The organism is Streptococcus sp. oral taxon 058 str. F0407 (assembly GCF_000235485.1).
Classification (GTDB): Bacteria; Bacillota; Bacilli; order Lactobacillales; family Streptococcaceae; genus Streptococcus.
In genome coordinates this window covers 52059-105275 of sequence record NZ_JH378888.1, presented here as the reverse complement: position 1 = coordinate 105275, position 53217 = coordinate 52059, and the positions used below count along the sequence as shown (strand labels likewise).

The window sequence follows — 53217 nt, the reverse complement described above, 5'->3', positions numbered from 1 at the left end:
GACCATTTGTCCAGCGCCGATTACTGTTTGGGTTGCCATTTTCAAGGCCGTTTCTCGTGGCAATCCTGTCTGAACACCCGCATCTGCCAAAGCCTCGATAAAGAGATAGACAAAAGCTGGTCCACAACCTGCGAGACCTGTCGCCGCATCGATTAAGCCATCCCCCAGCTCAACCAAGAGGCCAGCCTTGGCCAATAATTGACAAAAGAGTTCACCGTCCTGAGCACGACAGTTTGCTGACATGGCATAACTAATCACTCCTTGCCCGATAGCCACTGGAGTATTGGGCATGATGCGAATGATTCGGTGGTGACTTGGAAGTAGTCTAGCTAGTTTTTCCAAGGTCAGTCCAGCTGCCATGGAAATCAAAAGAAGACTATCTCTTTTTTCAAGAACGGTCTGGTGTTGAGCAAGCAGTTCAGAAAACTGGGCTGGCTTTACTCCTAGAAAAATCACATCTGCTTCTGCAAATATTTCTTCATTGCTGGAAGCCTGACCACCGAAGTTGGCGATGAAAGCATCTACTTTTGCTTGACTACGATTGGCAAGGAGAATCTGTTCATCCGTCTTGGCCTGCAAGACAGCCTTGGCCAAACTAGCACCCATATTTCCCAAACCGATAAATCCAATTTTCATCTCTTACTCCCTTATCTGTCCGTCACCAGTAACCACATACTTGTAGCTGGTCAACTCTTTCAAGCCCATTGGCCCACGCGCGTGCAGTTTCTGAGTAGAAATGCCCATTTCACACCCAAGACCAAATTGGCCTCCATCGGTGAAACGAGTTGAGGCATTGACATAAACCGCTGCAGAGTCTACTTGATTTGTAAAGTAAGCCGCAGCTTCAGCATTTTCTGTCACAATGGCGTCCGAATGATGGGTACTGTGGGCTTCAATATGCTCAACCGCTTCTTCTAAACTGCTCACAACCTTAACCGCTAGGATATAGTCTAAAAACTCGGTGTCAAAGTCTTGGGCCTCAGCTGATCGACCTGAAACAAACTGACTTGCTTTGCTATCTAGGCGGAATTGAATCGCTTCCAACCCAGCTTCTTTTCTATCTGCAACCAGAACTTGCTCCAAGCGAGGAAGGAAGCTTGCTGCCTTGTCTTCATGAACAAGTAGAACTTCCATAGCATTGCAGACAGAAGGACGACTGGTTTTAGCATTGTTGATGATAGACAGAGCCTTGTCTTCATCGGCATCCTTGTCCACATAGACATGGACAATCCCAGTTCCTGTCTCGATAACAGGTACGATAGCATTTTCAACCACAGCATTGATCAAGCCAGCTCCTCCACGAGGAATAAGAAGGTCTAGATAGCCCTTTGCCTTCATCATGGCATAGCTACTTTCTCGGCTGGTATCTTCCACTAGTTGAATCACATCAGGATGAATGGTAGTCGTCTCCAAGCCCTTCTTTAAGGCTGTGACAATAGCATGGGCTGTTTGATAGGCATCCTTACCACTACGAAGAACAACCGCATTTCCACTCTTGAGAGCCAAGGCAGCCGCGTCAGACGTTACATTTGGACGGCTTTCATAGATAATACCGATGACCCCCATAGCCACACGTTTCTTTGTGATAACCAAACCATTTTCAAGTTGACTTGTTTCTAAAACTTCACCGATTGGATCTGGTAAGGCAACCACTTCACGAATACCCGTTGCCATCGCTTCTATACGCTCTGCATCCAAATAAAGACGATCCAGCATGACATCTGAGGTTTTCCCCTTGGCTGCCGCCATATCAAGGGCATTGGCCTCTAAAATGCCTTCAGTAGCTGCCAATAAGTGATCAGCCATAGCTAACAAGGCTTGGTTTTTCACTGTTTCACTAGCAGTATTAATTGACTTTTTAACAGCCTGTACTTGTTCAAATTGTTCTTGTGTCCTTACCATTGTTCACCTCTAAAATTCTGTAAAGAGTAGCTGGATTTCAGGAGTGATGGAAATCCAGTCATCACGGTGAATCAAGACTCCCTTAGCTTTTTGAGAACGGAGCATATCTTCTAGGGCTGAGACACCAAATTGGACACGTCCCTTTCCAAGAGATTGACCTGTTTCTTTATCTGCTACTGTGACAATATCATGATAAGAGAAGTTTCCTTCCACTTCTACCACACCCGATAAAAGGAGACTTTTTCCGTTTTTTGAAAGGGCTTCTGCAGCTCCACCATCTACCCAAATCGTTCCCTGACTTTGAGCATAGAAAGCCAGCCATTGTTTCTGAGTACGAAGGCCCTTCTCTTGCGCAACAAAGAAGGATCCATCCTTGGTCTCGTCTGCTGCCTCAATCAAGGCATCTGATTTCATGGACGAGCAGATATAGACTGGCACCCCCGACTCCGTCGCGATCGTAGCCGCCTTAATCTTAGTCAACATCCCACCGGTCCCATTAGATGAACCTGCTCCACCAGCCATATCAATAATCTCACGATTGATGGTCTCGATTTTCTCAAGTCGTTTGGCTCTTGGATCTGAGTTGGGATTGCCAGTATAGAGACCATCAACATCTGTCAAGAGAACCAAAAGGTCTGCCTGCACCATAGCCGCTACCTGAGCACTCAGAGTATCATTGTCTCCAACCTTGAGCTCATCAATAACGACACTGTCATTCTCGTTGATGATAGGAATGGCACCACGATGAAGCAATACAGACAAGGCCTGGTGGGCGTTCTTATAACGACGTTTATCTACAAAATCATCCTGTGTTAGCAAGATTTGCGCGGAGACGATTTGGCGCATGAGGAGGTTGGTTGTGTATTCTTCTAGGAGCAAACCTTGGCCTACTGCGGCCGAGGCCTGCTTATCTGCAATCTTGGTCGGACGTTTTTTAAAGCCCAAAGCTCCAAAGCCAGCCGCTACTGCCCCAGATGAAACCAAAATCAACTCATGCCCGGCCTCATGCAACATAGCTAATTGTTGGGTAATTGCCTTTACTTTACTTCTTGATAAACTCCCGTCTTCATTTGTTAAGGAGGAGGTCCCCACCTTAAAGACGATTCGTTTGTACTTCATATTCTCACTCCGATTCTTCATATTTATCCATTATAACATGAATGTTTTAAAATAGAAAAGACTTGAAATGAAAAAGGTTGAGACAGCTATCTCAACTCTTTTATCTATTCTCAGTTTTACGCAATCTTTCCAGCGTTTCTTTAAAAATTTCTGGAATATCTGCTGTGAACTCCAAGGTTTCACCTGTTCTCGGATGGGTAAATCCTAGAGTCTTAGCATGGAGGAATTGTCCATGTCCTTTCAAGGTTTTGCGTGGACCATAGACCTCGTCACCCGCGACTGGATGACCTATATAAGCCATGTGAACACGGATTTGGTGGGTACGTCCTGTTTCCAGTTGCAACTCTAACAAACTATAGTCTCCAAAGCGTTCCAAGACTTGAAAACGGGTCACAGCTGGCTTGCCTTTGGCAGTCACAGCCTGTTTCTTACGATCTTTTTCACTCCGACCAATCGGTGCTTCAATCACACCACGATCATTTGGCAGATTGCCGTGAACAATCGCCCAGTATTTGCGTAGAGACTTTTTGTCCTTGAGCTCTTGGGCAAGTGCCAAGTGGGCCTCATCATTTTTAGCAATCATGAGAAGACCAGACGTGTCCTTGTCAATGCGGTGGACGATTCCTGGGCGGAGAACCCCATTGATACCCGACAAGTCCTTGATATGGTACATGAGGGCATTGACCAAGGTGCCACTGGTATGACCGGCGCTGGGATGAACCACCATACCTTGAGGCTTGTTGACAACGGCGACGTCCTCATCTTGGTAGATAATCTCCAGAGGAAGTTCCTCAGCAACATACTCCAAAACCTCTGGTTCTGGCACATGGTAGGTGACGATATCCCCCTCTTGGACAGTGTATTTAGCTTTCTTGACTTGGCCATTGACCAAAACTTGTCCAGCCTTGATTTGTTCATTAGCGAGACTACGTGACAATTCTGTCAAATCTGACAGAGCCTTGTCTAATCGCACCCCACCTCTTTCAATTTTTATTTCCATTTACTTCCTCTTTAAGCATTGCAATCAACAAAACAATCACACCAACTGTCAAATAGCTATCAGCCACATTAAAAATCGCAAAGTTGATAAAGTCTAGGTGAAACATATCCACCACAAAGCCTTGACTCATTCTGTCGATAAAGTTGCCCAGACCTCCCGCGATTATCAAAGTCAGTCCAAAGACCTGCCAGAGAGAGTCCTCCATGTGTTTATGTAGATACCAAATAGCACCTGCCATGACGACCAGTGTAATCACAGCAAATAACCACTGCTGATCTTGCAGCATGGAGAAGGCTGCCCCACGATTTTGTAGATAAGTCAAGCTAACGAGATTGGGGATCCACGAACGCACTTCACCCAGTGGAATCTGCTGGAGAACATAGGCTTTAACCCACTGATCCAGCCCAATCAAAAGCAGTACAATGACTGCCACTATTCCTCTTTTTTTCATGATTTCCTCTTCTGATCAAAATATTCTTGCATAACCTCAACGAAGAGTGTCCCAGCTTGACTTAGCTCCACTTCTTCACGTTTGACATAAACCATGCGGTTATCTAAATTATCCTTGAGACGAATGACTGTAATGCCATTGACACTGTCACTATCTAAAAATCCAGACCCAGTCGCATAAGCATCTGTCCGTTCCAAAATACCATTCAAGGTAGCACGGTCGGTCACATTGAACATCTGCGAGCTCGCGCTGGTATCGACAAAGTTCTCTGAATAGTAAAGGTACTCGTCCTTTTCCTGAGTAAAGCGAACTGTTGGCAAATCCGCTAAATCCTCCATGACCAGTTCCTCTTTCTTTGCTAAAGGATGTCCTTCACGCAGATAGATGTGGGTCTGAAAAGGAATCAACTCAATGACTTCAAGCCCCAACTTTTCAACCCGTTGCATGATGCCCTTTTGGTTTTGGTTGTTGAGGTAGATAATCCCAATCTCACTATGCCCCTGAGCTACTTCGTCTAAGATTTGAACTGTAGTAGACTCAAAAATGCGGAAGTTCTTGTAGTCAGGATAGCGCTCTGAAAAAGCCGTAATAGTTGGTGGCAAGAAGTCATAGTGCTGGCTAGCAATAGAGAATTCATCTTTTTCTTCCTCAGGATTGGCATACTGGTTTTGAAAAACATCAAATCCTTTAACTAATTCCTGCGCTTTCTCGTAAAATTCCATACCACGACGGGTCAAGAAAGTCCCTGAACTCGTCCGACGGAAAATTTTAAAGCCTAACTCTTTTTCCAAATCGCGCACAGAAATAGATAGACTCGGCTGACTAACATACATCTTTTCAGCAGCTTCACGGAAAGTACCACTATTGGCAATGGCCACAACATAGCGTAATTGTTGAATGTTCATCTTTTACCCCCAACTTCTCTATCTGTTCATTATACCATAATTCAGAAGTTTTCCACAAAGGAAAAAGAATATTCATCATAAAATCTAACTACACTAGACTTAAAAAAAGATGGGTACCAAACTGGGTACCAAAACAAAAAAATAGGCTCTCCGAAAAATCGGAAAGCCTTATTTAATGCTACTTCTAGCTTCCTCGCCTTTATATTTCAAGGCTCGGGATAAAAAGGTTCACTGGACCTTTTTATTTAGCGATTGGGTAAACAGAAACTTGTTTTTTATCGCGACCTTTACGTTCAAAGCGTACTACGCCTTCAACTTTAGCGAACAAAGTATCGTCCCCACCACGTCCAACGTTTACACCTGGATAGATGTGTGTACCACGTTGACGGTAAAGGATTGATCCACCTGTTACAGTTTGTCCGTCAGCTGCTTTAGCTCCAAGACGTTTCGCTTGTGAATCACGTCCGTTTGATGTAGAACCTCCACCTTTTTTGTGGGCGAAAAGTTGCAAGTTGTTAAGAGTCATTTTTAACATAATGTTTTCCTCCGTGTTAGTTTTCTGTGATAACTCTGGTTTGGACGAACTCAGAAGAGTTCTCCGATAAGTTTGCCATACCTAAGAAAAATGATTCGAAGAATAACTGGGTCATTTCTCTCTGGTGCGAAGGAAGATCCGCTGGTATTTCAACCTTTAGATAGCCACCTTCATCTTCGTTTAATTCTAAGATTGGTTCATAGCCTGCAAATTTCTCAATGGAATTGACAAAGTTAACGGCAAGCGTAGAAACCGATGCACACACGACATCTAAGCCGTATTCGCCACTCTCGGCGTGTCCAGTGATTTCCGCACTCCTCAGCTCGCCATCTTCGGCTCTCTCAAAGACTGCTTGTATCATGTGTTCTCCTTAAAATTAAGCGTTGATTGCGTTGATGACAACTTTTGTATATGGTTGACGGTGACCTTGTTTGCGGTGGCTACCTTTTTTAGGTTTGTACTTGTAAGTAACAACTTTCTTTTGTTTTCCTTGTTTTTCAACAGTTCCAACTACAGTAGCTCCAGCAACAAGTGGAGTTCCGACAACAGTGTTTTCACCACCAACAAGAACAACTTCGTTAAAAGTAACTTCTTGACCAGCTTCAACGTTCAATTTTTCAACGTAAACTGCTTGACCAACTTCAACTTTAACTTGTTTTCCGCCAGTTTTGATAATTGCGTATGTGCTCATTATGCACCTCCTATGATTTTTTGGGTTTCCCCGTATTTTGTGAAGACTCGCCTAGCATCGTGGGACGAACCACTTAAAAGATGAGCTCTAAGTATAACAAAGTTTAAATTTTGTATACGATGAGCAACGATGTTCGTGCGGTTGCACAGGACTGTGCATAGTCAACTCTTCAAGTATAGCATATCTTCTTTTTTCTTACAAGTAAAATCAATCAAAACTCAACTTTTTTCTTGACCTTTTTTCCTCCAAAAAGCATACTGAGGTAAAATATGCTCATCATAAGAGGAACACCTAGAATCGTCTTCTCCTGATAGTAAATCGTCAAATAAGCTGAAAAAACAACTCCAAAGACAAAACTGCTAAGCAAGCTAACAAAAATCAAGCCCTCTCGTAGGAAGGGCGTATGCTTGGTCCGGAAGTAATCCCCAAAAGCTAACATGGTTCGTTTGATATTCCCCGTCATAAAAGCGTTATTATAGGCAATACCCGAAACTTCTCCAAAAGCAGTTGTTACCAGCCCCATACAGAAGGCCAAAGGTGGGACTAGATAGATATTATCAACCGTTTGCGGCACAAAGCCAATAATTAGGGACAGAACTGCAAGTGGTATCAAGGACAAAATCGGCTTTTTAACAATTCGTAGTTTTTCTTTATACAATGTCAGTAAAAAGACTCCCATCATAAAAGCTAGCAAGGTCATTACTTTGGTACTGGCATCAGAAACATTATGCTGAATGAGTCCTACAGAAAGAAAGACGACATTCCCAGTTTGTCCAGCTACAAGGGTATTCCCTCGCACGATAAAGGTATAGGCATCAACATATCCTGCACAAAAAGTCAAAAAAAGCGCTAGCCTCTTGGACTGACGTGATATTTTTCTTATAGGTAATAACCTCATTTTCTCTCCCATTTCATTTACTCATCTCATTATTGTACCACTTTCTTTGGAAAAGACCTAGTAGCTTATTTGAAAATTTTTACCATCTGTTGGATAGTCCTTCTTTTCTATGTTATAATGAAGGAAGGATTTAAAGTCGGAAAAGGAGTCTCTATGCTTAAATTAGGTGTTATCGGAACTAGTGCTATCAGTCATCACTTCATAGAAGCAGCCCATGCCAGTGGAGAATACCAGCTGGTCGCTGTCTACTCTAGAAAACTAGAAACAGCAGCAACCTTTGCTTCTCGCTATCAAGATATCCAGCTCTTTGAACAATTAGAGGACTTCTTAAAGAGCCCCTTTGATGTTGTTTATATCGCCAGTCCAAACTCCTTGCATTTTGTTCAAGCCAAGGCTGCCTTGTCTTTTGGTAAGCATGTCATTCTTGAAAAGCCAGCTGTCACTCAGCCACAAGAATGGCTGGATTTGAGACAGACAGCTGAGAAAAATCACTGTTTTATCTTTGAAGCGGCACGAAACTACCACGAGGAAGCTTTTACTACTATCAAAAACTTTTTAGCAGACAAGCAAGTGTTGGGAGCAGATTTCAACTATGCCAAGTATTCTTCCAAGATGCCTGACTTGTTGGCTGGGCATACGCCAAATGTCTTTTCAGACCGTTTTGCTGGCGGAGCTCTTATGGATTTGGGGATTTATCCTATCTACGCTGCTATTCGTCTCTTTGGAAAGGCTCAAGATGCGACCTATCAGGCTCAACAGCTTAACAATAGCATTGACCTAAATGGAGACGGTATCCTCTTCTACCCTGACTTTCAAGTTCATATCAAGGCTGGGAAAAACATCACTTCCAATCTTCCTTGCGAAATCTACACAGCAGATGGAACCTTGACCCTCAACACGATTGAACATGTTCGCTCGGCTATTTTTACCGACCACCAAGGAAATCAAATCCAGCTCCCTATCCAACAAGCTCCTCATACCATGACTGAGGAAGCCGCTACATTTGCACACATGATCCAGCAACCAGACCAGACACTTTACCAGAACTGGCTGGATGATGCAGGTTCTGTTCATGACTTATTATATATCATGCGCCAGTCTGCTGGCATTAGATTTGAGGCAGAAAAATGAAAACCAAACTACCAACTGAATGGCAAGAACTGAGTGACCAACTCGGTTTCCAAGAATTCACCCCCATTCAAACTCAACTATTTGAGCCTATTCTTGCAGGAGAAAATCTTCTTGGAGTGAGCCCAACAGGAACTGGTAAGACCCTAGCTTACCTCCTACCAAGTCTGCTCAGACTACAAAAGAAAAAAGCCCAGCAACTCTTGATTCTAGCACCAAATACAGAACTTGCTGGACAGATTTTTGATGTATGTAAAACGTGGGCAGAAGCCATCGGTTTGACTGCTCAGCTCTTCTTATCAGGTTCAAGTCAGAAACGCCAGATTGAACGCCTTAAAAAAGGACCAGAAATTCTGATTGGAACTCCCGGCCGTATCTTTGAGTTAATTAAATTGAAAAAAATCAAGATGATGAATGTAGAAACCATCATCCTGGATGAATTTGACCAATTGCTAGATGATTCTCAGATTCACTTTGTCGAGAAAATCACTCACTACGCACCTCGTGATCATCAACTCATCTACATGAGTGCGACGACCAAGTTTGACCAAGAAAAGATTGCTCCAAACACGCGCACCATTGATCTTTCTGACCAAACGTTAGATAACATCCAACACTTCTACATGCAGGTAGACCAACGTCTCCGAGTGGATATGCTACGAAAACTGGCTCATGTAGAGGATTTCCGTGGTCTGGTCTTCTTTAATAGCTTGTCAGACCTTGGAAGCGCAGAAGAAAAGCTACAGTATCGCGATGTCTTGGCCGTTTCCCTCGCTAGCGATGTCAATGTTAAATTTCGAAAAGTCATCTTAGAAAAGTTTAAAAATAAGCAACTAACCCTGCTCCTTGCAACTGACCTTTTGGCACGTGGGATCGATATCGATAGCCTCGAATGTGTCGTAAACTTTGATATTCCTAGAGACATCGAAACTTACACTCACCGCGCTGGCCGTACAGGTCGCATGGGCAAAGAGGGCTATGTTATCACTCTCGTCACCCATCCAGAAGAACTTAAAAAACTCAAGAAGTTTGTAAGTGTACGTGAAATTGTTCTAAAAAATCAAGAACTCTATATCAAATAAGGTTGGCTCTCGCCAACCTTTTTCTTATCCCCAAGTAATTTCTAATTGATAGCTAGCAAAGGGATGTCCCTCTTGGTTTTGTAGTTGATAGGCTAGCTCAATCTTTTGCCCATCCAGTTTGTAATGACTCGTTTGGATGATAAACTCCTGCATCCCCATTGGAGTAGGAATATAGGCCAAACTATCACTATCCTTTAGAAAACGCATGATGGTCTTTGGACTCGAGAAACGTGTCATCACCAGTTCCTTACCATGAAACTTGAGCACCACTTTTTCCTTTTCCTCGTTGTAAAAAAGCAAGTAAGTATAATCTCCTTTTTCACGCACTTCCACGTCATAGAGTTGGTCAATGACTTCCAACTGTTCATCAAACTGAATCGTATTTCGCATCCGAATCTTCACATCATGTCCTCTTTCTTGTCTCTTGTCCTACTATTTTACCAAAAAGAGCAGGATTTTGCTATAATGGTCATATGAACGAAAAAGTATTCCGTGACCCAGTTCACAACTATATCCACGTAAACAATCAGGTCATTTATGACTTGATCAATACAAAAGAATTTCAACGTCTGCGCCGTATCAAACAACTAGGGACTTCCAGCTATACCTTCCATGGTGGCGAGCACAGTCGCTTCTCCCACTGTCTGGGGGTCTATGAGATTGCTCGTCGTATCACAGAGATTTTTGAAGAAAAATATCCTGAAGAATGGGATCCTGCTGAGTCTCTCTTGACCATGACTGCTGCACTCCTTCATGACCTCGGGCATGGTGCCTACTCCCATACTTTTGAAAATCTCTTTGATACAGATCATGAGGCCATTACTCAGGAAATCATCCAAAGTCCTGAGACAGAGATTCACCAAGTCCTGCTACAAGTGGCACCAGACTTTCCAAAAAAGGTTGCCAGCGTCATCGACCATACCTACCCTAACAAGCAGGTCGTGCAACTCATTTCCAGTCAGATTGATGCGGATCGTATGGACTATCTCTTGCGCGACTCCTATTTTACAGGAGCATCTTATGGGGAATTTGACCTGACTCGCATCCTTCGAGTGATTCGTCCTGTCGAAAATGGGATCGCCTTTCAACACAATGGCATGCATGCCATCGAAGATTACGTCCTCAGTCGCTACCAGATGTATATGCAGGTCTATTTCCACCCAGCAACACGCGCCATGGAAGTTCTCCTGCAGAATCTTCTCAAGCGCGCTAAGGAACTCTACCCTGAGGACAAGGAATTCTTTGCACGAACTTCTCCACATCTCCTAGCTTTCTTTGAAAAAAATGTGACCTTGTCTGACTATCTGGCTCTTGATGATGGCGTGATGAATACCTACTTCCAACTTTGGATGACCAGTCCTGACAAGATTCTCGCAGACTTATCGCAACGGTTTATCAACCGTAAGGTCTTTAAATCCATCACCTTTTCACAAGAAGACCAAGACCAACTCGCCAGCATGAGAAAATTGGTTGAGGACATCGGCTTTGATCCAGACTACTACACTGCCATTCATAAGAATTTCGACCTCCCTTATGATATCTATCGTCCCGAATCTGAAAATCCACGGACACAGATTGAGATTTTACAAAAAAATAGAGAACTGGCGGAACTCTCTAGCCTGTCTCCTATCGTCCAATCCCTTGCTGGCAGCCGCCATGGAGACAATCGTTTCTATTTCCCAAAAGAAATGTTAGATCAAAATAGCATCTTCGCAAGTATCACCCAGCAATTTTTACACTTGATTGAGAACGATCATTTTACCCCGAATAAGAACGAATAGAGGAACTATATGAGTATTAAACTAATTGCCGTCGATATCGATGGTACCCTAGTCAACAGTAAAAAGGAGATCACTCCTGAAGTCTTTTCTGCCATCCAAGACGCCAAACAAGCTGGTGTCAAAGTTGTAATTGCAACGGGCCGTCCTATCGCAGGTGTTGCCAAACTTCTGGACGACTTGCAGTTGAGAGACGAGGGTGACTATGTTGTAACCTTCAACGGTGCCCTTGTCCAAGAAACTGCTACTGGCCATGAGATTATCAGCGAATCCCTGACCTATGAGGATTATCTGGATATGGAATTCCTCAGTCGCAAGCTCGGTGTCCACATGCACGCTATTACTAAGGACGGTATCTATACCGCCAATCGCAATATCGGAAAATACACGGTGCACGAATCAACCCTCGTCAGCATGCCCATCTTCTACCGTACTCCAGAAGAAATGGCTGACAAGGAAATCGTCAAGTGTATGTTTATTGATGAACCAGAAATCCTCGATGCTGCGATTGAAAAAATCCCAGCAGAATTTTACGAACGCTACTCTATCAACAAATCTGCTCCTTTCTACCTAGAGCTCCTTAAAAAGAATGTAGACAAGGGTTCAGCCATCACTCACTTAGCTGAAAAACTCGGATTGACCAAAGATGAAACCATGGCGATCGGGGACGAAGAAAACGACCGTGCCATGCTGGAAGTCGTTGGAAACCCCGTTGTTATGGAAAATGGAAATCCAGAACTCAAAAAAATCGCCAAATACATCACCAAAACAAATGACGAATCTGGCGTTGCCCATGCTATTCGAACATGGGTACTGTAAAAAGGTAAGCATAGACGAAAACCGCTCAGCTGAGCGGTTTTTGATGTCTAATTACTGCCCCCTGCTGACTTGTTTCAATAGCATCTCACACGCTATCTTTGCTTCTCTGTACGTTTTAGATTCGCTGATGAAGTAATCAGCAAGTTCAATGATTTTATCTTCCATTCAACCTCCTATATCAGTCTCAAGACTGATGAAACTTTCTCCTCGATTGCTATAATAAATTTGACTAGGACCTCTCACCGTTTTAGTCAAAATTTCAACAGAAAGGAGGAAAAGAAAATGAATCTAAATCAAATCCGTATTTTAGAAGCTTGTCATAAATTTTTAATTGGTCTTACGGAATTTAAGGATGAATTAAAAAACGATTCCCTTGTCTACCGATTCCAAGATAAAAATATTACGTTTGTAACCTATCAAGAGTACAGGAATTTATCATTTATCGATTTCAATTTTAAATATGATTATCTAGATGATTCTATAACCTATTTAGATGATCGAGTAGATTTGATAAGTGCATTCCCGAATGAACACGAACTAAGAGCGTTGAACAGAATGTCTGATCTGGAACAAGCTCGTATTCAAATTTTTAAGTTGCTATCACAAGCTAATCTTGAAGCACTCACTGAAAAAAATTCAAATGCCAAAAAAGATTATTTTGGTTACCAGTTCCGTAATCTCGAAACAAAGGAATCATATCCAATTTATCTGTTCCCAGGAAATGCTAATTTTGAACTAATTGCTGCCATTTGGTAAAATATCTGCTTCGAAACGAAACTTATTCAGCTCATGAGCTTTTTTATTGAACTCTTTGACAAGGTTATTAAATTGATCCATATTCGTAACATTTACTTTAACTTCAACGGTCATTGAACTAATACTCATACTTATCTCCTTTATCTATAATTATCAATACAAATGATATTCCCAACACTAATGTCTTTGGCTCGTAATCTTGTTGTCAGACTTTCAGAATCAATAGAAAAACTATGTGGTCTTAAAAGTTTTTCAACTAACTCAGGATCTGCCTTTACAAAGATGGACTTTCTTTTCCCGCTATACGGATAACGTTTTGGTCTCATTGTTTTTTCCTTTCTAAATTTGGTATAATAAAATAAAAATGATTGGAGAATTTCTTATGAAACTTGATGTATATATTGAATTTAGAGATGCTCGAAAAACCATTACAATTGATACTCCTTTGAAATGTCCTCACTGTGGTAGAACCATGTCCCCTCAACATGTTGGACAAAGTACAAGTTCTGAAAGCACAAGCGTTTCAGAAGAAGGAAGATTTTCTGTTGTTTTTCGATGTTCTTTTGAAGACTGCTTGAAATATTTTGTAATAGAATACATCCACGATAGTTACGCACATGCATCAATGGTAGAATATACATACCGCCCTCCAATCAAGGTTAAACTCCCTGAAAATATAGAGAAGGTTTCTCCCGTTTTTGTTGAAATCTATTCTCAAGCAACAATTGCAGAAAGCGAGGTATTAGATCAAATAGCAGGTGTTGGCTATCGGAAAGCAGCTGAATTCCTCATAAAGGACTACGCAATTTCCAAAAATACATCTGACGAAGAACACATCAAATCAATCATGCTTGGGAAAGTAATCGCTGACTACTTAAATGATTTTCCAAAAATTCAAGCTTTAGCAAAATCCGTCGCTTGGATTGGAAATGATGAAACTCATTATGTTCGTAGACATGATGGTAAAGACATCCAAGATTTAAAGAAGTTTATTCTTTCAGCAGCTCAATTTATCGCAGCTGATTATGATGCGGACGAAGCCTTGGCTTTCACTTCTTCTGATTGAGAAAACCTAGCATCCAACTCATCCAACTTCTCAGCAATATATGTCACGGTCCTCAGTATTTCATTGAGGGCCGTTCTTTCTAATTCGTTCATTCTACTCCTCCTACTCCAGCACTTTACCACCAACAGATAAGCGTTTAACCACAACGTCAACTTCTTTAAACTCAGCATTTTCTGCACAATAGCGAACGCTTTCGCTGATGATGTGACAAATAGATACACCGTATTCGTTGGCTAACTCAGTAACGATATCCCACGCATCTTTATCAATTCTTGTTACTTTTTGAGCTGTATTATTCATTTCCTACTCTCCTAAATCAACCCAGCTTTCGTCAATGCCCAGGACATCGCACACTCAGTTTTTAATCTGTCGCTACCGTTACCATATTTCAGTAATTCTGAAATGGTAGGTTTCTTCACTCCACAAGCACGGGCAAGATGTGTTTGTATCATTACTTCTGAATTCAATTTGTCTTTGACAAGCTGAATCCATTTTTGATGTTGTTGGCTCATATATTTTCCTTTCTAAATTTGGTATAATGTAAATAAAACTCGGAGGTGTAACATGAAATTTGAACCAGAACTAGTAAGAGATATTTTGCTAGATATTGAAGAATTACATCAATATCCAGAACCGTTTGTTTTCTCTAGTAACTCGAAGTTTAAAAGAGCTAGCAAGTATGAGATAAATACTATTGTTTATCACTTTAAGTTACTATCAGAAGCTGATTTTATAAATTGGTCTCCGACCTTTGACGGTTCAAATTCTTTGTATATTGCCTTTGTTCATGGCATGACTTACCAAGGGCATCAGTTTCTTGATTCAGTGAGGAGTCCTAAAGTTTGGAGAGAAACCAAGAGTGTCGCTGAAAAAGTAGGTGTGTTTTCTCTAAACTTTCTATCCCAAACCGCCTCACAAATCATTACCAATCTTGTAACAAACCCAGAGCTATTTAAGTAAAGTATTTTTAAACGACTGTTTGACAGATACTATATGAGGCGCTTCACGGTTATTTATATAATCAACCTGAATAAGTGTCGCTGGCGCTTCATCTTTTTTTGTTTCCCAAATTATCTTGATACCTTGAAGACCAATATTTTCTGCTCGAAAATCAATCCCGTTCAAAATAACTCGTGGAATACTAGAGTCGCTATCTATCTTAATTTCTAAATTTTGAATTGGTAGTATTTTTTTTGATAGTTTACTCATCTTCCTTTCTCCTTTCTATTGTTCTCCCCCTTTTGCTATAATATAATAAGAAAGGAGGTGAGAATATGAAACAATTTATCAAAGATTGTTTTAATGAGAGTGATGAGAATGATTCAATCACAATAACTTTCTCAAATGGTGATAAAATTGACTTTTTCCAAGTATATGATGATTGCTCTAACACTGCGAATCATATAGTTCTTGTCGAAGTTGAAACAGATTTTCGACATCTAGTCAATCTTGATTATGTAGTGCACATTCGTTCAAATGTGTAATCTTTCAGCACCTAATTGTCATAATTAGGTGTTTTTTGTTGCATAGCACGTTTTCTGATAGCTTTCCTCAAACAATCAGCTAGGTGAATCATATCAGGAATATTGCATCCCTTGATGGAACTAATAGCCCCTAAAGCTTCAAAATAGGTTTCTGTATGTGCCAAAACATCGTCAACCATATTTTCAAAATGTTTCTCAATAATTTCTTTGATGAGGTTATTATCGTGTTTTACATTATCCATTTTCTAATCCTCAAATTTCTCCCATGACTCGTTGATTCGCAACTTCTTGTTAATGCGAAGTTTCAAGTCATCGCTCCCTTTTCCATCTTTCAGCAACTGTGTGATAGCTGATGGACTATGGCCAAGTCCGTCTGCGACCATCCACGTTTTTCAATTCGCTCTTTTACAAGCTCGATCCATTTGAGATGTTGTTGGCTCATGTGACCTCCTCCTTTTATTTTTAATAGAGTTAAAGAGTTAGTAAATTATTTTATAAAATACTTGACAACTTTTACACTAAGGTGTAAAATGAAGCCATAATTAAAAACCTTGATAAAACATTATATCTATCAATTTCCTTGCTCGCCAAAGCTATTTATTTTTAGATAAGTTTTAACTTCGTTTTTTACTAACTCATTGACTTACAAAAACTATTTTACGCTTTAGTATTATTTTTGTCGATAGAAAATAACACTTTTTTATAAAATATTTTTTGTCATGTCTTAGAAAAGGTGATATGACAATGTTTTCCACACTTGAAAAAATTAAGGAACTTGCTCTAAAACGAGGAATAAGCCTTCAAAAAGTTGCCGAAGATTTAGGCTATAGTATAAATTACCTCTATACTTTGAAAGAAAAAACTCCTAAATCAGACCGCCTGCAAGAAATCGCCGACTACTTCAACGTATCCACCGATTACTTACTCGGACGGACAGATAATCCTGCTATTGCAAAGGATGACAAGGCAAATGCATATCTTGGTCCAGCTGAGACTGAACTTGTCGCAGCGTTCAGAAATCAGACCCAGAACATGACCGAGGAAGAAAAGGTTCGTTTTAACAAGGCGATTGAAAGCTTGATGGTAACTGCTAAAACCCTGATGGACGATGACAGTAAGTGGAGGTAATTATGGCTAGAGAAATTATTTCACGTAGACAGTACATCCGACACTGGGATTACGCCGTCCCGGTGATCGAAGCAGTGTCTCGACAGAATAATATTGCACTTGAACAAGTTACTTTTCAGCACATCATCCGTCACTTTGAACAGACTTATAATCTTCATTTCATCTTCTTCGAAAAAGATCCGTTTCCTATGCTCCCCTCAGCCGGTCTACTTGGTTCTGAGTACATTAGATACCGAGAGCTTGTCAGTAATCCAGATGTTACCTACTTAGATGATATCATCTGTAAACACAATGACGGCTTTACCATTTACAGCAAGGAAGAAGAAAAGTACCTTGTCTATATCAATCAAACACATATCCAAAGACGGGTTATCTTTACCATTTTGCATGAATTAGCCCATATTGAAGCCCATTTTAGCACAGGTCGTTCTGATGAGGTCGCCCTCGCTTGCGCTAACAACTATCAGAGCAATCAGCTAGAGATAGAAGCTAACACCATGGCCTCTCTCTTTTACATCAATAATGAACGCATGGTCTGGCATCTCAAAAACAAGCACACGTACGAGCAAATTAAACAAGCAAATACAATCAGCGATAATGCCCTTTTCAATCGATTAGTTGATTTTGTTCATTATCGGATATTGAGCTATGATGAACATTTATTGGACGATCAACAGCAACGACGAGTAGCTATTGACCTCGTTACAAAATACAAACAAGGAAACGATATCTTACAACAATATTATGATATTGACGTGTAATGTTAAAAGAATAGAAAGGTTATAGGAATTTAATAATGAAAATTTGTTTAAGATGTCAGCATGAGAATGATGACCAAAATAATTACTGCATTAAATGCGGTGCACCACTTAGAAATATTTGTACTAATAGAAGATGCTCAAATTGGGAGCAAGATGTTCTTTTGCCCGATGAAGCTGCATTTTGTCCCCTCTGTGGTTCTGAAACCCTCTTCAAAACCTTCGGATTGGCATCTTCTTATCTGGATATTTCTGACGAGGACCTCCCATTCTAATGTATCTACTATATATTGACGAATCAGGTACCAAAGATTTGCACCGAGGAGAAAATAACAAAGAGGGAAACTCGGAATACTTTGTCATGGGAGCTGTTCTTATTAAGGCAGAAGATCTAAGTGATATTGAGGAAAAGATCCAAAATTTAAAATCAACCTATCTCAAAGATCCATATCTAGAATTAAAGTCAACAGCTAAATCAAAGACGCTAAAGAACAACAAAAATAAAGATGAATTTTTAGATAATATCCATCAAACAATTGCAGCATCGAATTGTTGTTGCTTCGGTGCGCAAGTACATAAACCTTCGTTACAGAAAAAAGGTGTTTTAGAAAATAGAGACCAAATTTACAAAATTTGCTTCTTGCATATCTTATCAGCTGTCAATAGTTACTTAAAACACGAGAAAATCAATGAATCTGTAACTGTTTTCATTGATCGAGTGGATGCAGTTAACAATAAGAAAGTCTATCTAGCATACAAAGAAGCACTCGAAAGCAAATCTATTGACTTTATAGGTTTTGATAAAAAACATTTTTCGCCATCAATAAACTTCGTGGACTCAGAATTTACCATCGGAGTACAAATCGCAGATGTTATAGCTGGTGCATTGTGGCGAGGTGTCGAAAAAAAGAAAAAAACATACTCTAAAATGTTGCTTCCACGATTTCCGAGGGATAACAATCAAGAGTATGTTGGTTATAGTTATCAACAATGCAAAGAATGGAAATAAAAAACGAACAGGGTAGCAGTAATTTCAACTGCAAGCTGACAAGGCATTTCACCCTTGCCACCCAGGCTATTCGGACCTAGACCACTGTTCTTCCGTTAAAATAATTATACATTATATAACTCTACTTTGTCAACAAAAAAATCCCCACACTCAAATTTTGGTCGAGGAGAGTGTGAGGATATCCATGTATAGTAAAAGGCATTAAAAAGCCCTTTTTACTATACCTATTTTATCAAAAAGTGAGGGTAAAATCAAACGGCATCATACAGAAAAAGAGAGAATGGTAAGTGGGAATATCGCATTTCTTATAAATCCCACGACAGAAAATACAAAAAGGCTGAGAAAGGTGGTTTCCCAACAAAAAAAGCTGCACAGATAGCTGCAGCTGAAAGAGAGAAAGAACTACTCCTTCCTCCCTATGTTTCGGACGACATTACTCTTTTCGAATACTTTAAACAGTGGGCTACCATTCATAAGAAACCTAATATTTCTCCCATAACTTGGCAAGTTTATCAAGTTACCAGTCGCAACATTGAAAAACTGTTTCCAGGAGCGAAACTTAAAAACATAACGAGTTCAATCTATCAACAAGCCCTAAATACATTTGCTGAAACACATTCTCAGGCGACAGTTGAAAAACTGAATATCCACATCAAACAATGCGTAGCTATGGCAGTTCACGAGAAAATCATTCAAAAGGATTTCACAACCTTTGCTAAAGCAGTATCTCAAAATAAAGGTATCAAAAAAGAAACAAAGTTTCTTGAAGTTGAAGAGTACAAGAAAGTTATAGCCGTTTCAAAGCGTAAAATGGACGTTCAATCTTATGCAGTGATCTATCTTATCGCAGTGACTGGGATGCGTTTTGCTGAATGTCTGGGACTTACCTAGGACAGTGTAGACTATGACAATAAGGTTCTCATAGTAGACAAGACCTGGAACTACAAGACCAATCTTGATTTTGCAAGTACAAAAACAAAAAGCAGTATCAGAAAGATACCACTTGATGACGAAACACTTAAATTGCTAAAAAGCTACCAGAAAGAACATTGGATCCATAACAAAGAAAATCGTATTTTCTCTAGGATATCGAACAATACAGTCAATAAGACATTAAGAAGAATTGTTGGTAGGAACGTCCATGCTCACTCGCTTAGACACACATAAGCTTCCTTCTTAATTCAAAACACGTTGAACTACTATCTATCTCTAAAATCCTTGGCCATGAGAATATGAACATTACTATTGAGGTTTATGCTCACCAATTGAAAGAATTAGAGGACGAAAGCAATTCAGAAATTCGTGGCATTTTCTCGGAATTAGGGGCGAATTTGGGGCGGAACACCTCAAACCCCCAGTAAAATCAATAGTTTAAATGCCCCCTGCAGGAATCGAACCTGCAACTACTCCTTAGGAGGGAGTTGTTATATCCATTGAACTAAGGGAGCTAGAGAAAAACCCTGCTGAATGAGCAGAGTTTTTTAGTCGAATTAACGACGGATTTCTTTGATACGAGCTGCTTTACCTTGAAGAGCACGCAAGTAGTACAATTTCGCACGACGTACTTTACCGTAACGAACAACTTCGATCTTTTCAACACGTGGAGTGTGGATTGGGAAGATACGCTCAACACCTACACCGTTAGAGATTTTACGAACTGTGTAGTTTTCTGAGATACCAGCACCTTTACGTGCGATAACAACACCTTCAAAGATCTGGATACGTTCACGGTTACCTTCGACAACTTTCGCGTGTACACGAACAGTGTCACCAGGACGGAATGATGGGATATCTGTACGAAGTTGACCTTCAGTCAAGCTTTGGATTAATGGATTCATTTTATTCTCCTATCTTTGTCAATCTTGAGGAACCTTCCTCAGCGGATAAACTGTATTTTCGTGCGTCCATTACACACAAGATACAGTTTACCAAATTTCCACCTAAAAGTAAAGAAATTTATAGCAGAATTCCTAAAAAAATCGCTAGAAAACCACCTATGTAGGTTAAGACTAAATAGCTATAAAATACCTTCTTGTCACTAAGTAGTCTTTGCAGCTCATCATTCAAGGTTGAAAAGGTTGTCAACCCGCCACAGAAACCTGTCGCTAGGATAGCATAGACTTCCTTGGACTCCACATGGTTGTAGAGCAAGCCAATCAAAAAACAACCGAAAAGATTGGCTATGAGAGTTCCTAGGGGCAATTTTGAGGATTGATTATATCGGGAAAAGAAATACCGCACTAGGGCTCCAAGCCCACAAGCGATTGCAAGATAGATGATTACCATTTCTTCCTCCCTAGATAATAAGCCAAGAGCAGGCCTCCACCAATACTAAAAATCAAATACAGGACTAAACTAAGATAACACCCGGTATCAAGCAATTTCACAGCATCCAAGAGCAGGCTAGAGAAGGTTGTCAAACCGCCACAAAAACCTGTACCCAGCGCCAAAACCAAGCCCTTACTGCTTCCCTTATAGAGCAGATAGCCTTTTACCAGATAGACCAAGCAGAAAATTCCCAGATAGTTGACAAGGAGGGTTCCCCAAGGAAATTCAGGACTGGCTGGCAACTGACTAGATACAAAATAGCGGACAAGGCCACCCAACATAGCAGCTAAAAAAATCCCTAGCGGATAGAATTGTTCTTTTTTCATTTGATGTTTTGATCCTGATAATCACGCGAACGTTTGAGTATGTCAGAAAAAGTCGCAACAATAGTCTCCTGATAACGCTTATCCTCTACACGATTTTTGACCTTTTCAAAAATGACTTCTTCTCGCTTACTATCTAAAATAGGTTTTCCTGAGGCTTTCTTATAGGCAACTACTCCCTCAACCAAATGCATTCGTTCTTCTAGGAGCTTGACGATTTGGTCGTCAATTTGATCAATTTCTTGGCGAATAATATCTAAATTCATACAGTCTCCTCCTTTATTTGAATTATTGTATCAAAAAGCCTCTAAATAGGCTAGTAAAATCCAAAAAAACTAATAAAAAACTGCACCGACTCCTTCCAGTCAGCGCAGTTTGATTCTTATCCTACTTTTGCAGCTAATTCTTCAGCAAATTGTTCCAAACGTTCGATGTCCTCATCTTCGGCAGACAGATCCACTTTAACACATTCTGAACCTTTTTCTGCTCCTGTCGCTACAAAAACGCGATCAAAGTCATCAACAGCCTTACAGAATTCGTCGTAGAAGGTATCTCCTGAACCGACCACTCCGTAGATTTTGCCATTCAAGTTGAGATCTGCTAGGTCTTCGTAGAAGTCCATCATCTCATCTGGCAACTCTCCATCTCCGTAGGTATAGGTCGCAACGATTGCGATATCCGCCTCCAAGAAGTCTGAAGCGTCAACAGTTGTACATTCATCCACATCGACATCCAAGCCCAAGTCACGTAATTTGTCTGCTACAATATCTGCAATTTCTTCGGTATTACCGGTCATACTGGCAAATACAATTTTTGCTAATGCCATATCGTCCTCCTCAATTTATCTTTCTCCATTATATCACATCTTTTTCATTTTAAAAATAAAATTTCTTGTGCTACAATGAAATGAGAAAGAATTGAGGTTATTTATGGAAATTTACCAGCAAATATTAGAGAAAATCAAAGAATACGATACCATTATCATTCATCGTCATATGAAACCAGATCCTGATGCCATAGGGAGTCAAGTGGGCTTGAAAGCTCTTCTCACACACCATTTTCCAGAAAAGACTATCAAAGCAGTCGGTTTTAACGAACCAACTCTAACTTGGATGGCGGAAATGGATACTGTCCAAGATAGTGACTACCAAGGAGCCCTTGCTATTATTTGTGATACAGCGAATCGTCCTCGTATCGATGATAAACGCTACGAACAAGCTGCTTTCACCCTCAAAATCGATCACCATCCAAATGATGATATCTATGGTGACCTATCTTGGGTGGATACAAGTTCAAGCAGTGCCAGTGAGATGATTGCTCTATTTGCTCAAGAAAACCAACTAACTTTGTCTAGCGAAGCGGCACGACTTCTCTATGCAGGAATTGTCGGGGACACTGGGCGTTTTCTCTACCCTTCAACTAGTGCCCGTACCTTTAGAATAGCTGGCCAGCTCCGAGAAGTTGATTTTGACTTTGCTGGATTGTCTCGTCAAATGGATACCATGAGCTTCAAGATTGCAAAATTGCAAGGGTATGTTTATGATCACTTAGAAGTTGATGATAATGGGGCTGCACGCGTTCTGCTTACTCAAGACATCTTGGAAAAATATAAGGTTACGGATGCTGAAACGGCTGCGATTGTCGGAGCACCTGGTCGAATTGATACCGTTAAGGCTTGGGCCATTTTTGTTGAGCAAGTTGACGGTCACTTCCGTGTGCGTATGCGCAGTAAAATCACCCCTATCAATGAAATTGCCAAAGAACACGACGGAGGAGGACATCCATTAGCTAGTGGCGCCAATTCCTATAGTCTAGAAGAAAACGAAATCATCTATCAAAAGTTAAAAAACTTGCTTAAAAACTGATAAAATACTTGCCAAACTTTTCAGAATCTGATAGACTAGTATGGTAACAATCTATGGCTCGCAAAGAGACCATGGCAGAAAGGAAATATTGCAAAATGAAAAAAGATATCCATCCAGAATATCGCCCAGTTGTCTTCATGGACACAACTACTGGTTACAAATTCCTTAGCGGTTCAACAAAACGCTCTAACGAAACTGTTGAGTTCGAAGGCGAAACTTACCCATTGATCCGTGTGGAAATTTCATCAGACTCACACCCATTCTACACTGGACGTCAAAAGTTCACTCAAGCAGATGGACGCGTGGATCGTTTCAACAAAAAATACGGTCTCAAATAATGATAAAAAAGAACAGTTTCAACTGTTCTTTTTTTTTTACTTCTTTTTATGAATCAACTACGACTACTTCCTCTTTACCAATCTTCCCGATGCCGAGACTTGACTTCAAAACCACTCTTAAAAAATATCAAAAAGGAGCTTGATGTTAAGAATGGTTAAGATGATTGAAACTGCGTAACCTAGGATTGTGTTCCACTTGGCATTGGTAAATTCTCCCATCAGTGACTTCTTAGAGGTCAGATAAATCAAGGGGAAGATTGAAAACGGAAGAGCGATCGAAAGAAAGACCTGTGAATAGACCAATAACTGATCCAAGGTTTTTTCTTGATGCCCAAACAAAACGGCGACAATAATCACAGGTAGCAAGGCAAAAATACGTGTACCGATACGGATAATCCACTGAGGCAATTTCAGATGCAAGAAACCTTCCATAACGATCTGTCCAGTTAAGGTACCTGTAATAGTAGAATTTTGACCACTTGCTAAGAGAGCCAGAGCAAATAAAGTTGACAGAGTTGAGCTGGCTATTGCTCCTGCTATTTTCGAATCCTGTAAAGCATTGTACATTTGGGAGAAAGCTGAAATTTCGGACGCATGACCAAAAAAGAGGGAGGCCCCTAAAATAAGAAGTAAGGAATTGACAATAAAAGCTAGGGACAACTGAAGATTTGAATCCCAGGTCATAAAACGAACAGCTTTTCGAACGTCCTTCTTATCTTTGTGGTTGATTTTCCTTGTTTGGGATAGAGAAGAATGGAGATAGAGATTATGAGGCATGACTGTCGCTCCTACAATCCCTAGAGCCAAGGTCAATTGACTTTCATGACCTGGCAATGGTGTTTCAAATAATGTTGAAGTCGGTAAATAACCACCAAAAATACCCTGAATATTTGGATTGGATAAAGCCACAAGATAAGTAAAGATACCTAATATGGTTAAGATAAGAGTCGTAACAATAGTCTCAATTTTTTTGAAACCAAATTTCATCAATAAAAGTAACAAAAATACATCCAAAACGGTTAAAAGAATAGCAACCATAATCGGTATTTTAAATAAAAGATTTAAGGCAATCGCTGACCCTAGAACCTCAGCTAAGTCTGTCGCCATTAAAGCTAATTCTAAAATCACCCACAGACTATAGCGAAGCCACTTGGGAGCATGATGAGCTGTTGCCTGTGCTAGGTCCATCTTAGTTACGATACCGAGTTTTCCAGCCATTTGTTGTAACTGCATGGCGATGATGGATGAAATTAAAATAACAAATAAGAAACTATACTTGTAAGAAGCACCACCAACCACACTAGTAATCCAGTTTCCAGCATCCATATAACCAACTGCTACAAGAGCACCAGGTCCTAAAAATGCTTTTAGATTTTGCCAAAAATGGTTGTTATTTGGAGTTTCAATAGATTGATTGATCTCAGAAAGAGAGACTTTCTTGTAAGAAGACATCGGAATTTTACACTTTCTAATCTGTCTTTACCTATTTTCTTAATGGTGTTTTTGAAAATACAATGAAAATAATTTACTTATTTCCAATTCTTCCTTATTATATCACATTTTGGAATGATTCTTAAGGAAAGAATGATAGTTGAAATAAGCAAGATCTATATTGCAAAAAGCCAGCGTTTTCCTACGCTGGCTTTTTAACTGTGAAAATATTTTTTCAATTAGATTGCTTCTGTGACAAAACTACGGCTTTCTAGCACCTTGAGCATGGCATTAGCTGTATCTAGAGCTGTAAAGAGGGGCACACCGTGTTCAATAGCTGAACGGCGGATTTGCTCACCATCTTCGTCAGCAGTTCGTTTTGTTCCGACAGTATTGATGATTGCTTGGATTTTTCCTTTACGGACAAAGCTTGGAATATCCTTCTCATCATCACCGATCTTACCAACAGGTTGGGCATGTAGTCCATGACTGGCAAAGAAGGCTGCAGTTCCTTCTGTCGCAAGGATACCGTAACCGATATTTTGGAAACGTCGAGCCAAGTCCAAGGCTTCTTCTTTGGCATCATCTGCGATGGTAAAGACAACATTCCCAAAGGTTGGCAGGTGTAGGTAAGAAGCTTCAAAGGCTTTGTAGAGAGCTTTTTCGAGAGTCGTATCAGAACCCATAACTTCACCTGTTGACTTCATCTCAGGACCAAGCAAGCTATCTACCTTAGCTAACTTGGTGAAGGAGAAGACTGGAGCCTTGATATGAACGCGAGTACTTTCAGGGTAAAGTCCATCTTGATAACCAAGTTCTCCAAGGTTTTGACCAAGAATCAACTTAGTCGCTACCTGAGCCATAGGAATATTGGTCACCTTAGAAAGGAATGGAACCGTACGGCTGGCACGTGGATTGACCTCAATAACATAGACTTTTTCATCCTTGATGACAAACTGGATGTTCATCATACCAAGACAGTTAAGGCCGATTGCTAGGCGTTTGGTGTAATCTGCTATAGTTTCTTGCACCTTTTGCGACAAGGTTTGTGGTGGGTAAACGGCCATTGAGTCACCTGAGTGGACACCGGCACGTTCGATATGCTCCATGATACCAGGAATGAGGACATTTTCCCCGTCAGAGATGGCATCGACTTCACACTCTTGCCCAACGATGTAAGAGTCAACAAGAACTGGGTGGTCTGGACTAGCCTTAACAGCGGTACGCATGTAAGAGCGAAGGTCTTCCTCATTTTCCACGATTTCCATAGCGCGTCCACCCAAGACATAAGAAGGACGAACGAGAACTGGGAAGCCAATTTTGCGAGCAGCAAGCACTGCTTCTTCTTCATTAATTGCTGTTTGTCCTGGTGGCTGTGGAATATCCAAGTCTTTCAGAGCTTGCTCAAAGAGGTCACGGTCTTCGGCACGGTCTAGGTCAGCGACTTGAGTTCCAAGGATGGTCACACCTGCTTTTGCCAAAGGCTCTGCAAGGTTGATAGCTGTTTGACCACCAAACTGAACGATAACGCCTTTTGGTTGCTCCAAGTCGATAACATTCATGACATCTTCGAATGTCAATGGTTCAAAGTAGAGCTTGTCAGACACAGAGAAGTCTGTAGAAACGGTCTCTGGGTTCGAGTTCATGATGATGGCTTCATAACCAGCTGCCTGAATAGCCTTAACGGAGTGAACAGTTGCGTAGTCAAACTCAACTCCTTGCCCGATACGGATTGGACCAGAACCGAGAACTAGAACTGATTCCTTATCAGACTTGATAGACTCATTTTCCCAACCATAGGTTGAATAGAAATATGGTGTTTCAGAGTCAAACTCTGCCGCACAGGTATCGACCATCTTGTAGACAGGAACAATCTTGTTTTCCAAGCGAAGTTGGCGAACTTGGTCAGCTGTCGTTTCCCATAGTTCAGCAATCTTACGGTCTGAGAAACCATTAAGTTTAGCAGTTTTCAAGACTTCTAGATTTTGTGGATGGGCACCCAATTCTTGCTCAATTTCAAAGATGTGCAAGAGTTTATCAAGATAGAAGATATCAATCTTGGTCAATTCAGCAATTTCTTCTGGAGTATAGCCACGGCGAATGGCTTCTGACACATAGAAGAGACGGTCATCTTGAGCTTTGACAACTTTTTCAATCAAGGCATCATCTGAAACCGCTGCAAGTTCAGGCATTTCATTGTGGTGCACCCCAATTTCAAGGGAGCGACAGGCCTTAAGGAGAGATTCTTCGATGTTTCGACCGATAGCCATGACTTCTCCAGTGGCCTTCATCTGTGTCCCAAGACGGCGCTCACCCTTTTCAAACTTGTCAAATGGGAAACGAGGAATCTTGGCAACCACATAGTCAAGGGCTGGCTCAAACATGGCGTAAGTTGAACCCGTAACGGGGTTGATGGCCTCATCTAGGGTCAAACCGACTGCAATCTTAGCAGCCAACTTAGCAATTGGATAACCTGTCGCCTTAGAAGCAAGGGCAGAAGAACGTGATACACGGGGATTTACTTCGATAACATAGTACTTGAAGCTGTGGGGATCAAGAGCCAGCTGAACGTTACATCCGCCTTCAATCTTAAGGGCACGAATGATGCTCAAGCTGGCGTCACGAAGCATTTGGTTTTCATAGTCTGACATGGTTTGCGCAGGGGCAAATACAATGGAATCCCCTGTGTGAATCCCAACTGGGTCAAAGTTTTCCATGTTACATACAACGAGGGCATTGTCAGCTGAGTCACGCATGACTTCGTATTCGATTTCCTTGAAACCAGCAATAGAACGCTCAATCAAACATTGGGTAACAGGTGACAACTTCAACCCATTTTCAGCGATTTCACGCAATTCTTCCTCATTAGCACACATACCACCACCAGTACCACCTAGGGTAAAGGCTGGACGAACGATAACTGGGTAACCGATTGACGCAGCAAAGGCTACCGCTTCTTCAACTGTGTTGACAATTTCAGATTCTGGAATTGGTTGGTTCAGCTCTTCCAACAATTGTTTAAAGAGGTCACGGTCCTCCGCTTGGTCAATAGCAGATAGTTTAGTACCGAGAAGCTCGACACCAAGCTCATCTAAGATACCATTTTTTGACAATTCCATGGCCATATTAAGCCCTGTTTGACCACCGAGTGTTGGTAGCAAGGCATCTGGACGTTCCTTACGAAGAATACGAGTCACAAACTCAAGTGTAATCGGTTCGATGTAAACCTTGTCAGCAATCTCCTTGTCCGTCATGATGGTTGCAGGATTTGAGTTAACCAAGATAACCTCATAACCTTCCTCTTTCAAAGACAAGCAAGCCTGGGTCCCAGCATAGTCAAACTCAGCAGCCTGACCAATAATAATCGGACCAGAACCAATCACCATAATTTTTTGAATATCAGTACGTTTAGGCATAGTTTATGATACAAAGCCCGTCAAGAACAAAGTGAAAATAGGAAACTCGGTGCAGACGCCTTCAGCGTCAAAACGATGTTTATCTTTTTCACACAGTTCTTAGGGCGTGTTCACTTCCGCGAACATTGTACCTTCTCCTTTCTATTCGTCGCCTCACAGGGCGACATTAAATAAATTCTCCGACGATTTTTCAATAATAAATCGAGTGTAAAAAATTTCAGTATCTCTTTGCTCAACTAAAAGAAAGGAATTGCCTTTTTATTCGACAAACCTCTGACAGAGTTTCCTATATCAGCGATTAGCAGATTTAAACGACTCCATCATTTCGATAAATTCATCAAAGAGATAGCTTGCATCATGCGGTCCTGGAGCTGCATCTGGGTGAAATTGCACAGAGAAACCTGGTTGGTATCTGTGACGCACACCTTCAACCGACTTGTCATTGATTTCTTCGTGGGTAATGATCAAATGCTCCGGTAAATCCTCACGGCTGACCGCATAACCATGGTTCTGGCTAGTAAAATCTACGCGTCCCGTTGCAATTTCACGTACCGCGTGGTTAAATCCACGGTGACCAAACTTCATCTTATAAGTCTTAGCACCATTTGCCATAGCAAAAAGTTGGTGTCCCATACAGATACCAAAGATTGGAATTTTTCCTTGCACACCACGAATCATGTCGAGGGCCTGGGGAACATCTTCTGGGTTACCTGGACCGTTTGACAACATAACCCCGTCAGGATGGAGATGGAGAATTTCTTCTGCAGTGGTTGTGTATGGAACCACGGTCACGTTACAATTACGCTTAGAAAGTTCGCGTAAGATTGAGTGTTTAAGACCAAAGTCTACCAATACGACACTCAATCCAACTCCAGGAGCAGGATAAGCTGTCTTTGTAGAGACTTGCTTGATATTATCTGTCGGTAGAACTGTCGCTTGGAGCTGGTCTGTGATATGGTCCATGGTATCACCAACATGCGTAAGGGTGGCACGCATGGTACCATGTTTACGGATAATCTTTGTCAGTGCACGTGTATCAATTCCTGAGATACCTGGAATTTTCTTAGTTTTCAAAAATTCATCCAAGGTCATTTGGTTGCGCCAGTTGCTGGCTCTACGCGCTTCTTCAAAAACTACTACCCCCTTACAGGTAGGATTGATGGACTCGTAGTCGTCACGGTTAATTCCATAATTTCCCACCAAAGGGTAGGTAAAGGTTAAGATTTGTCCATTGTAAGACTGGTCTGTTATGGATTCTTGGTAACCAGTCATCCCTGTGTTAAAGACGATTTCCCCTGTTACATCAATATCTGCTCCGAAGGCCTGGCCTTCAAATACTGTCCCATCTTCTAATACTAGAAGTCGTTTTTTCATCTACTCACCTCTCGTTGATACTCTCAGATATCTTTTAACGCTTTGTACCTTATTTAGCTTTTCTGTAGGCCAACACAGATTCTAAAATTGCCATTCTGACAAAGACACCGTTGGTCATTTGCTGAACAATACGTGATTTTGGTGCTTCAACTAAATGGTCTGCGATTTCAACATCACGATTGACTGGAGCTGGGTGCATGAGGATTGCTTTTTCTTTCAAGCGGTCATAGCGTTCTTGTGTCAAACCATGCTGGATATGATAGTCTTCTTTTGAAAATCCTGTCACAATTTCATGACGTTCATGCTGCACACGAAGAAACATCATAACATCTACTTGATCAATCACCTCATCAATTGATACAAAGCGACCATAATGTTCAAACTCCTCACTTCTCCATTCCTCAGGACCTGCAAAGTAAAGCTCCGCTCCCAAGCGTTTAAGGATTTGCATATTAGACTTAGCTACCCGTGAGTGGTTGAGGTCGCCAGCGATAGCCACCTTAAGACCTTCAAAATGTCCAAATTCTTCATAAATTGTCATCAAATCAAGCAAACTTTGGCTAGGGTGTTGCCCTGAACCGTCCCCACCATTGATAATCGAAGTTGTGATGGTCGGGCTAGCAATCAATTCTCTGTAGTAGTCCACCTCTGGGTGACGAATGACACAGGCATCCACTCCTAGTGCAGAAAGCGTCAAGATCGTGTCATAGAGTGTTTCACCCTTATTCACTGAACTGGTCTTCACATCGAAATCCAAAAGATCAAGTCCAAGTTTCAGTTCTGCTACCTCAAAGGATTTGTGGGTACGAGTTGAACTTTCAAAGAAAAGGTTGGAAACGATATGTTGTTCCTCATAAGAAGCACTCGCTCCGTTTTTAAATTCGATTCCTCGTTTGATCAATTTCATTACTTGTTCTACAGTAAGGTCTTCCATTGAAACGACATGTTGCAAAGCTTGTTGATTTTCTGACATTTTTTTACTCCTTTTAGTGTTTTAGGCTTGTTCTGTGATTAGTACTCTGTCTTGTCCATCTAGTTCTGTCATCTCTACGATAATTTCTTCAGAACGACTAGTTGGGATGTTTTTTCCAACATAGTCCGGACGGATTGGAAGTTCTCTATGACCACGATCAACCAAGACTGCCAAACTCACACGAGCAGGGCGACCATGGCTAACAATATTGTCAATAGCAGCTCGGATAGTCCGACCAGTGTAGAGTACATCATCCACCAAGATGACTTCCCGATCTGTCACATCAACAGAGATTACAGAAGTATCCTCACCACTTTTTACATCGTCACGAAAAGGTTTAGTATCTAGTTCTACCACTGGAACAGCGATACTTTCTAGCTGTTCCAAACGTTCTTGGATACGACGAGCGATAAAAACACCTCTCGTTTTTATCCCAGCCAGAACGATTCTATTCAAATCTTTGTTTCGTTCGATAATCTCGTAGGTAATCCGAGTAATCGCTCGTTTGACGGTCAATTCGTCTACAACTTCTTTTGTCCTCATGACAAACCTCCAAAAAGAAAAGTCTCCTTAACAAGGAGACTTCAGAATGTATAGCCAAGCGAGCCCTACTGCAAACAGTATAGACTCCAGCTATCTATTGATCCGACTCCTTGCCTGCCTCACGGGACAGGTTTAAAGGAATATTTTATTGTTATTACTATATCACAAAGAAAGGATCAATGCAAGAAAAAAACATAAAATTTTCATCTTATAACGAACTAAAATCATATAATTGTGGATAGTGATCGCATTCTGGATTTTTTGGATGACAGATAGCCCGTCCAAAGTAAATCATGGCTTGATGGGCTGCCAACCATTTCTCTGGTGGCAGAATGTCCATGACACGTTTCTCTACTTCGAGGGGCGTGGCCGATTTTTTAACGATATCGTGATGCTTACAGATACGCTCGACATGAGTGTCCACTGCAAAGGCTGGAATTCCAAAGCCCACGCTCATGACGACATTGGCTGTTTTGCGACCAACTCCAGCTAGACTTTCTAATTCTTCACGAGTCTGAGGCACTTGACTGTCAAAATCTTCCAAGAGTTGCTGGGCACATTTTTTGAGGAATTTGGCCTTATTGCGATAAAGTCCTAGGCGGGAAATGTGTGAAGCAATTTCACTTTCAGTAGCTACAGACATGGCTTGAGGCGTTGGAAAGGCAGCAAAGAGGCCTGGCGTAGCCTTGTTGACTGCAGCATCTGTGGTCTGAGCTGACAACATGACCGCAACCAGGAGTTCAAAATGATTGGTAAAATCGAGGCTTGGCTTGGCATCTGGAAAAAGGGCAATAATTTCTTCTAGCACCTTTCGTGCTCGTTTTTTTGACAAGACCATTATTCGTCTCCGTCAAATAGTCCTTGCAAGCCAGCAAAAGGACTATTTTCTTCTTTCTTGACTGCTTGTTGAGCCTGGTATTCGTCTTCAGTCATGATTTGCCAGTCATTTCCAGACACAAAACCTTGTCCCGCCTCTTCTTCTGCCGTCAAGACCTTGATTGGAATGTTTAGCAAGATATTATCTGACACACTTTCAGACAAATCAATTTCACCATTTTCGATAGGCAGGACCAAGTCATCGTCTAGAACTTCTTGGTCCAATTGGTTGGTTGCGCCTTCCATGAAAACCTCTGTCACTGGATAAGACTCAGCCAACTCAACTGGCTCCATGCTGCGACTGGAAGCAAGAACGATAGTGTAAGATAGTTGATAATCTAAGAAATACATCCGGTCTTCGTACTGTACTTTCCCCACTGCAAGGATATCTTTGACATCTATAATTTCTTGATTACGTTTACGTAAGTCTGATACCAGGTCTAAAACTTGTTCAAAATGTAGGCCTTCAGGCTGCTTACGAATTTCTTGAATATTTAACTTCATATTTCCTCCATAAAGATTTACTCACTTGATTATACCATGAAAAAGCTACAAGTCAGCCTTCCAAACCTTGATATTAAAATCTCATTTTTAACATATTTACTATGACATATTTCCTGTTTAGTGCTATACTATAGGCAAGAATACATCAGAGCAAGGAGGATGCTCATATGGAAGACAAAGCACTCATCAACCAAGCTTACCAACTCCTTTCCGAGTTAAATAAAAGCTACCAAAGTTGCAAACAAGGTACAGCCGATGATTTCCGTCTACAAGAACTGCTGAACAGCACTCTCAAGGAACTTAAAAAAGCGGAAAAGCTTGACAACACTATCTTAATCGACCTTGAGAAATTTTACCAAGGTACCAGTCTTCTGATAGGCCTCGGTAGCCTAAAACTAAACGATCAAGCACGCACTGCTTGGCGCAACTATGACAAGTTCCATTACGAGCATGTCAAACACGTACTAACTCTCTATGGACCTGTTTTTGGATTTTAGAGATTAGAATTCTCAATTTTCTATTGACAAAATTTCCTTAAAGGTATAGGATAGAGATACTGATACTCGGAGGTAAGGGAGACATGAACAACTAAGTCTATCAAATAAAGAACTTTATTTAGTAGATCTTGTTTTTGTCTCTTTTTGCATGCTCTTTTTGTACTAGATCTTCTGGTACATTATCCTCTTTGGAAATCAAAAAACTAGAAAGCTAACCATCTGCTCCTCTTGGGTTGGATAAGGCTAGATTGACCTAGTTTAACGGGATTTTCGACATGGATAATGGCGTTTTTGACAGTGACTTTGGGCTCTACTAAGTAAAGTAGAGCTTTTTGTTATGCACTATGGACATTCTAGAAAGGGCAACAATATGATAAAAATCAATCATCTGACCATCACACAAAACAAAAATTTACAAGACCTTGTATCTGACTTAAGCATGACTATCCAAGACGGGGAAAAGGTTGCTATTATTGGTGAAGAAGGAAATGGCAAGTCAACCTTGCTACGGGCTTTGATGGTGGAAGCATTGCCTGATTTCACTATCAAGGGAGACATCCAGTCTGATTTTCAATCAATTGCCTACATTCCTCAAAAGTTACCTGAGGAGCTGAAAAATAGAACTCTACACGACTACTTCTTTTTAGATCCCGTTGATTTAGACTACAGTATCCTCTATCGTTTGGCTGAGGAGTTGCATTTTGATAGTGATCGCTTCGCTAGTGACCAAAAGATTGGGAGCCTCTCAGGTGGCGAAGCTTTAAAAGTTCAACTCATACATGAATTGTCTAAACCTTTTGAAGTTCTATTTTTAGATGAGCCTTCAAATGACCTGGATTTGGATACGGTTGATTGGCTAAAAAGCCAGATACAGAAGATGAGGCAAACCGTTATTTTCATTTCGCATGATGAGGATTTTCTTTCTGAAACGGCTGATACTATTGTCCACTTGCGACTGGTCAAGCACCGTAGAGAAGCAGAAACGCTAATAGAGCATTTAGACTATAATCGCTATAGCGAACAGAGAAAGGCTAATTTTGCCAGACAAAGTCAGCAAGCTGCTAACGACCAGAGAGCCTATGACAAAACCATGGAAAAACATCGCCGAGTCAAGCAAAATGTAGAAACTGCCTTGCGTAACACTAAAAACGATGTTGCTGGGCGCCTATTAGCTAAAAAGATGAAAAATGTTCTCTCTCAAGAAAAACGCTTTGAAAAAGCAGCTCAGTCGATGACACAAAAGCCACTTGAAGAGGAACAAATCCAACTCTTCTTCTCAGATATACAACCATTAGCGGCTTCTAAAGTCTTAATTCAACTGGAAAAGGAAAATTTGATCATTGGCGAGCGCATTTTAGCTCAGGAGTTACAACTAACTGTCCGTGGCCAAGAAAAAATCGGTATTATCGGACCTAATGGTGTTGGAAAATCGACTTTATTAGCCAAGTTACAACAACTGCTAAGCGACAAGAGAGAAATTTCGCTTGGTTTTATGCCGCAAGATTACCACAAAAAACTGGAATTGGATATATCTCCAGTAGCCTATCTCAGCCAGACAGGCCAAAAAGAGGAACTACAGAAAATCCAATCCCACTTAGCCAGTCTCAATTTCAGTTATCTAGAGATGCAACACCAGATTCGTTCCTTATCTGGTGGTCAACAAGGCAAACTACTTCTGTTGGATTTAGTCCTGCGCAAACCAAACTTTCTCCTTCTGGATGAGCCTACCCGAAATTTCTCCCCCACTTCTCAACCCGAAATCAGAAAACTCTTTGCCACTTATCCAGGTGGGCTGATTACTGTTTCCCATGACCGACGTTTCTTAAAAGAGGTCTGTACGGCCATCTATCGTTTGACAGAAGATGGTTTAGAAGTCGTTGATTTACAAGATTTCTAACTTTTGAACATCGCAAAAATCCAGAGACGACCTCTGGATTCTTTTTACATCTGTTTCAAACGCTCAATTCGTTCTGAGATAGGTGGGTGGGTGTAAAAGAGTTTTTGTAGTCCGCCACCTTTCTTAGGATCATTGATGTACAGAGCGCTGCTGGCGTCATCAACGTGGTGATGCATGGGCTCGCTATTATCCAACTTGCGCAGTGCATTGATCATCCCTTGAGGATTGCGAGTCAGCTCCACGCTGGATGCATCCGCTAAAAATTCTCGCTGACGAGAGATAGCTAGTTGCACCAAGGTTGCAGCGAGAGGGGCCAGAACAATGGCTAAGAGAGAGATGACAAGCATGATAATCTCTAGACCATTTCCGTCACGATCATTATCACTCCGTCTGCGGTCTGCGCCACCCCACCACATCATCCTACCAGCCATACTAGATAGCAGTGTAATGGCACTGGCAAGGGCAACAGCAATGGTCGAAATGCGGATATCGTAGTTCCGGATATGACTGACTTCATGCCCCATAACTGCTTCTAGCTCCTCACGATTCATAATCGCTAGAAGACCCGAAGTGGCCGCAACTGCCGCATTCTGAGGGTTGGAACCTGTTGCAAAGGCATTTAAGGAAGAATCCTCAATGATGAAAACACGCGGCATGGGAATCTGAGCGACCATGGCCATATCTTCTACCACATGGTAGAGGTCTGGTGCCGTTTGCTCATCAACCTCACGCGCCCCATTCATAGACATGACAATCTCTGTTGATTGAAAGATCATGGTTAAGGCATAGACAAGACCAATGATTAGGGCTATGATCATGCCCCCTAGACCTGAGCGCATGAAGAGATAGCCTACCGCATAACCAACCAAGGCCAAGAGTAGGAAGAAAACCAGCAACAAAATCCACGTTTTTCGTTTATTGCTCGCAATTTGATCAAACAACATCTTAGTCACCTAAACCGCTAAAGTCAACTTTAGGAACTGCTTTTTCCTCTTCAGGTGTTTGAAGGAAATCTGCAGCTTTAAAGCCAAACAGTCCTGCGATGATGTTACTTGGGAAAGTTTCAAGTTTTACATTGTAGTTGCTGACAACACTGTTGTAGAGTTGGCGTGAGTAGGAAATTTTATTTTCTGTATTAGTCAACTCTTCTTGTAATTTGATAAAGTTAGCGCTAGCTTTCAAGTCTGGGTAATTTTCTGCTACTGCGAAGATACCAGAAATTTGACGGGTAAGGGCATCACTGGCCTTCATAGCTTCAGCTGGCGAAGTTGCTGCGGCTACTTGTCTACGAAGTTCTGTCACCTTTTCCAAGGTAGAACCTTCATATTTGGCATAGCCTTTGACTGTTTCAATCAAGTTTGGGAGGAGATCATTACGACGCTTCAACTGAACATCGATTTGGCTCCAAGCCTCCTTTGTCTGCATACGATTTTTAACCAAACCGTTATAGCTAACAATCACAAAAATAACAATTAGAGCCAAAACTCCAAGAATAATCCAAGTCATAATCTTATTCCTTTCTGCTTTTAGATTAATACCAGTATATCAAAATTTTAATGAATATGGTAAAATAAGATGATACTAGAGAAGGAAATTACTATGAAACCAGAAACATTTTACAGCTTGCTTGCCGAGCAAAATCTTCCACTTTCTGATCAGCAAAAAGAACAATTTGAACGGTATTTTGAACTCTTGGTCGAGTGGAATGAAAAAATTAACCTGACCGCTATTACAGATAAAGAAGAAGTCTACCTTAAGCACTTTTATGATTCGATTGCTCCTATTCTACAAGGCTTGATTTCAAATAAAGATATCAAACTTCTTGATATTGGGGCAGGAGCTGGATTTCCTAGTCTTCCTATGAAAATCCTCTATCCCCAGTTAGATGTAACCATCATTGATTCGCTAAATAAGCGCATCAACTTCCTCCAACTATTGGCTCAGGAGCTGGGATTGGACGGAGTTCACTTCTACCATGGACGAGCAGAAGACTTTGCCCAAGACAAAAACTTCCGTGCTCAGTTTGATATGGTGACGGCTCGTGCTGTTGCCCGCATGCAGGTCTTGTCTGAGTTGACCATTCCCTATCTTAAAGTTGGAGGAAAACTACTGGCTCTCAAAGCTAGCAATGCCCCTGAGGAATTGCTAGAAGCCAAGAATGCCCTCAATCTCCTCTTTAGTAAGGTCGAAGATAATCTCAGCTACGCCCTACCAAATGGAGATCCACGTTACATCACTGTGGTAGAAAAGAAAAAAGAGACCCCAAATAAATATCCACGTAAGGCTGGCATGCCAAACAAACGCCCGCTTTAAATTTTTTAGTAAAAAAATGTTTACAAAGTTCGCCTCGCTCTTACATTTCTAGGCTCGGGAAAAAATGATTTACAAAATCAACCTCGCTCTCGCATTTCTGGGCTCGGGAAAAAATGATTTACAAAATCATTCCTCGCTCTCGCATTTCTGGGCTTGGGAAAAAATGATTTACAAAATCATTTTTTTCTGCTATACTATCCTAAGCAAAGGTTTTTAATGTCATCCCGTGAGGTGACAAAGACGCAGTATACGAAATTCTTTAAGAATGGAATAGTTTTTTTAAAGAAGTCTTACTCAGAGAGCCTATTGCTGTAAAATAATGGGCTCTTTTTTGGTGCCCAAAAGTGAGGTTTTTATGAAACAGGAATCAACTGTTGACTTGTTACTAGACGTTGACCAACGTCCTTCAGCTGGTAAAGGTATCCTCCTCAGCTTCCAGCACGTTTTTGCCATGTTTGGTGCAACCATTCTCGTTCCCCTAATTTTGGGAATGCCCGTATCTGTTGCTCTTTTTGCATCAGGTGTCGGAACACTGATTTATATGGTTTCAACTGGCTTTAAAGTTCCAGTCTATCTCGGATCATCCTTCGCCTTCATCACTGCAATGTCTCTAGCTATGAAAGAGATGGGTGGTGACGTATCTGCTGCTCAAACAGGGGTTATCTTGACTGGTTTGGTTTATGTTCTTGTGGCTGCAAGTGTTCGTTTTGCAGGTACAAAATGGATCGATAAACTCTTACCACCAATCATTATCGGACCCATGATTATCGTTATCGGTCTTGGTCTGGCAAACTCAGCTGTAACGAATGCTGGACTTGTAGCAGATGGAAATTGGAAAAATGCTCTTGTAGCAGTTGTTACTTTCCTGATTGCTGCCTTTATCAATACCAAAGGAAAAGGCTTCCTTCGTATTATTCCTTTCCTCTTTGCCATCATCGGTGGGTACATCTTCGCAGTGACACTTGGTTTAGTTGACTTTACTCCAGTCTTAGAAGCCAACTGGTTTGAAATTCCTGGTTTCTACTTGCCATTTAGTACAGGCGGGGCCTTCAAAGAGTACAACCTCTACTTTGGTCCTGAAACAATCGCTATCTTGCCAATCGCAATCGTAACCATCTCTGAGCACATCGGTGACCACACAGTCTTGAGCCAAATCTGTGGGCGTCAATTCCTGAAAGAACCAGGTCTTCACCGTACACTTCTCGGTGACGGTATCGCAACATCTGTATCTGCCTTCCTCGGTGGACCAGCTAATACGACTTACGGCGAAAATACAGGAGTTATCGGTATGACTCGTATCGCTTCTGTCTCTGTTATCCGTAACGCTGCCTTTATCGCAATTGCTCTTAGCTTCCTTGGTAAATTTACTGCCTTGATCTCAACAATCCCAAGTGCTGTACTTGGTGGGATGTCTATCCTTCTCTACGGAGTTATCGCCAGCAACGGTTTGAAAGTCTTGATCAAGGAGCGTGTTGACTTCAGTCAAATGCGTAACCTCATCATTGCTAGTGCAATGCTCGTACTTGGACTTGGTGGAGCCATCCTCAAAGTAGGACCAGTTACCCTTTCAGGTACTGCCCTATCAGCCATGACAGGTATCATCTTAAACCTGATTTTGCCACACGAAAATAAAGACTAGTCATCTATACACAAAAAATCCACTCAATTGAGTGGATTTTTCTGATTCTTACCTTCCCCACGCAATCAAGAGATACATGAGACTAGAACCAAACATATCTGCCAGAGCATGCATGAGGAAAAATGGCAAAAGATTTTTAACCTTATACTTGTATAAGAAATAATAGAATAGGCCATAAACGACACCAATAACCAGTGCCCACACCAATCCTTGATAAGTGTGAAAAGAAATCCGAATGATGGTAGAATAAAGCAAAGCCCACCACTTGTGCTTTTCTTTCACTGAGGTCAATAATCCTAGAAAGAAAAACTCTTCATAGAAGCCATTTAGCAAGGCATAGGCAATTGCCATCGGACTAAGCGCTAGGAATTTCCGTATAACTTCCATGGGATCTATGTGGGCAAAAAGAGCTGGATTTAAGTAATTGTATTCACCAGTTAGTGTTGTCACCAGGTCTCCAAACAATCCCACAATGGCAAATATAAAAGGAACCCAAAAGAGAAGGGACCAGGTCCAACGAATGGGAAGTTGTTTGAAATCATAATTCCGAATCAAAAGGTAAAGAAAGGTCAAGGTCAGAAGTATCACTTGCAGGGTGAAGTTGCTCAAATAGCCTACTCCCTCGCCAGCAGTATTACTTGCCGTATCTATTGTAGTTGACAGACCTGTCGGAAATATACTTGCTAAAAAGAGCTCCGTTGAACGAATGATAAACTGGCCAAACATTAGAACTGTAATAATCAGAATGTCAAACCATCTCAAGTAGCGCAGGGGCTTAGATGGATGAGTGATTTGTAAAATTTTCATATCCCCTCCTTCTAGCAGTTAAAGATTGGTTTATTGTAAGAAAAGAAACTTAAAATTTTATAAAATTCCACTCCCATTCCTTATCCGTAATCAGTATTTTGATAGGATATTCAAACCAACCACTTTTTACGAGTAACTAGTTTCTCATTCAACCTTTCGTTTATTCTCTAGCAACAAATCTTTCAAAGAAATGATGGTTACCGCAAGTAAAATCATAGCCATACCGACAAAATCAATCGTAAAAAACTGTTCCTTCATAATCAGAAAGGCAAAGAAAACAGCTGAGATGGGTTCTATGGAAGCCAATAAACTGGACTTAACAGGTCCTATTAGACTAGTTCCTTTTAGGAAAGCTGTGTAGGCAAAGACCGTTCCGATGATGATAATGCCAGCAAATGCAAAGAGAAAATCCAAGCTGGTCGGTATACTGGTCTGCAAAACTCCTGTGAAGGGAATAGCCCCAACACCAGAAATAACCATGCCCACACCAATCACCAAGATACTTCCCCACTTCTTAATCAAAGCGATAGGAAGGATGATATAGAGGGCATAGGTCAAGGCAGAAAAGAGTCCCCAGAAAAGACCAGCAGGTGTGACCGACAACTGGTCAAGATCCCCATGCGTAGCGATCAGAAAAGTTCCTCCAATTGCTAAACCAATTGAAATAATCTCAGCCAGAGTAGGTGCTACCTTGTCCTTGATACAAGTATAAATCAAGATCCCAACAGGACATACATACTGGAGAACCGTCGCCGTTCCAGCATTGGTCTCCTGAATGGCGGAAAGATAGGCAAACTGGTTTAAGAAAAGTCCAAATAAGGCAAATAACAAGAGAGATAAAAGACTTTTTCTGTCTTTTAAAAAAGCAAGGAGTTTATCCTTTGCGGTCGCATAAGTTAAAAATACCAGGGCCAAGCCTGCAATAATGAGCCGCAGATTGGTCAAGACTAGAGCGGAAATTCCGTGTGCCATCAGGTATTGGCCACTGGTTCCAGACAAGCCCCAAGCAATGCCTGCAACTACTGTGAATAGCGTTCCTTTTACGGTTTTTGACATGCTTTCCCCTACCTTTCCCTACGAATCATATCCATGACTTGGTTTCGATCGACTATCCACTGAGCACGTTCATCCTTCTCATACGTTCGATTGGATAAAAAGATAGCAGCTTCCTGTTTCTCTCGGTTCCACATGATGAAAGTACCTGTATAGCCCGTATGGTCAAGCCAGGCTCCCTCCAGATTCCAAGCTAGCGAACGCTCCTTATCATCTAAGGGAGAAAAATTTCGGCTCAAGTTTTCAGCAAAATCATCTTTCAAGTAATGTTCCAGAAAGATTTGCAAATCCTTAACAGTTGAAAATAAACCTGCACTTCCTGCATGTTTGCCCAAAAGACGAGCTTTGGGATCGTGGATACTACCTGCCGCTACTCCCCTCACTGTTGGTACAGCAAGCTCAACAGGGCCAAACATGGTTTCCTTCATCCCCCATGGGGTCAAAACTTGTTCTTTTATAATCTGATCCAAGTCTTGTTCAAAGATTTTTTCCAAAAGAAAACCCAAGAGTAAAAAATGAACATCCGAGTATAGAAAAGCAGTCTGACTACGCCTATTCAGATGAAACATAGCCTCCCTTAATGCCTCAGAACCTAACTGGTCCCTATTGGGAATAAAGGGGTCCAGATCTGTTGCGTGGGTCAAGAGTTGACGCATAGTGATATCTGGGTAATCACATTCAGCTAAAAAGTCCGTCACTGGTCGATCAATATCTAATTTCCCCTGCTGCCACAAGAAGGTAATGACTGTCCCTACTCCCACGACCTTACTCACACTAGCCAGATCATAAACCAAACCGGCCTCTGTCTTCAAATCCCGTTCTGGATCACTCAATCCCAGATAAGATTCTCTCCATTCTCCGCCCTTAAAATACGCAAAAGAGGCCCCGGGATAAACCCCTGCCTCGATTTGATCTCCTATTTTTCTTAGAATTTTTGTCCACTTCATGCTTCTTCAAACCACAATTCGATGTTATTGGTATCTTTACCAAGGAAGAATTTTTTAGATTTTGGGATAAAATAGTCTGTGCCTTCAAATTTCTGACGAAGACTGTTTAGATCAAAATTCTTTACTAAAAATTTCAACATCGTCAAGTCCCAAGTAACATTGTTTTCAACAGTTAAATCTGGACCGTCCCCTTTAATAAAACTAATTGCCTTAGCTACTACTTCGGGATCAAGTAAACTCTCCGTCCCCTCAGGCAAGCGCAACTCCATAGAAATCTCAAATTGACTCAAATATTTTATACTTGCATTTGAAGAAAATTCAGGAACAGTTTCCAGTGGAATCAAATCTTCCATATGATTTTCCGCATGAACAAGAACCACATCCTGTTCAGGAGAAACAATCTCAAAGGCATAACCACGGCTTCCTTTAAATAGGCGAGGAAGAGACTTCATCTGTGAAAGAAGAACCTCTATTTCTGAAGGATTCTCAACTTTTACCAAGAGTCTAGCTAACTTCTTAAGCCCTTCAACTCTCCGAGTTCGCATACTGGGAGCCTCTTCGAGAATCAACTTCTCAGCACCTGTTTGGTCACCAAGTGAAAGGAAAGCAGATTCTTCTAATAAGGGCTTCATCCCAAGAGTTTCAATGTAAAATTTTTCATTTAATTTTCGGTTATTGACCTTCAAAGTCGGAATAATTTGTATCATTTGATTTGCATTCATAGCTTCCTCCAACTCTTTTATTTTAAAGGATTTTAGGATTTTTTACAAGCTATTCTACTTAAATTCTAGAATTTTTTACAAACATTTCCAGTAAAAAAACTGGGGTTCCCCAGTTTCATTTCTTATAGGTAAAGTAGTTTAAAGACTGCTACTGCTGCAATACCAGCTGCGATTGGTGCTACAACTGGAACCCATGCATACCACCATTTTGAATCACCCTTGTGTTGACCAAGAACTGATTTTGGAAGGAGTTCGTGAAGAAGACGTGGTCCAAAGTCACGAGCTGGGTTCAAACCAGGTCCAGTAGGTCCACCAAGTGAAGTTACCAAGGCCATCACTAGGAAACCAAGTGCCAAGTGTGCAACTGAGATCCCAGCAGCTGTATGTGGAGCTACTTGAGCTTTCACTGCCAATTCACTTAAATCAACAGTTTGTCCAGCTTGAGTAGCCATTTGTTTCATGTATTGAAGAACCTCAGCACCGAAGAAGTTTTTAGTCATTCCTAGGGCTGCAAAGAAAAGAACAAATGAACCTACAAACTCATTTAGGAAACCATTAACCGTTGCTGCGAAACGTGATTCTTTTGTACCGTGGTCGATGCTTGAAATCGTTGAGAAGGTACCCAAGATATTGTTTGGGTTTTCTGTTTTCAAGTAGTATGGACGGTGAGTTGCTACAACCAAAGCTTGACCAAAAATTGCTCCCAAAACTTGCGCAAGAATATAAAATGGTACTTGATCCCAAGAGAAAAGTCCGCTAACAGCAAGTCCAAGAGTGAAAGCCGGGTTGATGTGGTTACCAGAAACGTTACCGAACATCAAGGCTGGGATCATAACCCCCATACCATAACCAACAGCGATAACGAGCCAGCCACTTTGGTGACCTTTCGTACCTTTAAGTTCAACGTTAGCAACTGCACCATTTCCAAGAATGATCAAAATAGCAGTTCCCAAAAATTCAGTGGCATATTTAATAGCCCATGTAAAATCCATTTGATAGATTCTCCTTAATTTTTTTTAGACAATCCTTATTCTATCAATTTTTAGGCCTTTTAGCAACCGATTTTCTAAAAGAATCTCTGGAAAACGCTTTATTTAACTTATCTTTAAGAAAAGGACAAAAGAAGTCAAACTCCTTTCATCCCTTTCGTTACTCCTGACGTTGACCAAAGTCTGCTATCATCTGATCCAGCTCCTCACGACTTGGAGTTGTCAACATATAGAGAATATCTCCTTGTAACTCTGCAAAGGCTGCTGGCATGATTTTCTTAGCCTTAAAACCTCCTTGGTATTTAGCTAGTAACTCCTCTTCTGAGTAAACATAATGAGAACTTAAACGCCGAGCAGTCGCCAAGCAATAGAGGGGTTCAAAAGATGAACTAGGGAATGGCTCTCCTGCGACAATAGCCGCATAGCCACGATAGAGGTCCAAGGAGTGAGCAAAGTTATAAACATCAATGGTAAAACCACCTGCAGGACGATTGTTGTACTCAATGGCGATATAGTCATCTCCCTCACGGAAGAATTCGATATGGAAGAAACGCTCCTTCATGCCAAATTCTTTGACAATGGCTTCACCATACTTACGCAATTTTGGATCCATATCCTTAAGAACATAATAGGCATTATCCATCTTGTAAAGCATGAGATCCAGTGGTGTATGGGCGTAGTCAAAAGTCGTTGAAAAGACGATATTGCCCTCCTTGTCCACAAGTCCGTCGAAGGTACAGATTTCGCTGGAAGTGACAAATTTCTCAAAGAAATAGACGGTTGAATGATCCCATTCTGCTTTGAAACGGTCCACATCTGCTTGGTTTTCAAGCTTAAAGGTTGCAGCCGCTCCCACTCCATTATCAGGTTTGGCAATCATTGGTAGGCCGATTTCTTTTATAGCTTTATCAACATCTGCTTCCGTCTGGATAACAGCTCCAGGTACCACAGGGACACCTGCTTTTTTGAAAAGTTTCTTCATTTCAGACTTAAACTTAGTCTTTTTGAGATCCTCTGGTTTGGCACCAAAGACATTGAATTGTTCTCTGAGTGCTGCGTCTAGCTCTAACCAGTATTCATTATGGGACTCGATGCGGTCAATTCGGCCATGCTTGTAGAAAAGAAAGGCAACCGCACGCTTGACTTCGTCTATATTTTCAAGATTGTCTACACGGAAATACTCAGCCAGGCTATTGCGCAGAGGCTCATCCAGTTGCTCGTAAGGTTCTTGACCAATTCCCAAGACTGTGATACCTTTATTGGCTAGCTCGATGGTAAACTGTTGGAAGTTTTGTGGATAGTAGGGAGAAATAACAAGGTAATTCATAGGCAACTCCTTTTATAGGTACAGGTGTCCAAGAAAATAGGGCATTTGTTTACGCCACCATTCCCAGTCGTGGGCGACATCGTGCCCCCATTCAGCAAACCAGGCTGGAATTTGTTTCTGGTCAAAGGCTTCTTTCAGCTTGTAGAAGGAAGGCAAACCATCTTGTTCCCAGGCACCGAGACCCGTACAGACGACAATCTCCGCCTGACGGTAACGATCGATAAACCAGCCGTCATTCTGATTCCAGATATAATCTACTGGCGAGTTCTGGTAAATAGCATCATCATTGTAGTAATCACCAACAAAGAAACGTGCGTCATAAACACCACTGAGGGCAATCACCTTGGTAAAGACATCTGGATGCTGGAGGAAGAAATTGAGTGCATGGTAAGCCCCCATCGAACAACCAGTTGTCATCATGCCATCAAACCAACCTGTCTTATGCTTGATAAAAGGAATGGCCTCCTCAATCACATAGCGTTCGTAGGCACGGTGCATCTCTGCTTGGTCATGACCATTTTTCCAAGTAGCCAACCAGCTCTCGCTGTCAACACTGGATAGAGTAAAGAACTGGACACGCCCCTCCTCGATAAAGGAAGCGCAGGCATCAATCATGCCAAAATCATAGTATTCATTATGGCTGCCACCAGATGAAGCAAAAACCACGACTGGAATCCCAGCGTGTCCATAACGGTTGAGGTACATTTCACGATTGAGGTTACCACTCCAGTGGCTAAGATGTTCAATATGCATTGGCTTTCTCCTTTCCTAACTTACCATTTCTCTGCAAAAAAACGAAGACAGTCTGGTAAATTTTCCGACCAAGGGATTTCACTATGGATCGCACCAGACTGAACCTTCAAGACAAGATTATCCAAGTGTACTCCACCTGCAATCAAATCATGGTAATAGCGAAGCGATGAGTCGATATAGGCTTGCTTGATATTGCCAGCCATCAGGGTCTTGTCCGTATCATCCGCTTCTTCCGTTCCAACATAGATAAAAATACGTTGTTCAGACAATAGTTTCTTGCGCTCGATGTAGCGATTAAAGGCTTCTTGGTGGAGCCAGTTAGCAGATGAGAAGACACCTAGACAACCAATTCGGTCTTGGTACTCTAATCCGATAAACTGGGTAATATTGCCTCCTAGTGAAGAGCCAATCATAGCCGTATGCTGTCGATCAGCTTTGGTACGGTAGGTTTCATCGATAAAAGGCTTGACCACTTCCATGACAAACTCGGCATACTCCACACCCTTACCGCCAAACTGCTGCCCTGGAATAGGAGATTCTTGGAATTTCCAAGCCGCGTACTCATGCATCCGCCCCAACCCATCATTGTCGATGGCTACAACGATCATGCGGCTGATGTCAGGGTTCCGCTTAATGGCTGGAATAATTTTCCAAGAGTGTCCGATATAAGACTCCTTACTGTAAAAGACATTTTGCCCGTCATGAAAATAAACAACAGGGTAAAAACGGTCTGTGTCTTTCTCGTAATCCTTAGGCAGAAGAACACGCACACGACGCTCTTTTCCTGTATAAGGAACCTTGAGTTTGTGTTCTTTCATTTTTAAGTAAAAGTAGGAATGATTCATTGTCAGAAAACTCTCTATATTCAAAATTTTATCTCATTATACCATAAAAATAGAAAAAAAGTCAGTAATTGTCCATTTTAAGGATAAATAACTAACTTTTCTCATTTAATATTCTAAATTCTTCTGATTTTTCTGATTAGAGGAGATTGTCAATCAACTCATCCACAGCATCTTTTTCAGCTTGAGGTGTGATCTTAGTGATCATAATCCCTGCCACTGCTCGCTCAACCAAACCTTCAACATCCATCCGTTTTTCATACTGCTCAGCATTTTCTATCTTAGGATTGGTCTTAGGACGGTCAGGTGCAAAAATCGTACAGCAGTCCTCAAAAGGCTGGATTGAAATTTCAAAGGTATCAATTTCCTGAGCGATGTCAATGATTTCCAACTTGTCCATAGTAACCACAGGGCGAATGATAGGAGTGTTGGTCACAGCGTTGATAGCCTGCATGCTTTCCAAGGTCTGGCTAGCTACTTGGCCAAGGCTTTCCCCATTGATAATGACCAAACCCTTTCTCACTTCACGAATACGGTCGGTAATGCGCATCATAAAGCGACGCGTCAAGGTCATGAGGTAGGCTTCTGGCGCTTTAGCCTTGATTTCCTCTTGAATCTCAGTGAAAGGCACTTCGATAAATTGGATATTACCCCCAAACTTGGTCAATTTACGAGTCAAGTCCTGCGCTTTCTTGAGGGCACCGGGACTAGTATAAGGTGGACTAGCAAAGTGAACCGCCTCGATATCCACTCCACGCTTGAGAGCTAGATAACCTGCTACAGGTGAGTCAATGCCACCTGACAACATGAGCATCCCCTTACCAGAAGTTCCCACTGGCAAACCACCTGCTCCGCGAATAGTTTCATAAGAAAGATAGGCTGCTTCCTCACGAATCTCCACCTGAAGTGTGATATCAGGATTTTTCATTTGGGCTTGAATAGTTGAAATAGCTTCAAAAACAGCACCACCAAGGGTTTGGTTAAGTTCACGACTGTCCAACTCAAAGTTGTGGTCGCTACGCTTACTAGAAATCTTAAAGGTCATGCCTTCCTTGTAGATATCTTTCATAATCTCTTGGACGGCAGATTTGAGATTTTCAACAGACTTTTCAACCTTATATACTGGAGAAAAATTTTGAATTCCGAAAACTTGTTTGAGTGATGTTGCTACCGCTGTATAATCCGCTCCGTTTAGATAAGCATGGGCACGGTCGCGATCAGCGGTTACCTTGACTTGGGGATAGATGGACAAAACGTCTGAAATGTTATTGCGAAGTTTATTGATGAAACGCATCCGATTTTTTCCCTTGGTTGAAAGCTCACCGTAGCGAATCATAATTTCTGAATATTGCATGAATGCTCCTATCTTACTTTTCTAGTTTGATTGTAAATTAATTTTAGCTTGGTCAAAAATTGCTCAACTTGACTCATGTCATTTTCTAGGTCTAGACTGAGACGAACTGCTGACTGGGCCTTATCCTTGTCCACTCCCATGGCAATCAAAGTTCCAGCAGGTTTTCCTGCTTTGGACGAACAAGCAGAGGTTGTGGAAATGAAAATATCATAGTCTTCAAAGGCGTGAACGATAACTTCTCCACGAACACCCTTAATCCCAAAAGTCAGGATATGAGGGGCAAAGTCTTTCACATCTGAAAAGACAAAGATGTCTGGATATTCAAGAAGAGCTTGACGGATAACTTCCTTCATCTGGCCAGTCTTACTAGTAAAGAGATCCAGCTTTTCCATAGACAAACGGAGAGCCTTGGCTGTCGCTGCAATCCCTGCCACATTTTCAGTTGTCGAACGATAGTCCCCCTCTTGACCACCACCAGTCAATAGAGGCGTAATCTTCTTGCCAGACTTGATATAAACAAAACCAACACCTCTGACACCGTGGAACTTATGACTCGAGAAGGTCGCAAAATCCACTCGATTCGTCAGATACTTTTCAGTTGGAATTTTAGCAAGTGCTTGAACTGCATCAACGTGGAAGGAAATGGTTGGTTTATCAGCTAAAAGTTCTGAAATAGCTTGAATAGGCTGGATAGAGCCGATTTCATTGTTTACTGCCATGACCGAAACGAGGGTCGTATCTGATCGAATCAAACTTGCTAGAGCCTTGACATCTACAAATCCTTTCTCATCAACTGGGGCAATATCCACCTCAAAACCTTGACTTTTCATCCAGAGGGCTGACTCCTTGACCGCTGGATGCTCAATAGCTGATACGATGATGTGCTTGCCAAACTGGGCTTTTTCAAAGGCCACACCCTTGATGACCCAGTTATCCCCTTCTGTCCCACCAGATGTAAAGAAGATTTCATCGCTTTTCTTGCCAATCAAATCTGCAATTTGCTGCCGGGAAGCATCTAAAATTCGTGTTGCCTGGTCTCCCAAACGATGGAGACTAGAAGGATTTCCTACAATTTTCGAAGCGACCTGCATATAGGTCTCTAGAGCTTCAGGATAAGGTTTGGTTGTCGCCGAATTATCAAAGTAGATCATGTTTTCTCACGCTTTCTAAAATCACTTCTTCTATTGTATCACGAAAAGAGACCTGCGACAAGAAAGGGAAGTTTCTCTTTTTTTAAGATTTTTTTAAAGAAATGAGGTATAATAAATCATAATCAAAGGAGAGTATCATGTCTAACTATCGTAGAACTTCAAAACCAAAAACAGAACACATCAAAAAAGGATTCACTGTCTTTCAAAAAACGATTGCTACCATCGGTAGTATCCTTGGTCTGATCACCGCTACTATCACTATCATGAACGCCATGGATAATAATAAAAACAACAAAAGGGAACCTACGACAACTCAAACAACTGTCGTCAAAGAAATCCAAAAAGAATCCCCTCAGGAGAATACTACACCTAACAAGGACAACACTTCTACCAAAGAAAATACTTCGCAGGAAGAAACTTCTCAATCCAACAAGAAAGAGGAGCAAAAAGAAGATAAGAAAACAACAACTCAGGACTCTTCCACTCCCTCTACAAATAAAGAAACAAGCGATAGCGGAACACAGTCAAATACGACGAATTCAGAAAATAAAAACAGTCAATAACTGCTAAAATAGCTTCCTTCCAGATTTGGAAAGAAGCTATTTTTTATTGTTGCAATACTTTTCGTGGTTTGGTTCCTTCAGCTGGACCGATAACACCCGCCATTTCGAGTTCTTCCATAAGGCGGGTCGCACGGTTAAATCCAACAGACAAACGACGCTGAATCATAGAAGCACTAGCTTTCTGCGTCTCGATAACCAGAGCCTTAGCTTCTTCAAAGAGCGGATCGCCGCCAGCTTCACCATCAGAGAAATCTCCTTCATTTTCAGGAACATCTCCCGGGTCAAAGCTTTCATCGTAGTCCGCATCCGCCTGAGCCTTGATGAAATTTACGATGCGTTCAACATCATCATCCGAGATAAAGGATCCTTGCAGGCGGACTGGGTGATTTTCATCAATTGGTTTAAAGAGCATATCTCCTCGACCAAGCAGTTTTTCTGCCCCATTTTCATCCAAGATGGTTCGTGAATCAGTACCTGATGAAACTGCAAAAGCTACACGAGATGGGACATTGGCCTTGATGAGACCAGAGATGACATCAACGGACGGGCGTTGCGTTGCGAGAATCATATGAATCCCTGCAGCACGCGCCTTCTGTCCAAGACGAATGATGGCATCTTCCACTTCTTTGCTGGCCACCATCATGAGGTCAGCCAACTCGTCTACAATGACAACAATCAAAGGCAGCGGTACTTGTTTGTACTCGGATTGGCTATTAAATTCCTCGACCTTAGCATTGTAACCAGCGATATTTCGCACACCAACCTTAGCAAAGAGTTCATAACGGTTTTCCATCTCATCCACAACCTTTTGCAGGGCCTTGCTAGCCTTGCGTGGATTGGTTACAACTGGAATCAAAAGATGAGGAATGTCATTGTAAACCGATAACTCAACCATCTTAGGATCGACCATCATAAACTTGACCTGGTCGGGTCTTGCTTTCATCAGAATGCTCGCGATAATACCGTTAACTGCGACTGACTTACCAGATCCCGTCGAACCTGCAACGAGTAGGTGGGGCATCTTGGAAAGGTCAAAGGTGCGAGCCGTTCCATTGACAGCCTTCCCTAGAGGGATTTCGAGGAGATTTTCTGGTTTAGTCTGAGACTGTTCCCAGAGTTCACGGAAGGAAACAGTCGCAATCTCAGAGTTGGGCACTTCAATTCCAACTAAGGATTTCCCAGGGATCGGAGCTTCAATCCGAACATCCTTGGCAGCTAGAGCTAGCGCTAGGTCATCTGCCAGATTGGAAATGCGATTAACCCGTACACCAACTGCTGGCTTGACTTCATACTTGGTTACTGATGGTCCAATTTCAGCTCGTTCAACCGTCACCTTGATACCAAAACTAGCAAAGGTTTCTTCTAGGATTTTGATATTTTCTCGAACAATCTTCTTTTCCTTGGACTGATCTTTGGGTTTATCTGGCGCAAAGAGTTGCAAGCTTGGTAGCTTGTATTCGAGAGCTTCTTTGGTAGAAAAATCAACCTGCACCTCTTCATCCTCAAAGTCTTCTTCCACATCTGGAACGTCAAAGTCAGCTTGAGGGAGGATAATCTCGGGTTCATTCCATTCCTCCTCAGGAATTGGGGGGGGATCGTAGACTGGTACTTCTGATAAGATTTCTCCAGTTTCAGAGTCTACAGGAGGAAGCGGCAGCGCATCCAGCTCTTCTTGTTCTCTCTGAATTCTGGCAGCTTCTTGACGAGCCTTCTCTTCTTCTCTCTTGATGAAGCGTTCCTGTTTTCTCTGTTCCTGTTTTTCCATGAAGGATCTGAACTGAGCACCAATAAAGGCTGCAACATCGTAAATAGACCAAGGACTAACTAAGAGTGCCCCAACTAGAATCAAGAGAACCCCAATAAAGTAAGAGCCTATATTTGAAAAAAGAAAGGCTATGGGGATATAAAGTCCGACACCAAGCAGGCCTCCACCAGCAAAACTAGTCACCCGCATACCAGTAAGGTCCGTCATAACTTGAGATAAGGTCCCTTTTAGAACTGCCTGCTCCAAACCAAATTTCCAGACAAGATAGGCCTCAAAAATTAAGAGTAGACCAGCAAAGATACAGAGAAACCCTGACAGAAGCCCCTCCTGCTTGCGGATCCATTTAAAAAGAAAAAGATAAATGAGGAGGGCACCAATGGCCACATAGGCCAAACTTCCAACCAACAGTCGAATGAGATTGTAAAGAGTGATACCAGCTGCACCGAGTTTGAGAGCCGCAATAATCAATAATAAGGCAATCCCTAAGGAAATCAACATCCTCTGGATAGCCTGTTTTCTTTCAAGTTCTGCTTTAGACGGTCTCCGTCTTGTTTTTGTAGTATTCTTGTTTGCCATTCTTCTATTATACCATATTTCACAGCCATTTCGAAAAGAGAAAAAGATTGCACCAAATGGTAACAATCTTTCTATTCTGATCCTTTTTATGCTTGTGGTTTGCGTAGGTAACCATAAACCACACCACTTACGATTGCTCCAATCAAGACAAAGACTAGGTAAAGTAGGGCATTTGAAGTTAGGGCGATAACGAAGATTCCTCCGTGTGGTGCCATGAGTTTGATACCAGCAAGACCAACGAGTCCGCCTGCTACTGCAGAACCAAGGATAAAGCTTGGGATAGCACGAGCTGGGTCGGCTGCACCAAACGGAATTGCTCCCTCAGTGATAAATGACAAGCCCATGATGATGTTTGTCAAACCAGAGTTGCGTTCTTCTTTGGTAAATTTATTTTTAAAGAGGAGGGTTGCGACAAAGATAGCAAGTGGTGGCACCATTCCTCCAGCCATAACTGCTGCCATGGCTACAGAACCACCTGAAGAAACAGTCGCTGCAAGCGTACCTGTACCAAAGACATAGGCTGCTTTATTGACAGGTCCACCCATATCAACAGCCATCATACCACCAAGAACGATACCGAGAAGGACAGCTGATCCTCCTCCAAGACCACCTAGGAAATCATTCATGGCAGTGTTGATTGCTGCCATTGGAATGTTGACAGCCAGCATGACAAATCCTGTCAAAATTGTCCCAAGAAGTGGCAAGAGAAGGATTGATTTAGCACCTTCAAGTGAACGAGGAACTTTAACGTATTTCTTGATAGCAAGAACCAAGGCACCTGCGATAAATCCACCAACAAGAGCACCTAGGAAACCAGATGAGACTCCCGCAAGAGTTGAAGTTGCCTCACCACCTGCAGCGTAAGGGATTTTACCAAAGGCAAAACCTTCTTTAGCAATGGCACCAGCCACAAAACCAGCTACCAAACCTGGTTTTTCAGCGATAGAGTAGGCAACATATCCTGCAAAGACTGGAAGCATCAAGCCAAAGGCTGCTCCACCAATTTTCATGAACATTGAAGCTAGCTCATGGTAGGATCCGAGATTGCCAAGACTATCTTGTGGCACACCCAAAGCTCCGTCAATCAAGAAAGCAAGGGCAATCATGATACCACCACCAATAACGAATGGCAACATTTGAGAAACACCACTCATCAAGTGTTTGTAGAAAGCACCACCGATACTTTGTTTTTCATTAGATGCTGTTGTAGCTTTTGCCCCATTAGCCGCATGATAAACTTCAGCATCTCCCGAAAGAGCCAAGTTGATCAATTCTTCTGTTTTACGGATACCGTCTGCAACTGGACGATTGATCAACGGTTTACCATCGAAACGATCCATCTCAACCGCCTTGTCTGCTGCGATGATAACTGCTTTAGCCTTACGGATGTCCTCCGCAGTTAGTTGGTTACCAACACCGCTAGCACCGTTGGTTTCAACCTTGATTCCAACCCCCATTTCAGCCGCCACTTTTTGAAGGGCTTCTTGGGCCATGTAAGTATGGGCGATTCCTGTTGTACAAGCCGTAACAGCCACGATAAAG

General features: G+C 41.7%; 63 protein-coding genes, 1 tRNA gene, 2 pseudogenes and 1 other annotated feature. Of the genes and pseudogenes, 21 read left to right on the top strand and 45 right to left on the bottom strand.

The window, feature by feature from the left end; genetic code table 11:
• From proC to HMPREF9184_RS04940, 10 genes are all read right to left on the bottom strand, one after another.
• Positions 1-636: pyrroline-5-carboxylate reductase (gene proC / locus HMPREF9184_RS04985; RefSeq protein ID WP_000689668.1), on the bottom strand; the 636-nt coding region annotated here is incomplete at its 3' end.
• Between the two features lie 3 nt (positions 637-639).
• Positions 640-1902 carry a glutamate-5-semialdehyde dehydrogenase gene (locus tag HMPREF9184_RS04980; RefSeq protein ID WP_000252665.1) on the bottom strand — a complete coding sequence of 421 codons (1263 nt, stop codon included), beginning with the start codon at positions 1900-1902 and terminating at the stop codon, positions 640-642.
• 9 nt (positions 1903-1911) lie between these two features.
• On the bottom strand, positions 1912-3021 hold the full coding sequence (gene proB / locus HMPREF9184_RS04975; RefSeq protein ID WP_000875723.1) for a glutamate 5-kinase: 1110 nt from the start codon (positions 3019-3021) through the stop codon (positions 1912-1914).
• Positions 3022-3121: 100 nt separating this feature from the next.
• Positions 3122-4021, bottom strand: a complete 900-nt coding sequence (locus HMPREF9184_RS04970) for an RluA family pseudouridine synthase (RefSeq protein WP_000403184.1) — start codon at positions 4019-4021, stop codon at positions 3122-3124.
• Entirely contained in the window at positions 4005-4472 is a 468-nt protein-coding gene (lspA, locus tag HMPREF9184_RS04965) for a signal peptidase II (RefSeq protein ID WP_000745692.1), read from the bottom strand. The genes HMPREF9184_RS04970 and lspA overlap by 17 nt, the downstream gene beginning before the upstream one ends.
• Entirely contained in the window at positions 4469-5377 is a 909-nt protein-coding gene (locus tag HMPREF9184_RS04960) for a LysR family transcriptional regulator (RefSeq protein WP_001025722.1), read from the bottom strand. Before HMPREF9184_RS04960 ends, lspA begins: the two co-directional genes overlap by 4 nt.
• A gap of 241 nt (positions 5378-5618) precedes the next feature.
• On the bottom strand, positions 5619-5912 hold the full coding sequence (gene rpmA, locus HMPREF9184_RS04955; RefSeq protein ID WP_000916509.1) for a 50S ribosomal protein L27: 294 nt from the start codon (positions 5910-5912) through the stop codon (positions 5619-5621).
• 16 nt (positions 5913-5928) lie between these two features.
• On the bottom strand, positions 5929-6273 hold the full coding sequence (locus tag HMPREF9184_RS04950; protein WP_000613706.1) for a ribosomal-processing cysteine protease Prp: 345 nt from the start codon (positions 6271-6273) through the stop codon (positions 5929-5931).
• 15 nt (positions 6274-6288) lie between these two features.
• Positions 6289-6603 carry a 50S ribosomal protein L21 gene (gene rplU, locus HMPREF9184_RS04945; protein WP_000109141.1) on the bottom strand — a complete coding sequence of 105 codons (315 nt, stop codon included), beginning with the start codon at positions 6601-6603 and terminating at the stop codon, positions 6289-6291.
• 33 nt (positions 6604-6636) lie between these two features.
• Positions 6637-6756, bottom strand: a sequence feature (ribosomal protein L21 leader region).
• 58 nt (positions 6757-6814) lie between these two features.
• Complete coding sequence (locus HMPREF9184_RS04940) at positions 6815-7501, bottom strand: YoaK family protein (RefSeq protein WP_033585954.1); 687 nt, start codon at positions 7499-7501, stop codon at positions 6815-6817.
• Positions 7502-7654: 153 nt separating this feature from the next.
• Here HMPREF9184_RS04940 and HMPREF9184_RS04935 point away from each other — a divergent pair, with 153 nt between their 5' ends.
• Together HMPREF9184_RS04935 and HMPREF9184_RS04930 are read left to right on the top strand one after the other, a co-directional pair.
• Positions 7655-8632: a Gfo/Idh/MocA family protein gene (locus HMPREF9184_RS04935; RefSeq protein WP_000915916.1), complete on the top strand. Its 978-nt coding sequence runs from the start codon at positions 7655-7657 to the stop codon at positions 8630-8632.
• Positions 8629-9711, top strand: coding sequence for a DEAD/DEAH box helicase (locus HMPREF9184_RS04930; protein ID WP_000850567.1), 1083 nt, complete (start codon positions 8629-8631; stop codon positions 9709-9711). Before HMPREF9184_RS04935 ends, HMPREF9184_RS04930 begins: the two co-directional genes overlap by 4 nt.
• A 24-nt stretch (positions 9712-9735) precedes the next feature.
• On the opposite strand, the gene HMPREF9184_RS04925 is transcribed toward HMPREF9184_RS04930, so the two are convergent.
• A complete protein-coding gene (locus HMPREF9184_RS04925; protein WP_156790137.1) occupies positions 9736-10113 on the bottom strand; it encodes a DUF1934 domain-containing protein in 378 nt (125 codons plus the stop codon).
• 71 nt (positions 10114-10184) lie between these two features.
• Here HMPREF9184_RS04925 and HMPREF9184_RS04920 point away from each other — a divergent pair, with 71 nt between their 5' ends.
• The 3 genes from HMPREF9184_RS04920 (at position 10185) to HMPREF9184_RS04910 (ending at position 13064) form a co-directional block, all read left to right on the top strand.
• Positions 10185-11492: an HD domain-containing protein gene (locus HMPREF9184_RS04920; protein WP_001003528.1), complete on the top strand. Its 1308-nt coding sequence runs from the start codon at positions 10185-10187 to the stop codon at positions 11490-11492.
• A 9-nt stretch (positions 11493-11501) separates the two neighbouring features.
• On the top strand, positions 11502-12308 hold the full coding sequence (yidA, locus tag HMPREF9184_RS04915) for a sugar-phosphatase (RefSeq protein ID WP_000023489.1): 807 nt from the start codon (positions 11502-11504) through the stop codon (positions 12306-12308).
• Between the two features lie 282 nt (positions 12309-12590).
• On the top strand, positions 12591-13064 hold the full coding sequence (locus HMPREF9184_RS04910; RefSeq protein WP_001052631.1) for a hypothetical protein: 474 nt from the start codon (positions 12591-12593) through the stop codon (positions 13062-13064).
• Here HMPREF9184_RS04910 and HMPREF9184_RS09750 read toward each other — a convergent pair.
• Positions 13044-13193, bottom strand: a complete 150-nt coding sequence (locus HMPREF9184_RS09750; protein WP_000028391.1) for a hypothetical protein — start codon at positions 13191-13193, stop codon at positions 13044-13046. The two genes, HMPREF9184_RS04910 and HMPREF9184_RS09750, sit on opposite strands and share 21 nt — an antisense overlap.
• Before the next feature lie 11 nt (positions 13194-13204).
• Positions 13205-13390, bottom strand: coding sequence for a hypothetical protein (locus HMPREF9184_RS04905; protein WP_001247548.1), 186 nt, complete (start codon positions 13388-13390; stop codon positions 13205-13207).
• 56 nt (positions 13391-13446) lie between these two features.
• Between HMPREF9184_RS04905 and HMPREF9184_RS04900 the strand changes: the two genes are divergently transcribed.
• Positions 13447-14130, top strand: coding sequence for a DUF4145 domain-containing protein (locus HMPREF9184_RS04900; RefSeq protein WP_000762825.1), 684 nt, complete (start codon positions 13447-13449; stop codon positions 14128-14130).
• Positions 14131-14232: 102 nt separating this feature from the next.
• On the opposite strand, the gene HMPREF9184_RS04895 is transcribed toward HMPREF9184_RS04900, so the two are convergent.
• A complete protein-coding gene (locus tag HMPREF9184_RS04895; protein WP_001066214.1) occupies positions 14233-14430 on the bottom strand; it encodes a hypothetical protein in 198 nt (65 codons plus the stop codon).
• A gap of 11 nt (positions 14431-14441) precedes the next feature.
• Positions 14442-14642: a hypothetical protein gene (locus HMPREF9184_RS04890; protein WP_009444217.1), complete on the bottom strand. Its 201-nt coding sequence runs from the start codon at positions 14640-14642 to the stop codon at positions 14442-14444.
• A gap of 52 nt (positions 14643-14694) precedes the next feature.
• On the opposite strand from HMPREF9184_RS04890, the gene HMPREF9184_RS04885 reads away from it, so the two are divergent.
• Positions 14695-15090: a DUF2513 domain-containing protein gene (locus HMPREF9184_RS04885; RefSeq protein ID WP_000667402.1), complete on the top strand. Its 396-nt coding sequence runs from the start codon at positions 14695-14697 to the stop codon at positions 15088-15090.
• Here the strand turns inward: HMPREF9184_RS04885 and HMPREF9184_RS04880 are convergent.
• Complete coding sequence (locus HMPREF9184_RS04880) at positions 15079-15339, bottom strand: hypothetical protein (RefSeq protein WP_000040993.1); 261 nt, start codon at positions 15337-15339, stop codon at positions 15079-15081. The two genes, HMPREF9184_RS04885 and HMPREF9184_RS04880, sit on opposite strands and share 12 nt — an antisense overlap.
• Before the next feature lie 65 nt (positions 15340-15404).
• On the opposite strand from HMPREF9184_RS04880, the gene HMPREF9184_RS04875 reads away from it, so the two are divergent.
• On the top strand, positions 15405-15614 hold the full coding sequence (locus tag HMPREF9184_RS04875; RefSeq protein ID WP_000808564.1) for a hypothetical protein: 210 nt from the start codon (positions 15405-15407) through the stop codon (positions 15612-15614).
• 11 nt (positions 15615-15625) lie between these two features.
• Here HMPREF9184_RS04875 and HMPREF9184_RS04870 read toward each other — a convergent pair whose 3' ends face one another.
• Positions 15626-15856: a hypothetical protein gene (locus HMPREF9184_RS04870; RefSeq protein ID WP_000370950.1), complete on the bottom strand. Its 231-nt coding sequence runs from the start codon at positions 15854-15856 to the stop codon at positions 15626-15628.
• A 3-nt stretch (positions 15857-15859) separates the two neighbouring features.
• Positions 15860-16056 (bottom strand): annotated as a pseudogene (locus tag HMPREF9184_RS04865) (transcriptional regulator).
• Between the two features lie 302 nt (positions 16057-16358).
• Here HMPREF9184_RS04865 and HMPREF9184_RS04860 point away from each other — a divergent pair.
• From HMPREF9184_RS04860 to HMPREF9184_RS09920, 6 genes and pseudogenes are all read left to right on the top strand, one after another.
• Positions 16359-16742 (top strand): helix-turn-helix domain-containing protein, encoded by a 384-nt coding sequence (locus tag HMPREF9184_RS04860; RefSeq protein WP_033585953.1) that lies wholly within the window; start codon positions 16359-16361, stop codon positions 16740-16742.
• Positions 16743-16744: 2 nt separating this feature from the next.
• Complete coding sequence (locus tag HMPREF9184_RS04855; RefSeq protein ID WP_000090412.1) at positions 16745-17503, top strand: ImmA/IrrE family metallo-endopeptidase; 759 nt, start codon at positions 16745-16747, stop codon at positions 17501-17503.
• Positions 17504-17538: 35 nt separating this feature from the next.
• A complete protein-coding gene (locus HMPREF9184_RS10055) occupies positions 17539-17775 on the top strand; it encodes a zinc-ribbon domain-containing protein (protein ID WP_083822905.1) in 237 nt (78 codons plus the stop codon).
• Positions 17775-18509 (top strand): DUF3800 domain-containing protein, encoded by a 735-nt coding sequence (locus tag HMPREF9184_RS04845; RefSeq protein ID WP_000281077.1) that lies wholly within the window; start codon positions 17775-17777, stop codon positions 18507-18509. The genes HMPREF9184_RS10055 and HMPREF9184_RS04845 overlap by 1 nt, the downstream gene beginning before the upstream one ends.
• Positions 18510-18809: 300 nt before the next feature.
• A pseudogene (locus tag HMPREF9184_RS09925) lies at positions 18810-19052 on the top strand (Arm DNA-binding domain-containing protein); the annotation flags it as partial.
• Between the two features lie 126 nt (positions 19053-19178).
• Positions 19179-19400, top strand: a complete 222-nt coding sequence (locus tag HMPREF9184_RS09920) for a hypothetical protein (RefSeq protein WP_000268219.1) — start codon at positions 19179-19181, stop codon at positions 19398-19400.
• Positions 19401-19885: 485 nt separating this feature from the next.
• On the opposite strand, the gene HMPREF9184_RS04835 is transcribed toward HMPREF9184_RS09920, so the two are convergent.
• The 6 genes from HMPREF9184_RS04835 to HMPREF9184_RS04810 all read right to left on the bottom strand — a co-directional run bounded on the left by HMPREF9184_RS04835 (position 19886) and on the right by HMPREF9184_RS04810 (position 21986).
• Positions 19886-19957: transfer RNA gene (locus HMPREF9184_RS04835), tRNA-Arg, on the bottom strand.
• 42 nt (positions 19958-19999) lie between these two features.
• The gene (rplS, locus tag HMPREF9184_RS04830) at positions 20000-20347 is read right to left on the bottom strand and encodes a 50S ribosomal protein L19 (protein ID WP_001068669.1); all 348 of its coding nucleotides are present in this window, start codon (positions 20345-20347) and stop codon (positions 20000-20002) included.
• Positions 20348-20465: 118 nt separating this feature from the next.
• Positions 20466-20795: a fluoride efflux transporter CrcB gene (gene crcB, locus HMPREF9184_RS04825; protein ID WP_000234809.1), complete on the bottom strand. Its 330-nt coding sequence runs from the start codon at positions 20793-20795 to the stop codon at positions 20466-20468.
• Positions 20789-21163 (bottom strand): fluoride efflux transporter CrcB, encoded by a 375-nt coding sequence (gene crcB, locus HMPREF9184_RS04820; protein WP_000712086.1) that lies wholly within the window; start codon positions 21161-21163, stop codon positions 20789-20791. Before crcB (HMPREF9184_RS04820) ends, crcB (HMPREF9184_RS04825) begins: the two co-directional genes overlap by 7 nt.
• A complete protein-coding gene (locus tag HMPREF9184_RS04815) occupies positions 21160-21426 on the bottom strand; it encodes a chorismate mutase (protein WP_001046954.1) in 267 nt (88 codons plus the stop codon). Before HMPREF9184_RS04815 ends, crcB (HMPREF9184_RS04820) begins: the two co-directional genes overlap by 4 nt.
• A gap of 116 nt (positions 21427-21542) precedes the next feature.
• Entirely contained in the window at positions 21543-21986 is a 444-nt protein-coding gene (locus HMPREF9184_RS04810) for a flavodoxin (RefSeq protein WP_001162124.1), read from the bottom strand.
• A gap of 103 nt (positions 21987-22089) precedes the next feature.
• Between HMPREF9184_RS04810 and HMPREF9184_RS04805 the strand changes: the two genes are divergently transcribed.
• Together HMPREF9184_RS04805 and HMPREF9184_RS04800 are read left to right on the top strand one after the other, a co-directional pair.
• Positions 22090-23025 (top strand): DHH family phosphoesterase, encoded by a 936-nt coding sequence (locus HMPREF9184_RS04805; RefSeq protein ID WP_000409317.1) that lies wholly within the window; start codon positions 22090-22092, stop codon positions 23023-23025.
• 95 nt (positions 23026-23120) lie between these two features.
• A complete protein-coding gene (locus HMPREF9184_RS04800; RefSeq protein WP_000710762.1) occupies positions 23121-23363 on the top strand; it encodes a type B 50S ribosomal protein L31 in 243 nt (80 codons plus the stop codon).
• Positions 23364-23480: 117 nt separating this feature from the next.
• On the opposite strand, the gene HMPREF9184_RS04795 is transcribed toward HMPREF9184_RS04800, so the two are convergent.
• From HMPREF9184_RS04795 to HMPREF9184_RS04765, 7 genes are all read right to left on the bottom strand, one after another.
• A complete protein-coding gene (locus HMPREF9184_RS04795) occupies positions 23481-24815 on the bottom strand; it encodes an Nramp family divalent metal transporter (RefSeq protein WP_000100511.1) in 1335 nt (444 codons plus the stop codon).
• Between the two features lie 218 nt (positions 24816-25033).
• Positions 25034-28210, bottom strand: coding sequence for a carbamoyl-phosphate synthase large subunit (carB, locus tag HMPREF9184_RS04790; RefSeq protein ID WP_001126405.1), 3177 nt, complete (start codon positions 28208-28210; stop codon positions 25034-25036).
• A gap of 291 nt (positions 28211-28501) precedes the next feature.
• Positions 28502-29584: a carbamoyl phosphate synthase small subunit gene (locus tag HMPREF9184_RS04785; RefSeq protein ID WP_000746722.1), complete on the bottom strand. Its 1083-nt coding sequence runs from the start codon at positions 29582-29584 to the stop codon at positions 28502-28504.
• Between the two features lie 49 nt (positions 29585-29633).
• Complete coding sequence (locus HMPREF9184_RS04780; protein ID WP_001293858.1) at positions 29634-30557, bottom strand: aspartate carbamoyltransferase catalytic subunit; 924 nt, start codon at positions 30555-30557, stop codon at positions 29634-29636.
• A 21-nt stretch (positions 30558-30578) separates the two neighbouring features.
• Positions 30579-31100, bottom strand: coding sequence for a bifunctional pyr operon transcriptional regulator/uracil phosphoribosyltransferase PyrR (pyrR, locus tag HMPREF9184_RS04775; RefSeq protein ID WP_001259300.1), 522 nt, complete (start codon positions 31098-31100; stop codon positions 30579-30581).
• 208 nt (positions 31101-31308) lie between these two features.
• Positions 31309-31938, bottom strand: coding sequence for an endonuclease III (gene nth / locus HMPREF9184_RS04770; RefSeq protein WP_000244447.1), 630 nt, complete (start codon positions 31936-31938; stop codon positions 31309-31311).
• Entirely contained in the window at positions 31938-32480 is a 543-nt protein-coding gene (locus tag HMPREF9184_RS04765; protein ID WP_000773206.1) for a YceD family protein, read from the bottom strand. Before HMPREF9184_RS04765 ends, nth begins: the two co-directional genes overlap by 1 nt.
• A 167-nt stretch (positions 32481-32647) precedes the next feature.
• Here HMPREF9184_RS04765 and HMPREF9184_RS04760 point away from each other — a divergent pair, with 167 nt between their 5' ends.
• Complete coding sequence (locus HMPREF9184_RS04760) at positions 32648-32977, top strand: hypothetical protein (RefSeq protein WP_000389543.1); 330 nt, start codon at positions 32648-32650, stop codon at positions 32975-32977.
• Between the two features lie 337 nt (positions 32978-33314).
• Complete coding sequence (locus HMPREF9184_RS04755; RefSeq protein ID WP_000558946.1) at positions 33315-34874, top strand: ATP-binding cassette domain-containing protein; 1560 nt, start codon at positions 33315-33317, stop codon at positions 34872-34874.
• Between the two features lie 44 nt (positions 34875-34918).
• Here the strand turns inward: HMPREF9184_RS04755 and htpX are convergent, their stop codons facing one another.
• Both htpX and HMPREF9184_RS04745 read right to left on the bottom strand, forming a co-directional pair.
• Positions 34919-35818: a zinc metalloprotease HtpX gene (htpX, locus tag HMPREF9184_RS04750; RefSeq protein WP_000895758.1), complete on the bottom strand. Its 900-nt coding sequence runs from the start codon at positions 35816-35818 to the stop codon at positions 34919-34921.
• Position 35819: 1 nt separating this feature from the next.
• Positions 35820-36380 (bottom strand): LemA family protein, encoded by a 561-nt coding sequence (locus HMPREF9184_RS04745; RefSeq protein ID WP_000219841.1) that lies wholly within the window; start codon positions 36378-36380, stop codon positions 35820-35822.
• Positions 36381-36473: 93 nt separating this feature from the next.
• On the opposite strand from HMPREF9184_RS04745, the gene rsmG reads away from it, so the two are divergent.
• Positions 36474-37187, top strand: coding sequence for a 16S rRNA (guanine(527)-N(7))-methyltransferase RsmG (rsmG, locus tag HMPREF9184_RS04740; RefSeq protein WP_000801949.1), 714 nt, complete (start codon positions 36474-36476; stop codon positions 37185-37187).
• A gap of 355 nt (positions 37188-37542) precedes the next feature.
• Entirely contained in the window at positions 37543-38826 is a 1284-nt protein-coding gene (locus HMPREF9184_RS04735) for a uracil-xanthine permease family protein (protein WP_033585978.1), read from the top strand.
• 48 nt (positions 38827-38874) lie between these two features.
• On the opposite strand, the gene HMPREF9184_RS04730 is transcribed toward HMPREF9184_RS04735, so the two are convergent.
• The 10 genes from HMPREF9184_RS04730 to HMPREF9184_RS04685 all read right to left on the bottom strand — a co-directional run bounded on the left by HMPREF9184_RS04730 (position 38875) and on the right by HMPREF9184_RS04685 (position 48771).
• Entirely contained in the window at positions 38875-39633 is a 759-nt protein-coding gene (locus tag HMPREF9184_RS04730) for a CPBP family intramembrane glutamic endopeptidase (RefSeq protein ID WP_000698655.1), read from the bottom strand.
• 144 nt (positions 39634-39777) lie between these two features.
• Positions 39778-40689 carry a DMT family transporter gene (locus tag HMPREF9184_RS04725; RefSeq protein ID WP_000047994.1) on the bottom strand — a complete coding sequence of 304 codons (912 nt, stop codon included), beginning with the start codon at positions 40687-40689 and terminating at the stop codon, positions 39778-39780.
• Between the two features lie 8 nt (positions 40690-40697).
• Entirely contained in the window at positions 40698-41633 is a 936-nt protein-coding gene (locus tag HMPREF9184_RS04720) for a serine hydrolase domain-containing protein (RefSeq protein ID WP_000872237.1), read from the bottom strand.
• Entirely contained in the window at positions 41630-42355 is a 726-nt protein-coding gene (locus tag HMPREF9184_RS04715; protein WP_000993347.1) for a CppA N-terminal domain-containing protein, read from the bottom strand. Before HMPREF9184_RS04715 ends, HMPREF9184_RS04720 begins: the two co-directional genes overlap by 4 nt.
• A 122-nt stretch (positions 42356-42477) precedes the next feature.
• Positions 42478-43347 carry an aquaglyceroporin Gla gene (gene gla / locus HMPREF9184_RS04710; RefSeq protein ID WP_000348110.1) on the bottom strand — a complete coding sequence of 290 codons (870 nt, stop codon included), beginning with the start codon at positions 43345-43347 and terminating at the stop codon, positions 42478-42480.
• 157 nt (positions 43348-43504) lie between these two features.
• A complete protein-coding gene (locus HMPREF9184_RS04705; RefSeq protein WP_001108601.1) occupies positions 43505-44671 on the bottom strand; it encodes an ATP-grasp domain-containing protein in 1167 nt (388 codons plus the stop codon).
• 12 nt (positions 44672-44683) lie between these two features.
• Positions 44684-45424, bottom strand: coding sequence for an esterase family protein (locus HMPREF9184_RS04700; RefSeq protein WP_000546759.1), 741 nt, complete (start codon positions 45422-45424; stop codon positions 44684-44686).
• A gap of 20 nt (positions 45425-45444) precedes the next feature.
• Complete coding sequence (locus HMPREF9184_RS04695; protein WP_001016807.1) at positions 45445-46269, bottom strand: alpha/beta hydrolase; 825 nt, start codon at positions 46267-46269, stop codon at positions 45445-45447.
• A gap of 136 nt (positions 46270-46405) precedes the next feature.
• Entirely contained in the window at positions 46406-47620 is a 1215-nt protein-coding gene (gene thiI, locus HMPREF9184_RS04690; protein WP_001200072.1) for a tRNA uracil 4-sulfurtransferase ThiI, read from the bottom strand.
• Between the two features lie 8 nt (positions 47621-47628).
• Complete coding sequence (locus HMPREF9184_RS04685) at positions 47629-48771, bottom strand: cysteine desulfurase family protein (protein ID WP_000638939.1); 1143 nt, start codon at positions 48769-48771, stop codon at positions 47629-47631.
• 137 nt (positions 48772-48908) lie between these two features.
• Between HMPREF9184_RS04685 and HMPREF9184_RS04680 the strand changes: the two genes are divergently transcribed.
• Entirely contained in the window at positions 48909-49334 is a 426-nt protein-coding gene (locus tag HMPREF9184_RS04680; RefSeq protein ID WP_000073921.1) for a DUF6556 family protein, read from the top strand.
• Positions 49335-49377: 43 nt separating this feature from the next.
• Here HMPREF9184_RS04680 and HMPREF9184_RS04675 read toward each other — a convergent pair whose 3' ends face one another.
• Positions 49378-51675: a DNA translocase FtsK gene (locus HMPREF9184_RS04675; protein ID WP_009444205.1), complete on the bottom strand. Its 2298-nt coding sequence runs from the start codon at positions 51673-51675 to the stop codon at positions 49378-49380.
• An 86-nt stretch (positions 51676-51761) separates the two neighbouring features.
• Positions 51762-53217 (bottom strand): PTS fructose transporter subunit IIC (locus HMPREF9184_RS04670; RefSeq protein ID WP_009444204.1); only part of this gene is annotated, 1456 nt, incomplete at its 5' end.

Bases quoted from the DNA above. Each gene is read 5' to 3' on its own strand.
- HMPREF9184_RS04860 (WP_033585953.1), top strand. From the start codon at position 16,359: ATGTTTTCCACACTTGAAAAAATTAAGGAACTTGCTCTAAAACGAGGA.
- HMPREF9184_RS04875 (WP_000808564.1), top strand. From the start codon at position 15,405: ATGAAACAATTTATCAAAGATTGTTTTAATGAGAGTGATGAGAATGAT.
- HMPREF9184_RS04960 (WP_001025722.1), bottom strand. From the start codon at position 5,377: ATGAACATTCAACAATTACGCTATGTTGTGGCCATTGCCAATAGTGGT.
- HMPREF9184_RS04970 (WP_000403184.1), bottom strand. From the start codon at position 4,021: ATGGAAATAAAAATTGAAAGAGGTGGGGTGCGATTAGACAAGGCTCTG.
- HMPREF9184_RS04895 (WP_001066214.1), bottom strand. From the start codon at position 14,430: ATGAATAATACAGCTCAAAAAGTAACAAGAATTGATAAAGATGCGTGG.
- nth (WP_000244447.1), bottom strand. From the start codon at position 31,938: ATGGTCTTGTCAAAAAAACGAGCACGAAAGGTGCTAGAAGAAATTATT.
- HMPREF9184_RS09920 (WP_000268219.1), top strand. From the start codon at position 19,179: ATGGCAGTTCACGAGAAAATCATTCAAAAGGATTTCACAACCTTTGCT.
- rpmA (WP_000916509.1), bottom strand. From the start codon at position 5,912: ATGTTAAAAATGACTCTTAACAACTTGCAACTTTTCGCCCACAAAAAA.
- HMPREF9184_RS04685 (WP_000638939.1), bottom strand. From the start codon at position 48,771: ATGATCTACTTTGATAATTCGGCGACAACCAAACCTTATCCTGAAGCT.
- HMPREF9184_RS04815 (WP_001046954.1), bottom strand. From the start codon at position 21,426: ATGAATTTAGATATTATTCGCCAAGAAATTGATCAAATTGACGACCAA.
- rsmG (WP_000801949.1), top strand. From the start codon at position 36,474: ATGAAACCAGAAACATTTTACAGCTTGCTTGCCGAGCAAAATCTTCCA.
- rplS (WP_001068669.1), bottom strand. From the start codon at position 20,347: ATGAATCCATTAATCCAAAGCTTGACTGAAGGTCAACTTCGTACAGAT.
- crcB (WP_000712086.1), bottom strand. From the start codon at position 21,163: ATGAAAAAAGAACAATTCTATCCGCTAGGGATTTTTTTAGCTGCTATG.
- proB (WP_000875723.1), bottom strand. From the start codon at position 3,021: ATGAAGTACAAACGAATCGTCTTTAAGGTGGGGACCTCCTCCTTAACA.
- rplU (WP_000109141.1), bottom strand. From the start codon at position 6,603: ATGAGCACATACGCAATTATCAAAACTGGCGGAAAACAAGTTAAAGTT.
- HMPREF9184_RS04880 (WP_000040993.1), bottom strand. From the start codon at position 15,339: ATGAGTAAACTATCAAAAAAAATACTACCAATTCAAAATTTAGAAATT.
- HMPREF9184_RS04805 (WP_000409317.1), top strand. From the start codon at position 22,090: ATGGAAATTTACCAGCAAATATTAGAGAAAATCAAAGAATACGATACC.
- HMPREF9184_RS04950 (WP_000613706.1), bottom strand. From the start codon at position 6,273: ATGATACAAGCAGTCTTTGAGAGAGCCGAAGATGGCGAGCTGAGGAGT.
- HMPREF9184_RS04705 (WP_001108601.1), bottom strand. From the start codon at position 44,671: ATGAATTACCTTGTTATTTCTCCCTACTATCCACAAAACTTCCAACAG.
- yidA (WP_000023489.1), top strand. From the start codon at position 11,502: ATGAGTATTAAACTAATTGCCGTCGATATCGATGGTACCCTAGTCAAC.
- HMPREF9184_RS04870 (WP_000370950.1), bottom strand. From the start codon at position 15,856: ATGGATAATGTAAAACACGATAATAACCTCATCAAAGAAATTATTGAG.
- carB (WP_001126405.1), bottom strand. From the start codon at position 28,210: ATGCCTAAACGTACTGATATTCAAAAAATTATGGTGATTGGTTCTGGT.
- HMPREF9184_RS04855 (WP_000090412.1), top strand. From the start codon at position 16,745: ATGGCTAGAGAAATTATTTCACGTAGACAGTACATCCGACACTGGGAT.
- HMPREF9184_RS04675 (WP_009444205.1), bottom strand. From the start codon at position 51,675: ATGGCAAACAAGAATACTACAAAAACAAGACGGAGACCGTCTAAAGCA.
- HMPREF9184_RS04910 (WP_001052631.1), top strand. From the start codon at position 12,591: ATGAATCTAAATCAAATCCGTATTTTAGAAGCTTGTCATAAATTTTTA.
- HMPREF9184_RS10055 (WP_083822905.1), top strand. From the start codon at position 17,539: ATGAAAATTTGTTTAAGATGTCAGCATGAGAATGATGACCAAAATAAT.
- HMPREF9184_RS04935 (WP_000915916.1), top strand. From the start codon at position 7,655: ATGCTTAAATTAGGTGTTATCGGAACTAGTGCTATCAGTCATCACTTC.
- HMPREF9184_RS04980 (WP_000252665.1), bottom strand. From the start codon at position 1,902: ATGGTAAGGACACAAGAACAATTTGAACAAGTACAGGCTGTTAAAAAG.
- HMPREF9184_RS04735 (WP_033585978.1), top strand. From the start codon at position 37,543: ATGAAACAGGAATCAACTGTTGACTTGTTACTAGACGTTGACCAACGT.
- pyrR (WP_001259300.1), bottom strand. From the start codon at position 31,100: ATGAGGACAAAAGAAGTTGTAGACGAATTGACCGTCAAACGAGCGATT.
- gla (WP_000348110.1), bottom strand. From the start codon at position 43,347: ATGGATTTTACATGGGCTATTAAATATGCCACTGAATTTTTGGGAACT.
- HMPREF9184_RS04780 (WP_001293858.1), bottom strand. From the start codon at position 30,557: ATGTCAGAAAATCAACAAGCTTTGCAACATGTCGTTTCAATGGAAGAC.
- HMPREF9184_RS04885 (WP_000667402.1), top strand. From the start codon at position 14,695: ATGAAATTTGAACCAGAACTAGTAAGAGATATTTTGCTAGATATTGAA.
- HMPREF9184_RS04900 (WP_000762825.1), top strand. From the start codon at position 13,447: ATGAAACTTGATGTATATATTGAATTTAGAGATGCTCGAAAAACCATT.
- HMPREF9184_RS04765 (WP_000773206.1), bottom strand. From the start codon at position 32,480: ATGAAGTTAAATATTCAAGAAATTCGTAAGCAGCCTGAAGGCCTACAT.
- htpX (WP_000895758.1), bottom strand. From the start codon at position 35,818: ATGTTGTTTGATCAAATTGCGAGCAATAAACGAAAAACGTGGATTTTG.
- HMPREF9184_RS04730 (WP_000698655.1), bottom strand. From the start codon at position 39,633: ATGAAAATTTTACAAATCACTCATCCATCTAAGCCCCTGCGCTACTTG.
- HMPREF9184_RS04755 (WP_000558946.1), top strand. From the start codon at position 33,315: ATGCACTATGGACATTCTAGAAAGGGCAACAATATGATAAAAATCAAT.
- HMPREF9184_RS04720 (WP_000872237.1), bottom strand. From the start codon at position 41,633: ATGAAGTGGACAAAAATTCTAAGAAAAATAGGAGATCAAATCGAGGCA.
- HMPREF9184_RS04890 (WP_009444217.1), bottom strand. From the start codon at position 14,642: ATGAGCCAACAACATCAAAAATGGATTCAGCTTGTCAAAGACAAATTG.
- lspA (WP_000745692.1), bottom strand. From the start codon at position 4,472: ATGAAAAAAAGAGGAATAGTGGCAGTCATTGTACTGCTTTTGATTGGG.
- HMPREF9184_RS04700 (WP_000546759.1), bottom strand. From the start codon at position 45,424: ATGCATATTGAACATCTTAGCCACTGGAGTGGTAACCTCAATCGTGAA.
- crcB (WP_000234809.1), bottom strand. From the start codon at position 20,795: ATGGTAATCATCTATCTTGCAATCGCTTGTGGGCTTGGAGCCCTAGTG.
- HMPREF9184_RS04845 (WP_000281077.1), top strand. From the start codon at position 17,775: ATGTATCTACTATATATTGACGAATCAGGTACCAAAGATTTGCACCGA.
- HMPREF9184_RS04695 (WP_001016807.1), bottom strand. From the start codon at position 46,269: ATGAATCATTCCTACTTTTACTTAAAAATGAAAGAACACAAACTCAAG.
- HMPREF9184_RS04715 (WP_000993347.1), bottom strand. From the start codon at position 42,355: ATGAATGCAAATCAAATGATACAAATTATTCCGACTTTGAAGGTCAAT.
- HMPREF9184_RS04785 (WP_000746722.1), bottom strand. From the start codon at position 29,584: ATGAAAAAACGACTTCTAGTATTAGAAGATGGGACAGTATTTGAAGGC.
- HMPREF9184_RS04810 (WP_001162124.1), bottom strand. From the start codon at position 21,986: ATGGCATTAGCAAAAATTGTATTTGCCAGTATGACCGGTAATACCGAA.
- thiI (WP_001200072.1), bottom strand. From the start codon at position 47,620: ATGCAATATTCAGAAATTATGATTCGCTACGGTGAGCTTTCAACCAAG.
- HMPREF9184_RS09750 (WP_000028391.1), bottom strand. From the start codon at position 13,193: ATGAGTATTAGTTCAATGACCGTTGAAGTTAAAGTAAATGTTACGAAT.
- HMPREF9184_RS04930 (WP_000850567.1), top strand. From the start codon at position 8,629: ATGAAAACCAAACTACCAACTGAATGGCAAGAACTGAGTGACCAACTC.
- HMPREF9184_RS04725 (WP_000047994.1), bottom strand. From the start codon at position 40,689: ATGTCAAAAACCGTAAAAGGAACGCTATTCACAGTAGTTGCAGGCATT.
- HMPREF9184_RS04905 (WP_001247548.1), bottom strand. From the start codon at position 13,390: ATGAGACCAAAACGTTATCCGTATAGCGGGAAAAGAAAGTCCATCTTT.
- HMPREF9184_RS04745 (WP_000219841.1), bottom strand. From the start codon at position 36,380: ATGACTTGGATTATTCTTGGAGTTTTGGCTCTAATTGTTATTTTTGTG.
- HMPREF9184_RS04800 (WP_000710762.1), top strand. From the start codon at position 23,121: ATGAAAAAAGATATCCATCCAGAATATCGCCCAGTTGTCTTCATGGAC.
- HMPREF9184_RS04940 (WP_033585954.1), bottom strand. From the start codon at position 7,501: ATGAGGTTATTACCTATAAGAAAAATATCACGTCAGTCCAAGAGGCTA.
- HMPREF9184_RS04920 (WP_001003528.1), top strand. From the start codon at position 10,185: ATGAACGAAAAAGTATTCCGTGACCCAGTTCACAACTATATCCACGTA.
- HMPREF9184_RS04680 (WP_000073921.1), top strand. From the start codon at position 48,909: ATGTCTAACTATCGTAGAACTTCAAAACCAAAAACAGAACACATCAAA.
- HMPREF9184_RS04760 (WP_000389543.1), top strand. From the start codon at position 32,648: ATGGAAGACAAAGCACTCATCAACCAAGCTTACCAACTCCTTTCCGAG.
- HMPREF9184_RS04795 (WP_000100511.1), bottom strand. From the start codon at position 24,815: ATGTCTTCTTACAAGAAAGTCTCTCTTTCTGAGATCAATCAATCTATT.